51 protein-coding genes and 1 pseudogene (1 of these 52 running past the window's edge) are annotated in these 57,023 nt (G+C 69.2%); 31 read left to right on the top strand and 21 right to left on the bottom strand.

Annotation, left to right across the window (positions count from 1 at the left end; genetic code table 11):
* Positions 1–76: 76 nt before the first annotated feature.
* On the bottom strand, positions 77–304 hold the full coding sequence (locus AC2W7K_RS13510; protein ID WP_137825759.1) for a hypothetical protein: 228 nt from the start codon (positions 302–304) through the stop codon (positions 77–79).
* A gap of 291 nt (positions 305–595) precedes the next feature.
* Between AC2W7K_RS13510 and AC2W7K_RS13515 the strand changes: the two genes are divergently transcribed.
* Complete coding sequence (locus AC2W7K_RS13515; protein WP_009376994.1) at positions 596–895, top strand: DUF4193 domain-containing protein; 300 nt, start codon at positions 596–598, stop codon at positions 893–895.
* 118 nt (positions 896–1,013) lie between these two features.
* Here the strand turns inward: AC2W7K_RS13515 and AC2W7K_RS13520 are convergent, their stop codons facing one another.
* Complete coding sequence (locus AC2W7K_RS13520; RefSeq protein WP_198498979.1) at positions 1,014–1,469, bottom strand: DUF3093 domain-containing protein; 456 nt, start codon at positions 1,467–1,469, stop codon at positions 1,014–1,016.
* 65 nt (positions 1,470–1,534) lie between these two features.
* Here AC2W7K_RS13520 and dut point away from each other — a divergent pair, with 65 nt between their 5' ends.
* From dut to AC2W7K_RS13535, 3 genes are all read left to right on the top strand, one after another.
* Positions 1,535–2,008 carry a dUTP diphosphatase gene (gene dut, locus AC2W7K_RS13525; protein ID WP_137825761.1) on the top strand — a complete coding sequence of 158 codons (474 nt, stop codon included), beginning with the start codon at positions 1,535–1,537 and terminating at the stop codon, positions 2,006–2,008.
* Between the two features lie 205 nt (positions 2,009–2,213).
* Positions 2,214–2,849, top strand: a complete 636-nt coding sequence (locus AC2W7K_RS13530; protein ID WP_486006290.1) for a DUF3710 domain-containing protein — start codon at positions 2,214–2,216, stop codon at positions 2,847–2,849.
* Between the two features lie 5 nt (positions 2,850–2,854).
* On the top strand, positions 2,855–3,229 hold the full coding sequence (locus AC2W7K_RS13535; protein ID WP_198498977.1) for an OB-fold nucleic acid binding domain-containing protein: 375 nt from the start codon (positions 2,855–2,857) through the stop codon (positions 3,227–3,229).
* Positions 3,230–3,297: 68 nt separating this feature from the next.
* Here the strand turns inward: AC2W7K_RS13535 and AC2W7K_RS13540 are convergent, their stop codons facing one another.
* Together AC2W7K_RS13540 and AC2W7K_RS13545 are read right to left on the bottom strand one after the other, a co-directional pair.
* The gene (locus AC2W7K_RS13540) at positions 3,298–3,978 is read right to left on the bottom strand and encodes a potassium channel family protein (RefSeq protein ID WP_198498976.1); all 681 of its coding nucleotides are present in this window, start codon (positions 3,976–3,978) and stop codon (positions 3,298–3,300) included.
* On the bottom strand, positions 3,975–4,649 hold the full coding sequence (locus tag AC2W7K_RS13545; RefSeq protein WP_137825789.1) for a potassium channel family protein: 675 nt from the start codon (positions 4,647–4,649) through the stop codon (positions 3,975–3,977). Before AC2W7K_RS13545 ends, AC2W7K_RS13540 begins: the two co-directional genes overlap by 4 nt.
* Positions 4,650–4,786: 137 nt before the next feature.
* On the opposite strand from AC2W7K_RS13545, the gene AC2W7K_RS13550 reads away from it, so the two are divergent.
* Both AC2W7K_RS13550 and AC2W7K_RS13555 read left to right on the top strand, forming a co-directional pair.
* Complete coding sequence (locus AC2W7K_RS13550) at positions 4,787–6,706, top strand: APC family permease (protein ID WP_198498975.1); 1,920 nt, start codon at positions 4,787–4,789, stop codon at positions 6,704–6,706.
* Positions 6,703–8,067 (top strand): class I SAM-dependent RNA methyltransferase, encoded by a 1,365-nt coding sequence (locus tag AC2W7K_RS13555; protein ID WP_198498974.1) that lies wholly within the window; start codon positions 6,703–6,705, stop codon positions 8,065–8,067. The genes AC2W7K_RS13550 and AC2W7K_RS13555 overlap by 4 nt, the downstream gene beginning before the upstream one ends.
* Before the next feature lie 45 nt (positions 8,068–8,112).
* Here the strand turns inward: AC2W7K_RS13555 and AC2W7K_RS13560 are convergent, their stop codons facing one another.
* Positions 8,113–8,307, bottom strand: coding sequence for a hypothetical protein (locus AC2W7K_RS13560; RefSeq protein ID WP_198498973.1), 195 nt, complete (start codon positions 8,305–8,307; stop codon positions 8,113–8,115).
* 285 nt (positions 8,308–8,592) lie between these two features.
* On the opposite strand from AC2W7K_RS13560, the gene acnA reads away from it, so the two are divergent.
* Positions 8,593–11,277 carry an aconitate hydratase AcnA gene (acnA, locus tag AC2W7K_RS13565; protein ID WP_211979152.1) on the top strand — a complete coding sequence of 895 codons (2,685 nt, stop codon included), beginning with the start codon at positions 8,593–8,595 and terminating at the stop codon, positions 11,275–11,277.
* Between the two features lie 207 nt (positions 11,278–11,484).
* Positions 11,485–13,425 (top strand): 1-deoxy-D-xylulose-5-phosphate synthase, encoded by a 1,941-nt coding sequence (dxs, locus tag AC2W7K_RS13570; RefSeq protein WP_198498972.1) that lies wholly within the window; start codon positions 11,485–11,487, stop codon positions 13,423–13,425.
* A 9-nt stretch (positions 13,426–13,434) separates the two neighbouring features.
* On the opposite strand, the gene AC2W7K_RS13575 is transcribed toward dxs, so the two are convergent.
* The 3 genes from AC2W7K_RS13575 to AC2W7K_RS13585 are packed head-to-tail and all read right to left on the bottom strand — an operon-like array spanning position 13,435 to position 15,742.
* Positions 13,435–13,962, bottom strand: a complete 528-nt coding sequence (locus AC2W7K_RS13575; RefSeq protein ID WP_232623617.1) for a P-loop nucleotide/nucleoside kinase family protein — start codon at positions 13,960–13,962, stop codon at positions 13,435–13,437.
* Positions 13,959–15,131, bottom strand: a complete 1,173-nt coding sequence (locus tag AC2W7K_RS13580) for an HRDC domain-containing protein (RefSeq protein WP_198498971.1) — start codon at positions 15,129–15,131, stop codon at positions 13,959–13,961. Before AC2W7K_RS13580 ends, AC2W7K_RS13575 begins: the two co-directional genes overlap by 4 nt.
* A complete protein-coding gene (locus tag AC2W7K_RS13585; protein WP_198500986.1) occupies positions 15,128–15,742 on the bottom strand; it encodes a DUF3000 domain-containing protein in 615 nt (204 codons plus the stop codon). Before AC2W7K_RS13585 ends, AC2W7K_RS13580 begins: the two co-directional genes overlap by 4 nt.
* A gap of 135 nt (positions 15,743–15,877) precedes the next feature.
* On the opposite strand from AC2W7K_RS13585, the gene hemE reads away from it, so the two are divergent.
* From hemE to AC2W7K_RS13610, 5 genes are all read left to right on the top strand, one after another.
* Entirely contained in the window at positions 15,878–16,936 is a 1,059-nt protein-coding gene (hemE, locus tag AC2W7K_RS13590) for a uroporphyrinogen decarboxylase (RefSeq protein WP_198498970.1), read from the top strand.
* Positions 16,933–18,360: a protoporphyrinogen oxidase gene (hemG, locus tag AC2W7K_RS13595; RefSeq protein WP_198498969.1), complete on the top strand. Its 1,428-nt coding sequence runs from the start codon at positions 16,933–16,935 to the stop codon at positions 18,358–18,360. Before hemE ends, hemG begins: the two co-directional genes overlap by 4 nt.
* Positions 18,357–19,067 (top strand): hydrogen peroxide-dependent heme synthase, encoded by a 711-nt coding sequence (gene hemQ / locus AC2W7K_RS13600; protein ID WP_198498968.1) that lies wholly within the window; start codon positions 18,357–18,359, stop codon positions 19,065–19,067. The genes hemG and hemQ overlap by 4 nt, the downstream gene beginning before the upstream one ends.
* A gap of 221 nt (positions 19,068–19,288) precedes the next feature.
* On the top strand, positions 19,289–19,525 hold the full coding sequence (locus tag AC2W7K_RS13605) for a hypothetical protein (RefSeq protein ID WP_486006283.1): 237 nt from the start codon (positions 19,289–19,291) through the stop codon (positions 19,523–19,525).
* A gap of 54 nt (positions 19,526–19,579) precedes the next feature.
* The gene (locus AC2W7K_RS13610) at positions 19,580–20,044 is read left to right on the top strand and encodes a MarR family winged helix-turn-helix transcriptional regulator (RefSeq protein ID WP_198498966.1); all 465 of its coding nucleotides are present in this window, start codon (positions 19,580–19,582) and stop codon (positions 20,042–20,044) included.
* A gap of 42 nt (positions 20,045–20,086) precedes the next feature.
* On the opposite strand, the gene AC2W7K_RS13615 is transcribed toward AC2W7K_RS13610, so the two are convergent.
* Together AC2W7K_RS13615 and msrB are read right to left on the bottom strand one after the other, a co-directional pair.
* Positions 20,087–20,602, bottom strand: a complete 516-nt coding sequence (locus AC2W7K_RS13615; RefSeq protein WP_198498965.1) for a GNAT family N-acetyltransferase — start codon at positions 20,600–20,602, stop codon at positions 20,087–20,089.
* Entirely contained in the window at positions 20,603–21,031 is a 429-nt protein-coding gene (gene msrB / locus AC2W7K_RS13620; protein WP_198498964.1) for a peptide-methionine (R)-S-oxide reductase MsrB, read from the bottom strand. It lies immediately after the preceding gene.
* Positions 21,032–21,177: 146 nt separating this feature from the next.
* On the opposite strand from msrB, the gene AC2W7K_RS13625 reads away from it, so the two are divergent.
* Entirely contained in the window at positions 21,178–22,377 is a 1,200-nt protein-coding gene (locus tag AC2W7K_RS13625) for an alpha/beta hydrolase family protein (protein ID WP_198498963.1), read from the top strand.
* A gap of 33 nt (positions 22,378–22,410) precedes the next feature.
* Here AC2W7K_RS13625 and AC2W7K_RS13630 read toward each other — a convergent pair whose 3' ends face one another.
* Together AC2W7K_RS13630 and AC2W7K_RS13635 are read right to left on the bottom strand one after the other, a co-directional pair.
* Complete coding sequence (locus AC2W7K_RS13630) at positions 22,411–25,005, bottom strand: penicillin acylase family protein (protein ID WP_486006291.1); 2,595 nt, start codon at positions 25,003–25,005, stop codon at positions 22,411–22,413.
* A 302-nt stretch (positions 25,006–25,307) separates the two neighbouring features.
* Positions 25,308–26,114 (bottom strand): DUF817 domain-containing protein, encoded by an 807-nt coding sequence (locus AC2W7K_RS13635; RefSeq protein WP_486006284.1) that lies wholly within the window; start codon positions 26,112–26,114, stop codon positions 25,308–25,310.
* Positions 26,115–26,360: 246 nt separating this feature from the next.
* Here AC2W7K_RS13635 and AC2W7K_RS13640 point away from each other — a divergent pair, with 246 nt between their 5' ends.
* On the top strand, positions 26,361–28,145 hold the full coding sequence (locus tag AC2W7K_RS13640) for an N-acetylmuramoyl-L-alanine amidase (protein WP_198498960.1): 1,785 nt from the start codon (positions 26,361–26,363) through the stop codon (positions 28,143–28,145).
* A gap of 118 nt (positions 28,146–28,263) precedes the next feature.
* Entirely contained in the window at positions 28,264–28,971 is a 708-nt protein-coding gene (locus AC2W7K_RS13645) for an NAD-dependent epimerase/dehydratase family protein (protein WP_198498959.1), read from the top strand.
* A gap of 89 nt (positions 28,972–29,060) precedes the next feature.
* On the opposite strand, the gene AC2W7K_RS13650 is transcribed toward AC2W7K_RS13645, so the two are convergent.
* Together AC2W7K_RS13650 and AC2W7K_RS13655 are read right to left on the bottom strand one after the other, a co-directional pair.
* A complete protein-coding gene (locus AC2W7K_RS13650) occupies positions 29,061–29,609 on the bottom strand; it encodes a dihydrofolate reductase family protein (RefSeq protein ID WP_198498958.1) in 549 nt (182 codons plus the stop codon).
* An 11-nt stretch (positions 29,610–29,620) separates the two neighbouring features.
* Positions 29,621–30,439, bottom strand: coding sequence for a L,D-transpeptidase family protein (locus AC2W7K_RS13655; RefSeq protein ID WP_486006285.1), 819 nt, complete (start codon positions 30,437–30,439; stop codon positions 29,621–29,623).
* 727 nt (positions 30,440–31,166) lie between these two features.
* On the opposite strand from AC2W7K_RS13655, the gene AC2W7K_RS13660 reads away from it, so the two are divergent.
* Together AC2W7K_RS13660 and leuA are read left to right on the top strand one after the other, a co-directional pair.
* The gene (locus tag AC2W7K_RS13660) at positions 31,167–31,682 is read left to right on the top strand and encodes a DUF6636 domain-containing protein (protein WP_486006286.1); all 516 of its coding nucleotides are present in this window, start codon (positions 31,167–31,169) and stop codon (positions 31,680–31,682) included.
* Between the two features lie 237 nt (positions 31,683–31,919).
* Complete coding sequence (gene leuA / locus AC2W7K_RS13665) at positions 31,920–33,689, top strand: 2-isopropylmalate synthase (protein ID WP_198498955.1); 1,770 nt, start codon at positions 31,920–31,922, stop codon at positions 33,687–33,689.
* Between the two features lie 23 nt (positions 33,690–33,712).
* Here the strand turns inward: leuA and AC2W7K_RS13670 are convergent, their stop codons facing one another.
* On the bottom strand, positions 33,713–33,913 hold the full coding sequence (locus AC2W7K_RS13670; protein ID WP_198498954.1) for a hypothetical protein: 201 nt from the start codon (positions 33,911–33,913) through the stop codon (positions 33,713–33,715).
* On the opposite strand from AC2W7K_RS13670, the gene recO reads away from it, so the two are divergent.
* Both recO and AC2W7K_RS13680 read left to right on the top strand, forming a co-directional pair.
* Complete coding sequence (gene recO, locus AC2W7K_RS13675) at positions 33,908–34,636, top strand: DNA repair protein RecO (protein WP_198498953.1); 729 nt, start codon at positions 33,908–33,910, stop codon at positions 34,634–34,636. The genes AC2W7K_RS13670 and recO overlap by 6 nt on opposite strands.
* Positions 34,633–35,421, top strand: coding sequence for an isoprenyl transferase (locus AC2W7K_RS13680; RefSeq protein ID WP_198498952.1), 789 nt, complete (start codon positions 34,633–34,635; stop codon positions 35,419–35,421). The genes recO and AC2W7K_RS13680 overlap by 4 nt, the downstream gene beginning before the upstream one ends.
* A gap of 562 nt (positions 35,422–35,983) precedes the next feature.
* On the opposite strand, the pseudogene AC2W7K_RS13685 reads toward AC2W7K_RS13680, so the two are convergent.
* Positions 35,984–37,776 (bottom strand): annotated as a pseudogene (locus AC2W7K_RS13685) (DEAD/DEAH box helicase).
* Between the two features lie 340 nt (positions 37,777–38,116).
* Here AC2W7K_RS13685 and AC2W7K_RS13690 point away from each other — a divergent pair.
* Positions 38,117–39,499 (top strand): glycine--tRNA ligase, encoded by a 1,383-nt coding sequence (locus AC2W7K_RS13690; RefSeq protein WP_198500985.1) that lies wholly within the window; start codon positions 38,117–38,119, stop codon positions 39,497–39,499.
* A gap of 189 nt (positions 39,500–39,688) precedes the next feature.
* On the opposite strand, the gene AC2W7K_RS13695 is transcribed toward AC2W7K_RS13690, so the two are convergent.
* Positions 39,689–41,080, bottom strand: a complete 1,392-nt coding sequence (locus tag AC2W7K_RS13695; protein WP_198498950.1) for an aspartate aminotransferase family protein — start codon at positions 41,078–41,080, stop codon at positions 39,689–39,691.
* Complete coding sequence (locus tag AC2W7K_RS13700; protein ID WP_137827067.1) at positions 41,077–41,562, bottom strand: Lrp/AsnC family transcriptional regulator; 486 nt, start codon at positions 41,560–41,562, stop codon at positions 41,077–41,079. The genes AC2W7K_RS13695 and AC2W7K_RS13700 overlap by 4 nt, the downstream gene beginning before the upstream one ends.
* Before the next feature lie 248 nt (positions 41,563–41,810).
* On the opposite strand from AC2W7K_RS13700, the gene AC2W7K_RS13705 reads away from it, so the two are divergent.
* Positions 41,811–43,139, top strand: coding sequence for a M24 family metallopeptidase (locus AC2W7K_RS13705; protein ID WP_198498949.1), 1,329 nt, complete (start codon positions 41,811–41,813; stop codon positions 43,137–43,139).
* Positions 43,140–43,203: 64 nt separating this feature from the next.
* On the opposite strand, the gene AC2W7K_RS13710 is transcribed toward AC2W7K_RS13705, so the two are convergent.
* On the bottom strand, positions 43,204–43,347 hold the full coding sequence (locus AC2W7K_RS13710) for a hypothetical protein (protein ID WP_198498948.1): 144 nt from the start codon (positions 43,345–43,347) through the stop codon (positions 43,204–43,206).
* A 270-nt stretch (positions 43,348–43,617) separates the two neighbouring features.
* A complete protein-coding gene (locus AC2W7K_RS13715; RefSeq protein WP_198498947.1) occupies positions 43,618–45,102 on the bottom strand; it encodes an L-lactate permease in 1,485 nt (494 codons plus the stop codon).
* 54 nt (positions 45,103–45,156) lie between these two features.
* On the opposite strand from AC2W7K_RS13715, the gene AC2W7K_RS13720 reads away from it, so the two are divergent.
* From AC2W7K_RS13720 to AC2W7K_RS13760, 9 genes are all read left to right on the top strand, one after another.
* Positions 45,157–45,705, top strand: a complete 549-nt coding sequence (locus AC2W7K_RS13720) for a helix-turn-helix domain-containing protein (RefSeq protein ID WP_198498946.1) — start codon at positions 45,157–45,159, stop codon at positions 45,703–45,705.
* A 215-nt stretch (positions 45,706–45,920) separates the two neighbouring features.
* Complete coding sequence (locus tag AC2W7K_RS13725) at positions 45,921–47,600, top strand: ATP-binding cassette domain-containing protein (RefSeq protein ID WP_198498945.1); 1,680 nt, start codon at positions 45,921–45,923, stop codon at positions 47,598–47,600.
* 85 nt (positions 47,601–47,685) lie between these two features.
* Positions 47,686–48,870: a tRNA dihydrouridine synthase DusB gene (gene dusB, locus AC2W7K_RS13730; protein WP_198498944.1), complete on the top strand. Its 1,185-nt coding sequence runs from the start codon at positions 47,686–47,688 to the stop codon at positions 48,868–48,870.
* A gap of 2 nt (positions 48,871–48,872) precedes the next feature.
* Positions 48,873–50,180, top strand: a complete 1,308-nt coding sequence (locus AC2W7K_RS13735) for a deoxyguanosinetriphosphate triphosphohydrolase (protein ID WP_198498943.1) — start codon at positions 48,873–48,875, stop codon at positions 50,178–50,180.
* Positions 50,181–50,183: 3 nt separating this feature from the next.
* The gene (dnaG, locus tag AC2W7K_RS13740) at positions 50,184–52,346 is read left to right on the top strand and encodes a DNA primase (protein ID WP_486006287.1); all 2,163 of its coding nucleotides are present in this window, start codon (positions 50,184–50,186) and stop codon (positions 52,344–52,346) included.
* A 15-nt stretch (positions 52,347–52,361) separates the two neighbouring features.
* Positions 52,362–53,000 (top strand): TetR/AcrR family transcriptional regulator, encoded by a 639-nt coding sequence (locus AC2W7K_RS13745; protein WP_198498941.1) that lies wholly within the window; start codon positions 52,362–52,364, stop codon positions 52,998–53,000.
* 76 nt (positions 53,001–53,076) lie between these two features.
* The gene (locus AC2W7K_RS13750) at positions 53,077–54,846 is read left to right on the top strand and encodes an MDR family MFS transporter (protein ID WP_198498940.1); all 1,770 of its coding nucleotides are present in this window, start codon (positions 53,077–53,079) and stop codon (positions 54,844–54,846) included.
* A complete protein-coding gene (locus tag AC2W7K_RS13755; RefSeq protein WP_198498939.1) occupies positions 54,788–55,753 on the top strand; it encodes a D-2-hydroxyacid dehydrogenase in 966 nt (321 codons plus the stop codon). Before AC2W7K_RS13750 ends, AC2W7K_RS13755 begins: the two co-directional genes overlap by 59 nt.
* Positions 55,750–56,346, top strand: coding sequence for a hypothetical protein (locus AC2W7K_RS13760; RefSeq protein ID WP_198498938.1), 597 nt, complete (start codon positions 55,750–55,752; stop codon positions 56,344–56,346). The genes AC2W7K_RS13755 and AC2W7K_RS13760 overlap by 4 nt, the downstream gene beginning before the upstream one ends.
* 174 nt (positions 56,347–56,520) lie before the next feature.
* Here the strand turns inward: AC2W7K_RS13760 and AC2W7K_RS13765 are convergent, their stop codons facing one another.
* A protein-coding gene (locus AC2W7K_RS13765; RefSeq protein WP_198498937.1) for a glyceraldehyde-3-phosphate dehydrogenase crosses the window boundary here: on the bottom strand, positions 56,521–57,023 show its final stretch. The gene runs 937 nt beyond the window's last position; only the last 503 of its 1,440 coding nucleotides appear in the window; its start codon lies off the right edge, out of view; the stop codon is at positions 56,521–56,523.

Here is a 57,023-nt window from a genome sequence, read left to right on the forward strand (position 1 = left end):
GCCCCTCCCGAAGCCGATTCGGGAGGGCCGCGTCCGTGTGTCTGAGGTCTGTGTGCTTGAGGCGAGGCTGCTCGGGTCAGGATTCTCTGGGTTCGGGGATGACCGGGATGGCGCCGGTCTCGGCCTTGATGACCTCGGCGATCGGGCCGGTGTCGACGTCGTTGCGGTCGGCGAGTTCGAGGAGGTTCTCGAGGTCGTCGATGAGGCTCTCGACGAGGAAGTCGTCGCCGGCATCCCTGGCGTCGTGTAAGCGATGACGGACATCGTCGATTCTGTTATCGAGCTGATCTGCGAATTCACTCATCGTGCATCCGTCCTTCCGACAATAGGCCGCCGGGGATGAGGTCGAGTCATCGCCGACGTGTGGTCGTTTCTCTCCGAGGCCGGCATGCTCGCTCAGCATCGTCTCCTGCATTCTCGCAGAGCTTTTCGAGAGTCGTATGTGTGTCCTTCGTCATCGTGACGAGAATCACCGTGACAGGGTACCATCTGCTCTTGCCAAAGGGTACTGGGCAGTGCACAATGCTGGGGGCACGATAGGCGACAGGGGCTGAAACTCCTTTTCAGCACACCCGACAGAGAGCGATGAGGCCATATGGCAACCGACTACGACGCACCTCGCAAGCACGACGACGAAATCAAGAGCGACTCGATCGAGCAGCTCAAGGCGCAGCGCTCGCAGGCGCAGGCCAGCAAGATCGACGAGGACGAGACGGCAGCGGCCGAAGGGTTCGAACTTCCCGGCGCCGACCTGTCGAACGAAGAGCTCTCGGTGCGCGTGCTTCCGAAGCAGAACGACGAATTCACCTGCATGGAGTGCTTCCTCGTCCGTCACCGTTCGCAGCTGGCGAGCGATGAGGGCGGAATCCTCATCTGCACGGACTGCGCAGGCTGAGCGTCGCGACATCCCCACCAAGACGAACGCGCCCCTTCGAGGGCGCGTTTTTCGTTGCTCGGCGTCTGGCGCTGGGCCCGGAGTCGGGCGCTGCGGCCGGCGTCGGGCGGGGTCGTGCTCAGGCGCGCAGGGCGGCGGCGAGCTCCTCGGGGTGCCGGCTCGAGACGAGCCAGTACGGGGTGGGGTCGGAGGCATCGTCGATGTCGATGCGCACTGCGGTCTTCACCCAGGGGCGGAGCACGAGGAAGGCGCGGGCGTCGAGCCCGGTGCCGCGGGCCTCGCGGGCCGCCTCGATGCCGAGGGCCTCGACGCCGCCGAGGAATGCCCGATCGATGTGGGCGTCGCCGACGAAGAGCTGGCGGCCGGTGACGATGATCGTGATCCCCAGCGAGCGCAGCCACCATGCGAGCAGGGCGAAGGTGACGACGGGCAGGATGAAGGCGCCGAGCGTCCAGACGGGGAGGACCATGGCCGCCGTCGAGACGGCGGCGACCGCGATGAGCACCCACATGGCGGGCGAGGGGCTGACCTTCTCCCGGTAGGTCACCTGCGAATCGGTATGAGTCTGAGCCATGTCCTCCATTCTCCCACAGCGCGCATGTTTGAAGCGCTCAGGCTTGGGCACTAGAGTGCAACCTTGTGACAGAAGGCTTGCGCATCGAAATCACCCTCGTCGACGACGGAATGGCCCCGCCGAGCTACGCCCACGCGTCCGACGCCGGCGCGGACCTGTGCTCGGCGATCGACTTCACCCTCGAACCGTTCGAACGGCGCACCGTGCCCACCGGGATCGCGATCGCCCTCCCGCCCGGCCACGCCGGTTTCGTCCACCCCCGCTCGGGACTCTCGAGCAGGCACGGCGTCACCGTCGTCAACGCCCCGGGGACGATCGACTCCGGATACCGCGGCGAGATCAAGGTGCCGCTCATCAACCTCGACCCGACCGTGCCGCTGCGCATCACCCGCGGTGACCGGATCGCCCAGCTCATCATTCAGGAGATCCGACAGGCCGCGTTCACCGTCGTCGACACCCTCGACGACAGCGACCGCGGCACCGGCGGATTCGGCTCCACCGGCGGAGTCGTCTCCGGTCTCAACGCAGAAGTGGAGTGAAGGACAATGGGACTGTTCTCACGTTTTTTCGAAGAAGTCAGCGGCCGCGGACGAGGAGTCCGCGACCGACCGCAGCACCGACGAGGAGATCGTCGACGACGAACTCGTTGACGAGGACGTCGCTGACGATCATGACAGCGATGACGACGCCGAGGCGGTCGCCGAGACCGAGGCGGAGACCGAGGACCTCGACGACGAAGCGGTCCTGGAGAAGTCCGCACCGCTCGACCGGGCGGAGAAGGGCCCTTTCGACGCGGCCGAGGACTACCCCGAGCTCAACCGCCTCGACCTCGGTGCGCTCAAGGTGCCCGTCGTCGACGGCATGCAGATCCGCCTCGACACCGACGACGACTCGCAGCGCGTGCTCGCCGTGACCCTCATCCACGACGGTGGGGGAGTCCAGCTCCAGGCGTTCGCCACCCCGCGATCCGAGGGGCTGTGGAACACGGTGCGCCGGCAGCTCACCGAATCCGTCGAATCCCAGGGCGGGGAGTGCACCGAGCTCCACACCGGGCTCGGCCGCGAGCTCGCCGTCGAGGTGCCCGCGAAGACCGAAGACGGACGTCCCGGCAAGCGCGCGATGCGGTTCGCCGGCGTCGACGGTCCGCGCTGGTTCGTCCGCGCCGTGTTCTCCGGCAAGGCCGTCACCGACGCCGAGGTGCGCGCAGAGCTCAGTGCGCTCGTGCGCGGTGTCGTCGTCGACCGCGGCGACGAGGCGATGGCTCCTCGCGAGCTCATCGCCCTCACCGCCCCCGAGGTCGATGCGGCTCCCGAGCCCGAGGACGAGACCGAGGACATCAACCCGTTCGCCCGCGGACCCGAGATCACCGAGGTCCGCTGATCGCCATGCTCGATCTTCTCAGCCGGCTCACGCAGAGCCTCGGCTCCCGCGACGACGACGCCCGCGAGGACCTGCGGATGGCCAGCCGGATTCCCGGCGTCGTGAGCATCGGCGACGTCGCCCCGCGGGCGATGGTCCGCATCGCCGGGGTCGTCAGCGCCGTGACGCGGTCGACGAACGCTGACAACCCGCGCCTGACGATCACCGTCTCCGACGGCACCGGCGACGTCGAGGCGCAGTTCCTCGGCCGCCGCGAGATCAGCGGCATCAGACCCGGCGCGCTTCTCGTCCTCGAAGGCCGGTTCTGCGACCGCGACGGTGTGCTCGCCGCCCACAACCCCGTCTACGAACTCGTCGCCCCCAAGGACGAGCACGAGTGAGCGATCTGCGCCACCGCGAGTGAGCGCGCACTGGTCGTAAGCGCTCGGTTTCCACCGCGTGAGAGCGCTCAGTCCGCGCTGTCGGCCTTGGCCGCGGCCTGGAGCAGGCTGAGCAGCGCCCCCTCCTGATCGGGGGAGGAGAGGAAGAAGAGCTCGTCCCCGCCCTCGATGACGTCATCGGCGCTCGGCGCGAAGGCGCGGGCGTTGCGGATGATCGCGACGAGCACGGTGTCGACGGGGAACGCGATGTTCCCGATCCGGGACGCCACGAGGTCCGAGGACTCGTTGACGGTGAACTCCATGAGCCCGGCCTGACCGCGTTCGAAGCTCATGAGGTGGACGAGACCGCCGACCTCGACGGCCTCCTCGACGAGCGCGGTCATCAGCCGCGGCGTCGACACCGCGACGTCGACGCCCCAGTTGTCGTCGAAGAGCCATTCGTTCTTCGGATTGTTGACCCGCGAGACCGTGCGGGGCACCCCGAACTCCGTCTTCGCAAGGAGGGAGAGGACGAGGTTCGTCTTGTCGTCGCCGGTGGCGGCGACGACGACGTCGGCCTCCTCGAGCTTCGCCTCTCCGAGGCCGGCGAGTTCGCACGCATCGGAGAGCAGCCACTGGGCGCCGGGGATCTTCTCGTGCGCGAGCGCCTCCTTGCTCTGGTCGATGAGGAGGACGGAGTGGTTCTTGTCGAGCAGCTCCCTGGCCACCGAACGGCCCACGGACCCGGCTCCGGCGATGACGACTCTCATTCTTCTTCCTCCCTGGAGGTCACGGGCTTGTCGAGGATGCGCGCGATCTCGTCGAGGCGGTCGACGGGGCACATGAGGTGGACGAGGTCGCCGTCCTGGAGGAGGAGGTCGTCGGTGGCGACGATGCCCTCCGAGAGTCGCGTGACATACGCGACGCGGGCCTGCGTGGCCTCCTCGATCTCCGCGATCGGACGGGCCACCCAGCTGGGATCGAGGTGCACCTCGGCGAGGACGAGGTTGCCCGAGGGCTCCCGGTACTCCGTGATCGACCCCTGCGGGACGAGTTTGCGCATCACCTGCTCGGCCGTCCACCGCACGGTCGGCACCGTCGGAATGCCGAGGCGCTCGAAGACCTGCGCCCGATCGGGATCGTAGATGCGGGCCGCGACATTGGGCACACCGAAGGTCTCCCGGGCGACACGCGCGGCGAGGATGTTGGAATTGTCTCCGCTCGAGACCGCGGCGAACGCGAACGCGTCGGCGGTGCGGGCCTGCGTGAGGGTCTCCCGGTCGAATCCGAGGCCGGTGATCGTCGATCCGGTGAAGTCCGGCCCGAGCTTGAGGAAGGCATCGGGGTCCCGGTCGACGACGGCGACGGAATGGCCGTTGGCATCAAGTGCCCTGGCCAGGGTCGCTCCGACTCGGCCGCAGCCCATGATGACGAAGTGCATGGTCATCCCTTCCGACATTTGCTCTACCATTGGTGCTCGTGGCCAGCAGTTTTTCTGATGCCGTCAAAAGACTACTCGTTGGACGGCCGTTCCGCAGTGAGGACAGGCGTGCCCCTGCGCTGAAGAAGCGCATCGCGATGCCCGTGTTCGCCTCGGACATGCTCTCCTCCGTGGCGTACGCCCCGGACGAGATCCTCCTGGCCCTGTCCCTGACGACTCTCGTCTCGATCACCGCCGCCCCGTGGATCGGCGCGGCCGTCGGCGCGGTCATCCTCGTCATCGTCGCGTGCTACCGCCTCAACGTGCGCGCCTACCCATCCGGAGGCGGCGACTACGAGGTCGCGTCGAAGAACCTCGGCCCTCGTGCCGGCCTCATCGTCGCCGCCGCCCTCCTCGTCGACTACGTCCTGACTCTGGCCGTGTCGATGACGGTCTTCGCCGCCTACATCACGACGGCGTTCCCCCTGCTCGCGCCCTACCGGGTGCCTGTTGCGATCGTCGGCATCCTCGTCATCTGCCTCGCGGGTCTGCGCGGGTCCCGGGCCACCCCGGTGCTCCTGGCGATCCCGACGTACCTCTTCCTCGGCGCGGTGTTCCTCACGATGATCGTCGGCCTCGTCCAGGTCGGACTCGGGGACATCCCGCAGGCGGAGACCGCGAACTACACGATCGTCCACGATGCGGTGACGGATCAGGCGACGCTCGGGCTCGCGACCGTGCTCATCGTCCTCCGCGCGTTCTCCTCCGGGTCGGTTGCCCTCGCCGGCGTCCAGACCGTGGCCACCGCGGTGCCGGCCTTCAAGAAGCCGCGCGGGAAGAACGCCGGCAACACGCTCGTCCTCTCCGGACTGCTCGCCGCCGTCATGCTCACCGGACTGACGTATCTCGCCTCGGTGACCGGAGTGAAGTACGTCGACGACCCGCACCTCTACCTCGTCCGCCCCGACGGCAGTCCCGTCTCGGCCGAATACGAGCAGGAGCCGGTCCTCGGGCAGCTCGCCCACACGATCTTCGCCGACACGCCCCTGATGTTCTTCCTCGTCGTCCTCGTCGCCGCCCTCGTCCTCATCGTCGCCGCGAACACCGCGGTCGAGGGCTTCCCGGGACTCGCCTCCCGGCTCGCCCGCGACGGCTTCCTGCCCCGGCAGCTCGCGACGAAGGGCGACAGGCTGACGTTCTCCAACGGCATCCTCCTCCTCGCCGTCGCCGCGATCGTCCTCGTCGTCGCGACGAACGCCTCGGCGACGACCCTCATCCAGCTCTACCTCGTCGGCGTCTTCGCGAGCTTCGTCGTCGGCCAGCTCGGCATGGTGCTCCACTGGAACAAGCGCCTGCGGCTCGTCATCGACCCCAAGGCGCGGATGCGGATGCGCTTCAACCGGGCGGTCAACACCGTCGGCTGCGTCATCGCCGCCGGTGTCCTCATCGTCGTCATCGTCTCGAAGTTCCTCGCCGGGGCGTGGATCGCGGTGGCGGCGATGGCCGGGCTCTTCCTCGTCATGGGTGCCATCCACCGCCACTATTCGCGGGTCGCGAGCGAACTCGCCCCCGAGGCCAACGTCGACTCGCGGACGATCCCGTCGAACACGCACGCGATCGTCGTCGTCAACGAGATCAACAAGCCGACCCTGCGGGCGCTGTCGTATGCGCGGGTGGCCCGGTCGACCCAGCTCGAAGCCGTCACCGTCGCCGTCGACGAGGAGGCGGCGGAGAAGCTGCAGAAGCGGTGGAACGAGATGGAGCTGCCCGTCCCGCTCACGGTCCTCGCCTCGCCCTACCGCGAACTCGTCCGCCCGCTCATCGCCCACGTCCTCGCGATCCGGCGGCGCTCACCGCGCGACCTCGTCATCGTCTACATCCCGCAGTACATCGTCGGACGCTGGTGGGAGCACCTTCTCCACAATCAGATCGCGATCAAGCTGCGCACCCGCCTGCTCCTCGTTCCCAACGTCGTCGTCGTCTCCGTCCCGTGGCGGCTGCGCTCGTACTCGCGCGCCCACAGCGGTGACGGCCCGGACTCGGAGGCCCCGCTCTACGGTCAGGTGCCGAAGCCATGACGTCCGGTTCGCTCGCCCCCGGTGACTCGGTCGAGCTGCGCATCGCCGGACCGGCCGCGGGTGGGACCTTCGTGGCCCGCCTCGACGGTCGCGTCGTCTTCGTCGCCGGCGCCCTGCCCGGTGAGCTGGTCCGCGCCCGGCTCACCGAGACCGGGAAGGTCCTGCGCGCCGAAGTCACCGAGGTGCTCGAGCCGTCGGTGCACCGCGTGCCCGACCGGCGCACCGGCTTCCTCGCCGAAACGGACGACGGGCTCTTCGGCGGCATGGAGTACGCCCACGTCGACCTCGCCCACTGCCGCGAACTCAAGGCCGAGGTCATCGCCGATCAGCTCTCCCGCATCGGCCGCATCGACCGGGACGTCGCCGTCACCGCCGCACCGGGGGAGGAGACCGGGCTCGAGTGGCGCACCCGCATCCAGCTCGCGGTGAGCGGCACCGGCGAGCTCGGGATGCTGCGCTCCCGCAGCCACGACGTCATCCCCGTCACCCGTGCCCCGCTCGCCGTGCCCGCGATCGCCGAGGCGGACCTGAGGTCCCTGCGCCTGCCCGGTGCCGAACGGGTGGAGTTCGCGTGGGCGGGCAGCACCGGCGCGGTCATCGTCCGCGGGGAGACCGACCGAGCCGGACTCGACGCACTCGCCGAGTCCCTGCCCGAGCAGTGGTCGATCCTCGCCGGCCCCGCTGCACCTGCCCGCCCCACGGGTCGGTCCGGTGCCGGTCGCGGTGGAAACGGCCGGGGCCAGGGGAGGGGAGGCCGCCGTCACCGGGGTGCGGGACGGTCGACCGCCTCGGCGCCGGTGCTCGAGGTCATCCGGGGGACCGACCATCTTCTCCAGACCGCGGCGGGACGGGACTTCCGCGTCGCCGCCGACGGCTTCTGGCAGGTGCACGCTCACGCGCCGGACGTCCTCACCGAGGCGGTGCGGGCGGCCGTGCCGGCCGATGCGCGCACGCTCACCGACCTCTACTGCGGGGTCGGGCTGCTCGGCATCACGGCCGCCGAGGCGACCGGGGCGAGGCTCTTCGGCGTCGAAGGAGTCGGTCCGGCTATCGAGAACGCCCGGATCAACGCCGCCGGCATCGACGCGCAGTTCGTCGCCGGTCGCGTCGATACGGCCGACTTCCCGAGCTCCGATGTCCTCCTCCTCGACCCGCCGCGCGCCGGCGCCGGGAAGGCGGTGACCGACCGGCTCATCGCCGACGGTCCCGAGACGATCGTCTACGTCTCGTGCGATGCCGGGACGCTCGCCCGCGATCTCGGGCAGCTGAGCGCCGGCGGCTACGCGATCGAGAGCCTCGTCGGTCACGACCTCTTCCCGCTCACCGCGCACGTCGAGACCGTCACGGTGCTCCGGCGCTGAGCAGACGGTGCTCACAGCGGCACCGAGCGACCGCCTCGGCGCGGTTCAGGCGATCCGGGTCCTCGCGGGCAGGAGGACGAGGACGATGAGGGCGAGGAAGGTCGTGAGGAAGCCGAGCAGGCCCCACCAGCCGGCGGAGCGGCCCTTCTCCTTCGCCAGCGCATTGCAGATGACGGCGAAGATGATGCCGACGAGGAGCGCGCCGAAGCCGAAGCCGGCGCCCAGTGTGAACGGGTCCATGGGGACTCCTTGACGTGGTCCGCGACAGGCGCGGAGATGGGTGATGTCCGCCTCCAGAATAGGATCGCGGACGTCCGCGGCGCTGTGGTGCCAACCGGAGACCGACGGGTGGAAAACCCGAGGCGGTGGGGTGTCGCGGTGGTGGTCAAGCGCGGTCGAATGCGCTAGAATTTATCTTGACGTCAAGATACTTTTGGAAACATTTTGTGTCGCGTAAATCGGTGCGCGCGCAGGGCCGAACGCCCGGTTTCTTGGATGAGTGTCGAATGAAACAGGAGAATCACGATGAGCAACGTCGATACGTTCAAATCGAAGAGCACCCTGACCGTGGGCGATACGGACTACGAGATCTATCGCCTCGATCAGGTCGAGGGCTCGGAGAAGCTTCCCTTCAGCCTCAAGGTGCTGCTCGAGAACCTGCTGCGCACCGAAGACGGTGCCAACATCACCGAGGACCACATCAAGGCCCTCGCGAGCTGGGATCCGGGCGCCGATCCGAGCACGGAGATCCAGTTCACCCCCGCCCGCGTCGTCATGCAGGACTTCACCGGTGTGCCCTGCATCGTCGACCTCGCCACGATGCGCGAGAAGGTCGCCGAGCTCGGCGGAGACCCGGACAAGGTCAACCCGCTCGCCCCGGCCGAACTCGTCATCGACCACTCCGTCCAGATCGACTCGTTCGGCACCGCCGATTCGATCGAGCGCAACATGGACATCGAATACCAGCGCAACGGCGAGCGCTACCAGTTCCTCCGCTGGGGCCAGACCGCGTTCGACGACTTCAAGGTCGTTCCCCCCGGCATGGGCATCGTCCACCAGGTCAACATCGAATACCTCGCCCGCGTCGTCATGCCGCGTGAGGTCGGCGGGGTGCTGCGCGCCTACCCCGACACGCTCGTCGGCACCGACTCGCACACGACGATGGTCAACGGCCTCGGCGTCCTCGGCTGGGGCGTCGGCGGCATCGAGGCCGAGGCGGCCATGCTCGGCCAGCCCGTCTCGATGCTCATCCCCCGCGTCGTCGGCTTCAAGCTCACCGGGGAGATCCCCTCGGGCGTGACCGCCACCGACGTCGTCCTCACGATCACCGACATGCTCCGCCAGCACGGTGTCGTCGGCAAGTTCGTCGAGTTCTACGGTGAGGGCGTGGCCTCGGTGCCGCTGGCCAACCGTGCGACGATCGGCAACATGAGCCCCGAGTTCGGCTCAACCGCCGCGATCTTCCCGATCGACGACGTGACGATCGACTACCTCAAGCTCACGGGTCGCTCGCCCGAGCAGATCCAGCTCGTCGAGGACTACGCGAAGACCCAGGGACTCTGGCACGATCCGGCCAACGAGGTCGCCTACTCCGAGTACCTCGAGCTCGACCTCTCCACCGTCGTGCCCTCGATCTCGGGTCCGAAGCGCCCGCAGGACCGCATCGAGCTCTCCGACGCCAAGAGCCAGTTCGCCAAGGACATCCACAACTACGCCGCTCCCGGCGAGGAGTCGAAGTCGGCTCCCGTGTCGACCGGCGACGGACGGAACTTCGAACTTGCCAACGGCGCCGTGGCGATCGCCTCGATCACCTCGTGCACGAACACCTCGAACCCCTCGGTCATGCTCGCCGCGGGTCTGCTCGCCCGCAACGCCCGGGAGCGCGGACTCAACTCGAAGCCGTGGGTGAAGACGTCGATCGCCCCGGGCTCGAAGGTCGTCACCGACTACTACACGAAGGCCGGGCTCATCGAGGACCTCGAGGCGCTCAACTTCTTCGTCGTCGGCTACGGCTGCACGACGTGCATCGGCAACTCGGGCCCCCTCGATGCCGAGATCTCCGAGAGCATCCAGGACAACGACCTCGCCGTCACCGCGGTGCTCTCGGGCAACCGCAACTTCGAGGGCCGCATCAGCCCCGATGTGAAGATGAACTACCTCGCCTCGCCGCCGCTCGTCATCGCCTACGCGCTGGCCGGGACGATGGACTTCGACTTCGAGAACCAGCCCCTGGGCCAAGACAAGGACGGCGTCGACGTCTACCTCAAGGATCTCTGGCCCTCGCCGGAAGAGGTCCAGGCGGTCATCGACTCCTCGATCTCGACCGATATGTTCGACACCGAGTACGGGCGGATCTTCGACGGCGACGAGCGCTGGCAGGCGCTGCAGACGCCCGAGGGCGCGATCTTCGAATGGGACGAGAAGTCGACCTACGTGCGCAAGCCGAACTACTTCGACGGCATGACGCTCGAGACCGTGCCGGTCACCGACATCGAGGGCGCCCGGGTGCTCGCGAAGCTCGGCGACTCGGTGACGACCGACCACATCTCGCCCGCCGGCTCCTTCAAGGCCGACACCCCGGCCGGCAAGTACCTCATCGACCACGGCGTCGAGCGCAAGGACTTCAACTCCTACGGCTCGCGCCGCGGCAACCACGAGGTGATGATCCGCGGCACGTTCGCGAACATCCGCCTGGCCAACCAGCTCCTCGACGGCGTCCAGGGCGGCTTCACGCGTGACTTCACGCAGGAGGGCGCCCCGCAGACGACGATCTACGACGCGTCGGTCAACTACCAGAATGCCGGCATTCCGCTCGTCGTCCTCGGCGGCAAGGAGTACGGTTCGGGATCCTCGCGCGACTGGGCGGCCAAGGGCACGAAGCTGCTCGGCGTCCGCGCGGTCATCGCCGAGAGCTTCGAACGCATCCACCGCTCGAACCTCATCGGCATGGGCGTCCTCCCGCTCCAGTTCCCCGCCGGAGAGTCCGCGGACTCGCTGGGCCTCGACGGCACCGAGACGTTCTCGATCTCCGGTGTCACCGAGCTCAACGAGGGCACCACCCCGAAGACAGTCAAGGTCACCGCGACGAAGGACGACGGCACGACCGTCGACTTCGACGCCGTGGTCCGCATCGACACCCCGGGTGAGGCCGACTACTACCGCAACGGCGGCATCCTGCAGTACGTGCTGCGGCAGCTCGCGACGGCCTGATCTGTCCGCTGGCAGCGTCCCCCGTCCCGACTCCTTCTCGGAGTCGTGACGGGGGACGTTCGCGTCGAGAGCTGTGACCGACGGAACATCCTCACCCACAAGCTGGGTTGCGGCTTGGGAACGCGCTAAAATGTTCCGAGTGGAAACAGCCGTACCCTCGGCGGACGATGCGCATCGTCCGTCGTCACATCCCAAAAGCGAGGCCGCATGACATTCCTTGAGTCGATCGAGAGTCCTGCGGATCTGCGCGGACTCGATGCGGCCGAGTGCGAGGTGCTCGCGAAGGAGATCCGGGACTTCCTCGTCACCACGGTCGCCGGCACGGGAGGCCATCTCGGCCCCAACCTCGGCGTCGTCGAACTCACGATGGGACTGCACCGGGTCTTCGACTCCCCGCGCGACACGATCCTCTTCGACGTCGGCCACCAGACGTACGTCCACAAGCTGCTCACCGGCCGGATGGCCGACTTCGGCACGCTGCGCCAGCGGCACGGCCTCTCCGGGTACCCGAGCCGTGCCGAGAGCGACCACGACGTCATCGAGAACTCCCACGCCTCGGCGTCCCTGTCGTGGGCCGACGGCATCGCCAAGGCCCACCAGCTCAAGGGGGAGAGCGACCGCCACGTCGTCGCCGTCATCGGCGACGGGGCCCTGACCGGCGGCATGGCCTGGGAGGCGCTCAACACGATCGCCGCCGACACCTCGACGCCGCCGCGCAAGCTCATCATCGTCGTCAACGACAACGGGCGCTCCTACGCCCCGACCGTCGGCGGATTCGCCGCCCACCTCGACGACCTGCGGACGATGACGAGCTACGAGAAGCTCCTCTCGTGGGGCAAGTCGACGCTCCAGCAGTCCGGTGCACCCGGCCGCGCCGCCTACTCCGCGATCCACGGCGTCAAGCGCGGCCTCAAGGACATGGTCAGCGCCGAGCAGACGGGCATGTTCGACGAACTCGGCATCAAATACCTCGGCCCCGTCGACGGTCACGACCTCGCCGGCGTCGAGAAGGCCCTGGCCCGGGCCAAGCAGTACGAGGGCGGTCCCGTCATCGTCCATATGATCACGCAGAAGGGGCAGGGCTACGACCCGGCCGTCAACGACGACGCCGACCAGTTCCACTCCGTCGGGGTCATCGATCCCGTGACCGGCCGCTCGACCCCGTCGAAGCAGACCTCGTGGACCTCCGTCTTCGGTGACGAGGTCCTCGAGATCGCCCGCGACCGCGACGACGTCGTCGCCGTCACCGCCGCGATGCTCCTGCCGGTGGGACTCGCGAAGTTCGCCGAAACCTACCCCGAGCGCGTCTTCGACGTCGGGATCGCCGAACAGCACGCCGTCACCTCGGCGGCGGGACTCGCGTACGGCGGACTCCACCCCATCGTCTGCATCTACGCGACGTTCCTCAACCGCGCCTTCGACCAGATCCTCATGGACGTCGCCCTCCACGGACAGGGCGTGACCTTTGTCCTCGACCGGGCCGGCATCACCGGACCCGACGGGGCGAGCCACCACGGGGTGTGGGACATGGCGATGCTGCGCATCGTCCCCGGCCTCCAGCTCGCCGCCCCCCGCGACGGCGCCCGGCTGACCGAGGAGCTGCGCGAAGCCGTCGCCGTCTCCGACGCACCGACCGTCATCCGCTTCCCCCGCGGCAGCGTCGGCGCCGACGTGCCCGCGGTGCGCCGGACCACAGGCGGCGTCGACGTCCTCCGCGAGATCCCCGAGGGCGAGCCCAAGGACGTCCTCATCGTCTCCGTCGGCCCCTTCGCCTCCCGCGCCCATGAGGTCGCCGAGGCGCTGGCCGCCGAGGGCATCACCGCGACGATCATCGACCCCCGCTGGGTCCTGCCGGTGCCCACCGACGTCATCGACCTCGCGATGGAGCACTCCCAGGTCGCCGTCATCGAGGACGGAGTGCGCCTCGGCGGCATCGGCTCCCGCATCCGCAGCGACCTGCGGGCTGCGGACTCCCGGATCGGCGTCGTCGAACTCGGGGCCCCGGACGAATTCCTGCCGCAGGGCACCCGCGACGAGATCCTCGAATACGTCGGCCTCGACGTCGATTCGATGGTCGCCGAGATCGTCAACATCCTCCCCGCCGAGGTGCGCAGTCGGGCAGAACGGGGCACCCGCCGAGGCGCGTGAGCCGACCCGCTAGACCTCGGCGAGGGCGCTCGGCCACTTCCGGGCGATCCAGTCGCCCCAGTCCGCTGTCGCCCGCGGTCCGAAATCGCCGGCGGCCTCGGCCGGGGTGGGCTCCTCGAGCAGAGTCCGCCACTCATCGAGCGCGTCCTGCGTGACCGGCCACGCGGTGCTGTCGCTCCTGCCGCGCTCCGCGACGCGGGCCGCCTGCTGCGCGGGATCGATGGCGAGGTACTCCGTGCGAGTCCGTGCCCCGACGGTGCCGGCAAGCCAGCTCAGCGCGATCCGCTCGTCACGGGTCCACAGTCCGAAGTCGAGGACGACGGAGGCCCCGGCGCGCAGGATCTCGACGGCCGTGGTGATGAGTCGGCCTTCGACGACGGTGCGCATCCCGTCGGCCTCCGGGTCGCCGAAGAGCGGTCGCATCCACTCATCGGGGGTCAGCCGCACCGCCGGCAGCGCCGCCGCGAGCTCCTTGGCCCGTGTCGTCTTCCCGGCCCCGACCTGCCCGACCATGAGGACGAGCTCGGGTGCGCTCACGGCAGCGGAAGCGCTGCGAGCGCCGCGCTCAGCGCGGGAGTCGTCAGCTCGACCTGCCACGGCCGCGCCCCGTGCTCCGTGAGGAACTCCGCGACGTCGGTGCGGCCCGAGGCCGCGAGCGACTTGACGATCGCCGGCTGGAGGAGCACCTCGTGGGGCATCGTGTGTGCCGCGGCCACCTCGGCGACAGCGGTCCGCAGGGCGGCGGTGCGCTCCTTGAGCTCCGTGTGGCTGAACGGCGAACGCGGCAGGCTGCTCCGCTCCCGCTTCGGCGGCAGCTCCTCCGGGGTCAGCTGTCCGGCCCGGCGCAGCGCGCGGAAGAGGCGCACCGACTCCGTGCGGGACAGGCGCGGCCAGCGGTCGAGGATGTCATCGCTCGAGCGCACCCGCGCCCGTGCGAGATCGATGAGCTCACGGTCGCGGAGCACCTTCGACGGGGCGAGATCGGTCTCGGCGGCCATCGCGTCCCGGGCCTCCCAGAGGGCGCGCACCTTCGCGAGCTCCGCCCGGGACCCCAGCTTCGCGACGCCGCTCGTGCGCCGCCACGGCTCGGCGTGGACCTTCGGCGTGAACGACAGCAGGTGTGCGAACTCCTGCTGCGCGAACTCCCACTTGCCCGCCTGCCGCAGCTCCTCGGCGAGGATGTCGCGGATCGGCACGAGCACCTCGACATCGAGGGCGGCGTAGTTGAGCCATTCCTCCGGCAAAGGGCGCGTCGACCAGTCCGCCGCGGAGTGCTCCTTGGCCAACCGGATCCCCAGGGTGGCCTCGGCGACCGCGGCGAGGCCGAACTTCTCCCACCCGAGGAGACGGGCGGCGAGCTCGGTGTCGAAGAGGGCGGCGGGCACCATGCCCCGCTCCTGGAGGCACGGCAGATCCTGGGTGACGGAGTGGATGACCCACTCATCGGATCCGAGCGCGGGGTTGAGCGAGGAGAGGTCGCCGAGGACCTCGGAGTCGAGGAGGAACGTGCCCGCACCCTCGCGGCGCAGCTGGACGAGGAAGGCGCGCTGGCCGTAGCGGATCCCCGAGGCGCGTTCGGCGTCGATGGCGATCGGCCCGGTCACCGCTGACAGCGCGGTCGCGGCATCGGCGAGTCCCGCGGCGGTGTCGGTGAGCGGGGGGACCCCGTGGGCGGGGGCGGTCAGGAGCGGTGGTTCGGTAGTCATCGACGGCGCCCGGGCAGGGCTGATACTCCTTCAGGCAGAGGCGGCAGTCCGGCGACTGTGCACAGCAGATCGATCCACGCCTCGAGGTGGTTGCCGATCTCATCGGGGCGGCCGATGATCGGGGTCCACGAGGCGCGCAGCTCCAAGTCTATCGTCGCCGGCCTCGTCGCCAGGGTGCCGAAGCTCTCCGAGAGCACTCGCGTCGTCGTCCCGCCCGCCGCGACGACCTCGCAGTCATTGGAATCGAGCGCGTCCTCGAGCCATGACCAGGCGACATGGCCGAGCATCGTCTCATTGCCGAGTTCGTGTTCGAGCTCCGCCCGGATGTAGGACACGATCCGGAACTTGCCTTCCCATTCCGCGGGGGACTCGGGATCGAAGAGGACGACGATGCGTCCGGTCGCAAGCTCCTCGATGGACTCCCCGCTCGCGGAGAGGAAGGTCTCATCGGCGGTGACCTCGGCGCCGAGGGCGTACGAGTACGGCGCGAGCTTCGCCGGCGCGGGGATCTCCGAGATCGAGACGTTGTTCGTGTTCCGCGCTTCGCGCAGGACCGCTGTCACGGCGGAGAACTCCGCCGGAATCCGGTTGAGAGGTGAGGTGTTGACCACACTGGTCACGATAGAACAGCGGATGCTGTGGGGGAATCATCCACGCCGCGCAGGCGGCGAAGAATCCGCAAGACGCGCCGTCTTGAAACCGTTCCCGGTTGGGCGTGCGGGGCACGGGAATGGGAGGATGGGCCCATGACCTCAACCTTGCTCGCCGCTCTCCGGGGAGAGCCTGTCGACCACACCCCCGTCTGGTTCATGCGTCAGGCCGGGCGGTCGCTGCCCGAGTACCGTGAGCTGCGCCAGGGCACCTCGATGCTCGCCTCGTGCCGCGACCCGGAACTCGTCACGGAGATCACGCTGCAGCCGGTGCGCCGGCACGGAGTCGACGCCGCGATCTTCTTCTCCGACATCGTCGTGCCGCTCCAGGCCGCCGGCGTCGACGTCGAGATCGTCGCCGGGCGCGGGCCCGTCCTCGCCTCGCCGATCCGTTCGCGCGCCGATGTCGACGCGCTGCCGGAGCTCGATCCGGCCGACATTCCCGACATCGCCGAATCGATCGGGCGCATCACCGCCGAACTCGGGGAGGCGACGCCGCTCATCGGTTTCGCCGGCGCCCCCTTCACTCTCGCGAGCTATCTCATCGAGGGCGGCCCGAGCAAGAACCATGAGAAGACGAAGTCGCTGATGATCTCCGACCCGGAGACGTTCTCCCGGCTGCTGGAGAAGCTCGCCCGCATCTCCGCGACGTTCATCGACGTCCAGCTGTCCGCCGGGGCCAGTGCCTTCCAGCTCTTCGACTCGTGGGCGGGCTACCTCAGCCGCCGCGACTACGTCGACCACGTCCTCGAGCACTCGACCGCAGTGTTCTCCGCCCTGGCCGCCCACGAGGTCCCGAGCATCCACTTCGGCGTCCAGACCGGTGAGCTGCTCTCCTCGATGGCCGAGGCCGGGTCGAGTGCGATGGGCGTCGACTTCCGCGTCGACCTCGCCGATGCCGCGACCCGGGTGCGTCCCGGCCAGGCCCTCCAGGGCAACCTCGACCCGGCGCTGCTCTTCGCTCCGTGGGAGGCCCTGGCCCCGCGGGTCGAGGACATCGTCCGCGCCGGTCTCGCCCACGATGCGGGCTTCGTCTTCAACCTCGGGCACGGGGTCCTGCCCGACACCGACCCGGAGGTGCCCGGTCGGATCGTCGCCGAGGTGCACCGTCTCTCGCAGCAGCTCATCGCCGAGGAGGCGGCAGGCACCCGATGAGCAGGATGACGATCGTCGGCGGGGGCATCTCCGGGCTCGCCGTCGCTCACCGCCTTGCCGCCGCACATGAGGTCACCGTGCTCGAGGCCGGCGACCGCCTCGGCGGATGCCTGAAGTCGACGACGCTCGGCGGCCACGTCGGGGTCGGTCTCGACCTCGGCGCCGAGGCGAGCCTCGTCCGCCGTCCCGAGACCCGGGAGCTCGCCGCCGAACTCGGCCTCGACCTCGAGTTCCCCTCGCCCCACCACTCCTCGCAGGTGCTCGCCGCCGGTCGCCTCCAGGCGATCCCGAAGCGCACGATCATGGGCGTGCCCGGTGACCCCGAGGTCGTCCGCGACCTCCTCGGCGACGCCGCCACCGCGCGCATCGCCGCCGAAGTTCTCACCCCCGCGCTGGCCGACCCCGACACCTCGGTGGGGGAGTTCCTCGCCGCCCGCCTCGGCGACGACCTCGTCGACACGCTCGTCGATCCGCTGCTCAGCGGGGTCTATGCCGGCCGGTGCCGCGACCTGTCGCTGGCCGCCACGGTGCCCGCGCTCCTGCCCGCGGCCGCCGCGGGCACCTCGGTGCTCGATCTCGTCACCGCCCTGCTTGCCGCCCGCGACGAGCAGGCCGCGGCGTCCGACGCCGCCGCACCGGTGTTCATGTCCCTCGTCGGCGGCATCAGCCGCCTCATCCCCGCCCTCGAGTCTGCGATCACCGCGGCCGGCGGGCGGATCCGCACGCACTCCCCGGTCACCGCCGTGGAGCGCCGCGACGACGGGACCTGGACGGTGACGACACCGGACGGTGCACACACCGCCGACACCGTCGTCCTCGCCACGCCCGCGCCGGTCACGGCCGGACTGCTCGCCGAGGCGGCCCCCGGTCCCGCCCGCCGGCTCCGTGCGGTGCCCTACGCCTCGACCGCGCTCGTCGTCGCCCTCCTCGACCTCGGCGACGGACCGCTGACGGGCTCGGGATTCCTCGTGCCGGCGGCGGCGGACACGTTCATCAAGGCCTCGACGTTCGCGTCGAACAAATGGCCGTGGCTCGCCGACCGCCTCCCCGAGGGCACCGCGCTCATCCGGATGAGCGTCGGACGCTTCGGCGACGCCCCCGGCACGTGGCAGGAGCTCGACGACACGGCGCTGCGCGACCGCGCCTTCGCCGACTGGCAGGAGATCACCGGACGCTCCGGCGATCGGATCATCGTCAGCCAGGTGCAGCGCTGGGACGATGCGCTGCCGCAGTACCTGCCGGGCCACCTCGGCGCGATGGCGGACCTCGACGCCGATATCGGGACGATCCCCGGCCTCGAAGTCGTCGGCTCGACGTACGCCGGAGTCGGCATCCCCGCCTGCCTCGCCCGCGCCGAGACCGTCGCGCAGAGGCTGAGCCGGCCAGCAGACCACCACCCAACCGAGACGAAGGAGACGCTGTGAGCGACTACACGCAACCCACCGAGGAACAGATCGAGCAGGCCAACCAGGAGATCCGCTACATCGCGTACTCGGTCTTCGCCGCCGCCGGTGAGCTCGGCGACGCCGACCGGGCGCCGCTGGCCGCCGAGGTCGACGAGGCGCTCGCCCCGCTCATCGAGCAGGGGCTCGTCGTCCGCGGCGTCTACGACGTCTCCGCCCTGCGCGCCGACGCCGACGTCATGTTCTGGTACCACGCCCCGACGATCGAGCTCATCCAGGCCGCGTACTCGGCGATCCGCCGGACCCTGCTCGGCGGGATCCTCGAACCCGTGTGGTCGGTCGTCGGACTCCACCGTCCCGCCGAGTTCAACAAGGCCCACCTGCCGGCCCTCCTCACCGACGACCAGCCCGGCTCCTACATCTGCGTCTACCCGTTCGTCCGGTCCTACGACTGGTACCTCCTCGACCCGGGCGAGCGGTCGACGATGCTGCGCGACCACGGGATCGCGGCGGCCGGCTACAAGGACATCAAGGCGAACACGATCTCGGCCTTCGCCCTCGGCGACTACGAATGGCTGCTCTCCTTCGAGGCCGAGGAGCTCCACCGCATCGTCGACCTCATGCGCGACCTGCGCAACACCGAGGCGCGGCGGCACGTGCGCGAGGAGATCCCGTTCTACACGGGACCGCGCCGCGAGCTCGTCGACATCATCACCGACTGGCGCTGAGCACCGCAGACGCGCATGAGGCCGACACTCGATAGGAGTGTCGGCCTCATGCGCGTCGGTGTTTGTGCGCTTGTTTGCTTGAGCGCTTATGCGCGTCGGTGCGGGGGAGCGTTGGGCGCGGGGGCGAGGCGGGGAGCGGCGCCGTGTGCGCGCCGGGCTGGCGGGGGAGCCGGGCCTCAGTCGTCGGTCGGCGGCTGCGGGGTCTTCGCGACGACGTAGGAGTGACCGGCGGCGTCGGTGCGCATCTCGAGGCCGAGGGCGTCGAGGCGCTCATGGCGCAGGTGCTCGTCCTCGAAGTACCCGCCGGGGCGCGAGCTGTCGACTGCGCAGGGCCGACGATGCGGCGGAAGAAGGAGTTGAGCCAGGCGACGCGGCGCTGGGGATCGTGGTGCTCGGTCATGGAGGTCCTCCTCGACAGGATCGCGCCGGGACGGTCCCGGTGGATGCGACGAAACTGATAACTCAATAGTACACTGAAGATTAGTGCGCTAACTAATTGTGGGAGGACACTCATGGACCTGGACGATCCGCTGGCTCTCGAGAGCCAGATCTGCTTCGCACTCGCCGTCGCCTCGCGCGGGGTGATCTCCGCGTATCGGTCGGTGCTCGAGCCGCTGCGCCTCACCCACCCGCAGTACCTCGTCATGCTCGCCCTCTGGCAGCACGGCAGCTTGCCGGTCCGCCGCATCGCCGAGCTGCTCCGCCTCGAACCGGCGACGGTCTCACCGCTCGTCAAGCGACTCGAGGCCCTCGACTACGTCACGCGTGCGCGCAGCGCCAGCGACGAGCGCGTCGTCGAGGTCACGCTCACCCCGACCGGTGCCGATCTGCGCCGGGCCGCCGAGGCGATTCCCGGCCAGATGATGGCCAAGCTCGACATCGACGAGGCGGGGGTGCGCGATCTCCATGCGACGATGACCCGGATCATCGCCGCCGTCGACGCCTCGAACGCGAGGGATTCCTCAGCGGCCTCGTAGACTTCCGGCCCGGGCGGTCCAGGGCCCCAGGGCGACGAACCGTCAGTGAGCCGGGGTCTGAGGCCGCGACATCGGCGTGTGCTCGATGCCGTCCTCGTCGAAGCGGGGACCGTTCGGGGCGAAGCCGAACTCGGTGTAGAACCCCTCGAGATGGGACTGGGCGTTGAGCGTGAGCGGCAGATGCGCGAACTCGGCGACCACCTCGGCGATGAGCCGCCTGCCCCACCCCTGACCGCGGGCGGCCGGATCCGTGACGACCCGGCCGATGCTGCGCGCCCCCGGCACCGCGGCCGGCCCGTCGGCGAATCCCTCCGGGAGGATGCGGGCGTACGCGCGCGGCATCAGGCTCACCCCCGCCTCGGCGCCGTGGGAGTCGGGGACCGTCCCGCCGTCGCCGGGATGGAACGCATGGAGCGTGCCCGGCAGGGTGTCGACCCCGTCGAGGTCGAGGAACACGCAGTCCTGCTCGACGACGAAGACCTGGGAGCGCAGCTGGAGGATGCCGTAGAGCTCGGCCGTCGTCAGCTCCGCGAACGGCTTGATGACGAGCCCGCTCACTTACGCGTCCTGCGCGTCCTCGTTGAGCCGCAGCGAGATCGAGTTGATGCAGTAGCGCTGATCGGTGGGGGTGTCGTAGCCCTCACCGGAGAACACGTGGCCCAAGTGGGAGTCGCAGTTCGCGCAGCGGACCTCGACGCGCTCCATGCCCATCGAGGTGTCCCTGATGTAGCGGACCCGATCCTCGGCGAGCGGAGCGTAGAACGAGGGCCACCCGCAGTGCGAGGCGAACTTCGTGTCCGAGGGGAACAGGTCGGCCCCGCACGCCCGACACTGGTACATGCCCACCGTCGTCGTGTCGTTGTACTCGCCGGTGAACGGACGCTCCGTGGCACCCTGACGGAGGACGGCGAACTCCTCGGGGGTGAGCACGTCCTGCCAGCGGACCTCCTCGGTGCCGTCAGCGGCGGGGGTGGGAGTGTGGCTCATGGTGACCTCCGGTCTCATTGCTCGGTGCGGTGGTGTCCATTGTCCCACCACCGGGACGGTCCGGGCCCGACGCTGCGGCGCCCACGACTCTTCCATGAGGTCAACAGCGTTTGGAGAGATCTCATTCCGTGGGAGAGAATGACACCATGGCACGCGACTCTCAGTTCCCCACGCGCCTGCTGCTGGCCGCAGTCGGCGTCGGCGCCGGCATCGGCGCTGTGATCTCAGTGGCTTCCTCGGGACTCGCCGCGTACTTCGCCCGTCGCATCGTCGTTCCCGAGAACGCCCCCGAAGAGCTCGACATCCTCCACATCGACGGCTTCTCCCCGAACATGCGCATCCACCTCCCGGCCGACGAGGAGACGACGGTGCCGGGCCTCTACGGCCTCTACTTCAACCAGGGGGCCGGGCACGCGGTGATCGGCGACATCGTCGAATACGATCCGCGCTCGCGCACCGTCTCCCGTGAGGTCGTCAGCGTGACCAAGGGCGACATCCGCCGCGCCCGGCACGGCCGCTGGACGGGCGTCGTCTACCCGGACCCGCTCGCGGCGGGGGTGAAGTTCGAGGACATCGACCTCGAATCCGACGCCGGGACGCTGCCGGCCTGGCACCTTCCCACCGACCATCCCGAACCCCGCGACACGTGGGCGATCCTCATCCACGGGCGCGCAAGCACGCGCGCCGAGGGCCTGCGGGCGGCCCCCGTGCTCAACACGCTCGGCGTGCCGGCGATCGCGATGTCCTACCGCAACGACGCCGAGGTGCGCATCGAGTCCTCCTCGCGCTACGGCCTCGGCGACACCGAATGGATCGACGTCGACGCCGCGATCGACTTCGCGCTCGCCCACGGCGCCCGCAACGTCGTCCTCTTCGGCTGGTCGATGGGCGGGGCGATCGCCTTCCAGGCGGCCTCGCGCGGACGCAACCGCGAGCACATCGCCGCCCTCGTCCTCGACGGTCCCGTCGTCGACTGGATCAACGTCCTCGACGGCCAGGCGAAGAAGAACATGCTCCCGACCCCGGTCGCGAAGCTCACGCTCGAGATGATCACTCAGCCGTGGGCGCGCCCGATCACCGGCCTCGAGACTCCGCTCGACCTCGGGCGGATGGACTGGGTGACCCGGGCCGCGGAACTCGATGTGCCCGTCCTCCTCATCCACTCCGACGACGACGAGTTCGTTCCGTCCTCACCCTCGCACGCCCTCGCCTCCGTCCGGCGCGACCTCGTGACGATGCCCCCGTACGTCAAGGCCCGGCACACGAAGGAATGGAACGTCGACCCCGTCCGCTGGGAGGACGATGTCGCGAACTTCCTCGAGACGAAGGTCCTCCCGCACGACTGAGGGCCACGACTGGGGGCACCTCACCGGCACCCGTCACGGCGTGAGGACGAGCGTGTCCTCCGCGGCTGCGGCCACCGCCGCCGGTGAGTACGCCCACCGCCGGGTCCGATTCGCCGCCCAGTCCTCCGTCTGATCGGCGTAGTTCGGGTTGAAGGCATGACCCGAGGCCCCGGTGAGATTGATCCACCGCGAGCGGTCGAAGTCCCCGACGTCGATGATCTGCCGCATCGACGGCACCCAGTCCGTCTCGAAGCCGACCGCGGCGTCCCACCCGGTGGCGTTGACGACGCCCGAGCCGCCGGAGACCTCGAAGGGCCCGCGGTTGAAGAGCTTCTCCACCGCGGTGATCCCCGATTCGCCGAGGCTGGCGTTCTTGATCGTCAGCTCGTGCAGGGTGCCCCATCGCCAGGTCACCGGTTCGGGCCCGAGGAGGTCGGCGGTCCGGGTCCACGCCGACCCGAGCGCCCGGGTGAGCGCTTCGTCCCGGCCGGTGACGTCGGCGTCCGTCCACCACGGCGACTCCGGTTCGGCGAGCAGATCGTCGATGACGAGATACCAGCGGCTGCCCCCGGAGGGACGGACCTCCGCCGGCAGCTTTGGGGCGAACACCTCGGCGAGGATCGTCGAGACGACGACGTTGAAGTACGCGGCCCCCGCGCTGTCTGCGGAATCCCGGCCGTCCCAGGTCCGCAGCATCTCCTGGGCGGCTTCGATGTCGGGGTCGCCGTTCGCCTCGAGCGCGAGCAGCCGGGGCACGAGCGTGTCGGCGAGGGGATTGCGATCATCGCCCTGGATCGCCGCGAAGTCGTCGGCGCTCACCGGGCCCGCCGCGATCGCCTCGGTGAGGAGATCGGTGATCCGGGTCGCCCGGTCCCCGTCGTCGTAGTCGTCGCCGAGGCGCACGGATTCGCCCGGTCGGGTGACGGGGTTGTTCGCGGTGACGATCCACCCGCGCTCGGGGTTGAGGGCCGAGGGCAGCTCGTCGAAGCCGATCCAGCCCTGCCAGTCCTGGTCCGAGTCCCACCCCTGGCGGGGGAGCATGCCGTCGGCGGTGCCGCGGCGGGGGATCTTCCCCGGCGCCTGGTAACCGATGTTGCCTTCGACGTCGGCGTAGACGAGGTTCTGGGAGGGCACGTCGAAGAGTTCGGCGGCGGCCCGGAACTCCTCCCAGTTCGTCGCCTTGTTGAGCGCGAAGATCGCCGAGGCGGTGCGGCCGGGGGTGAGCGCCGTCCATTCGAGGGCGAGCTGGTAGCGGGCACCGGCCAACCCGCTGTCGGCCGACGGGGACTCCGCTCCGGTCGTCGAGTCGAGGACCGTGCGATAAGTGTCGTCGAGGCCGGAGACGATCGGGCCGTGCTTCGTCTCCCAGATCGTCATCGTCCGCGGCTCCTCCTTCGCGATCCGGATCGTCTCCTGTCGCGTGACGACGCGCTCCCTCTCATCGTCGTAGATCGCGTCGGCGTCGTCGATCTTCTCGACGACGAGGTCCGTGACATCGGGGCCGAGATTCGTCATGCCCCACGCGATCGACTGATTGTGCCCGATGACGACCCCGGGCAGACCCGAGAACGAGAATCCCGAGACGTCGAACGGGCACGCGGGCGTGACCTGGGAGCACCTCAGCCCGACCTGGTACCAGACCGAGGGCATCGCCGGGGACAGGTGCGGATCGTTGGCGAGCAGGGGCGCACCCGTGTCCGTGAGCGCACCGGAGACCACCCACGAGTTCGATCCGATGTCGCGGCTGTTCATCCCCAGCAGGCCCGGGATCTCCCGCAGGCGGGCATCGAGTTCGCCGAGGTCCTCCGGCAGGGTGCCGTTGGACGCGGGGCCGTTGGACGCGGGGCCGGCGTTGGGCCCGCTGTCAGGGGTGAGGGACCCGCCGGCCTTCGGGGCGCTGTCGTTTCCCGCCGAGGTGGTGGCCGGGTCGTCGGATCTCCCCGCCGAGGTGGTGGTCGGGTCCCCGGATCGTCCCGCCGAGGTGGTGGTCGGGTCCCCGGATCGTCCCGCCGAGGTGGTGGCTGGGTCGTCGCCGGAGTCTGTGGTCCCGCCGGTTGCGGACTGGCCGTCGGGGGGATCGTCGGCGGGGGCCGCCGGGGCGTCACCGGGCGGGCCGTCGATGATCGTCGGTCGCTCGTCGTACGGGTAGTCAGGGTAGATGTCGGCCATCTGCTCCTCGGTGAGCGCCGCGCTGGTGATCGCCCGGTCGATCTCGTCCTCGAGGTTCGACCGCAGGTCCCACGCCATCGCCTTGAGCCAGGCGACGCTGTCGGCCGGGGTCCACTCCTCGATCTCGATCGGTCCGGCCTGGAGACCGAGGATCCCGTATTCGAGGGAGACCTCGGTGGGGGAGCGATCCTTGAGGTAGGCGTTGACCCCCTCGGCGTAGGCCTCGTAATAGCCGAGCGTCGTCGCATCGAGCTGGGCGACCTCCTCCTCGGCGACCTTGCGCCAGCCGAGCGTGCGGATGAAGGCATCCGTGCCGTACTGCGAGGGACCGAAGTACTCCGAGAGCCGCCCCGCCGTGACCTTGCGACGGAAGTCCATCTCCCAGAACCGGTCCTGGGCGTGGACGAATCCCTGGGCGAGGAAGAGGTCGTGGGAGGTCGAGGCCTCGATCGTCGGGATGCCGCTGCGTCGCGGGTCACGGTGACCTGCGCGTCGAGACCCGGCAGGCTGATCTCACCGTCGGTCGTGGGAAAGGAACGGCGGACGACGACGATGCCGAGGAGGACGGCGAGGAGGGCGAGGACGACGAGACCGGCGAGGACGCGGAGGACGATTCTCCTGCTCAGGTGAAGATAGGTGCCCGACGGCGGGCGCATGGCCGATTCGAGTGCGCTCGGCGCGTCCGGTTCCGCGGCAGCCATGAAGTCCCCTTCGACGTCGTTGGTCCCGAGTATAGGTGCTCACCGGGCCGGCGGCGCTGATCAGGAGGGGCGGTCGGCGGAACCGCGGTGCGCCGTCGTCTCCGGGGGCCGGGGCGGGTAGACGAACGTGACGAGGACGACGGAGATCATCATGAGGAGGAACCACGCGACGAGCTTCGTCACGGGCACGAGCTCCCAGCCCTCGGCCTGCGAGGGGTAGAGCCACGCGCCGGCCGCGGTGCCGATGTTCTCCGCGATCCAGATGAAGAACGCGACGAGGACGAAGGCGAGGAGGATCGGCATGCGCAGGGTGCGGGTGTGGACGCGGAAGTGCATGACGCAGCGGAAGTAGACGATGACGGTGGCCGCGACGAGGAACAGGCGGATGTCGATGACGAAGTGGTGGGCGAAGAAGTTGACGTAGATGGCCACGGCGATGAGAGCGGTGATCCACCTCGGCGGGTAGTGGCTGAACCGGAGGTCGAAGAGCCGGTACACGCGGACGATGTAGGAGCCGACGGCCGCGTACATGAACCCCGTGAACAGCGGCACCGCGCCGATGTGGAGGACGCCGCCGGGGGCGTAGTTCCACGAGCCCACCGCGGTCTTGAAGAGCTCCATGACCGTGCCGAAGATGTGGAAGAGGACGATGACGAGGAACTCGCGACCGGTCTCGAGCCGGAAGGCGAGCATCCCGATCTGGATGAGCACGGCGATGATGACGAGGACGTCGTTGCGGGCGACCGGCGCATCGGCGGGATACCACCACGAGGTGAGGATGATGGCGGTCAGCATGAGCGCCCCGAAGAGACACGCCCAGGCCTGCTTGATCCCGAAGGCGAGGAACTCGCGCAGCCCGCGGGACACGGATGAGCCAGCGATTGGCGACGGTGTCGAGGAGCGCTTCGAGCCGCGTGAGCTCACGACTGCGCTGAGGGTCGCTGGGCTGGGGCATGGAGGACTCTCACGGATCGGGCGGGAGGGGACCACAGAAGCCTACCGCGCGGTCATTTCGGGCGGCGAACCTGCGCGGATTCGGTGTGAGAGGGTTCACAAGTCACTCTCAGCTGAGGTATCGTCGCAGCCGTGACCGAGCGAGGAAGCAGGATGCCCATGAGAGCTCTCTCCCTGACCGTGACCGCCGTGACCACCACCCTCATCGCCGCGTCGATCGGCGTGCCGGCGCTCGCCGCCGACGCCCCCGATCCCGGACTCGGCTCCGCGCCGTCGAGCAGTGCGCCGCCGAGCAGTGCTCCGGCGGGCGGCGAGGACGACTCCGCGCCATCTCCCGACCCCACATCCGCGCCGTCCTCGGCGCCCGCCTCGGCGCCGGATGCATCCTCCCCGGACTCCTCCACCGGCTCCACGGCAGGCGGGGGAACGGCCGTCGACACGTACTCCGCTGCCGTCAGCGACGTCGAACGGATCGCCCTCGACCCCGCCGAGGTGACGATCCTCGGCGCCCGCTGGAACGGTGAGGACCCCGGACTCGAGTTCCGTTCGGAGACGAACGGAGCCTGGACCGGCTGGGAGGACCTGCCGGCCGCAGATGACCCGGGCCCCGATGAGTCCTCGCCGGAGGCCGCACAGTCCACCGACGCGGCCGGGGAGTCCGAGGCCGTTCCCGTCCTCGACTCGACCGCGGTCGAGGTCCGCGCCTCCGCCGCCGGTGCGGCGACGACGGATCTGACGATCACGACCGCCGCGACCCCGGTCACCGACGCCGACGAATCGCTGGCGAAGCGACCCGATCCGGGATCGCCGTCGGGCCTGTCCCCGCAGAAGTACAACGAGGGGCTCAAGGCCAACATCATCACCCGCGCCGAATGGGGTGCGGATGAGAGCCTCGTGCGCTGCCAGTCGGATCAGACGTCGAGCGCGAAGGGCGTCTTCGTCCACCACACCGCCGGGTCGAACTCGTACTCCGAGGCCGAGGCGCCGGGCATCATCCGCGGCTATCTCGCCTACCACACGCAGTCGCGGGGCTGGTGCGACATCGGCTACAACTTCCTCGTCGACCGGTTCGGCAACATCTACGAAGGCCGGGCCGGCAGCATCGACAAGGCGATCACCGGAGCGCACGCGTCCGGGTTCAACTCCTCGACGATCGGGGTGAGCGTGCTCGGCACGTACACGGGATCGGCGCCGAGCTCGGCCGCGCAGAAGGCCGTCGAGCGCGTCATCGCGTGGAAGGCGAACACGTACGGATTCTCCCCGACCGGATCGATGACCCTGACCTCCGGCGGAGGCGGGACGGCCAAGTACCCGGCAGGGCAGAAGGTCACGCTCAAGACCGTCTCCGGGCATCGGGACACGAGCTACACGGACTGTCCGGGCGGGGCGTTCTACTCCCGGCTCGGGGCGATGAGAACGAATGCCGCGGCGCTCCAGGACGACCTCGGCTACTCCGTCGGCGGGGCGATCGGGTCGTACTACCGCGCCAACAAGGCCGCCACCGGTGAGCCCACGGGCCCCGAGCGGTCCCTGTCGAACCCCGACGGGGCGTACCAGTTCTTCCAGAAGGGCGTCGTCTACTGGTCGAAGTCGACCGGCGCCCACCTCAACAAGGGCGGCATCCGCTCCGCGTACGCGGCGCTGAAGTACGAGAAGGGGCTGCTCGGATTCCCCACGACCGACGAGGTGACGTTCACGTACCGCTCCGATGCCGTCTACCAGGGGTTCGAGCACGGCATCATCACGTACTCGGCGGCGACGAAGGGCCAGCCGCTCAGCTACGGGATGCTGAGCAAGTGGAAGGAACTCGGGTGGGAGCGCAGCCGGCTCGGACTGCCGACGACCGGCGAGTTCTCCTCCGGCGGCAAGACCCGCCAGAACTTCGAAGGCGGGTACATGACGTTCACCGCGAGCGAGGGCGTGCGCGTCTTCTACTCGAACTGAGCGGGGCGCGGTCGGGTCTCCGATTCGGCGCGGCCTGCGCGATCGTCGCTGGACAGTCGTGTCTGGGCGGTCGTGTCCGCGCAGTCGTCTCGGTGCGCCGGGGTCATAGACTGGGCCGATGCGCATCCTCCTCTTCGGTGCCTCCGGTTGGGTCGGCACGCATCTGTCCGCCCACCTCGGCGCCGCGCACGAGATCATCGGCGTCGTCCGCTCGCTGCCCGACGGTCCCGTCGCCTACACCCCGCTCGTGTGCCCGGACTGGGTCGATCATCCCGAGACCGTCAAGGCGGGGCTGGCCGACCTCGGCGCTGAGGCGGACGCCGTGATCGCGGCGATCGGCGGCTGGTCCGTCGGTGACCCGGTGCTCGCCCGCGGGCTGGCCGCGTTCGACGAGGATTATGCCTCTCACCTGCGCGGACACTTCACCGCTGCGAAGATCTCGGCCGACCTGGGCGTGGGGACGCATCTCGCCCTCAACGGGGTCGCGAGCATCGAGGCCCTGAGCGGATCGGGGGCGATCAGCGTCTTCGGCGCCGCCCAGTCGATGCTCATCCGCGTCGCCGATGCCGAGACCGCCGACGTCCGGTTCCGGGAGCTGACGATCCTCGCCCCCGTCTCCGGTGATGACCGCAACGACCTCACCGGGGGAGTGGAGACGATCGACATCGCCGAGGTGAGCGCCGCCGCGGCAGCGATCCTCGAGCGTGGCGGGATCGCCTCCGATGAGTCCGGGCGCACGGGTTCGCCGGGAGGAGAGGGCTCGTCGGCAAGCGCGGATTCGTCGGGTGGCGAGGAGATCGTCACCTTCCTCTCACCGGGGCGGTGATCGCGCGCCCGGTGGCGTGTGTCGACTGCGTCGGCGCGGACGGGACGACCGACCGCCTCGGCGGGGTCACTCCATGGACGACGCCGAGGTCACGCGCGCACGTAGCGGATGATGACCTGGTCGTCGCGCTGTTCGACGCCGCGGACTCGCAGCGGGATGTCGGCGTCGAGGGCGGAGAAGTGCGTGCCGGCATCCTTGAGGTAGCGCGGGGAGATGCTCAGATGCAGTTCGACGCCCGGGCCGTGGTCGAGGAGACGGTAGGCGAGGTTGGGGCCGGATTCGCAGAGGAGCATGTCGCCGGTCGTCTCGAGTCCCGCGATCACCTCGGGCAGGGTGTCGGGGGTGAAGTGGACGGCACGGTAGTCGAGGCCGCGCTCCGCGAGCTGCTGGGACAGGACCTCAGCGTCGGATTCCGTGAGCACGTAGACGGGGGTGTGCTCGAGCACCTTGCCGGGCGCGTTGATCATCGGCAGCTGCGGGTTGAGCGCCGTGCGGCGATCGATGAGGATCGCCCCGGCCCGCCTCCGCAGGCCGACGAAGTAGGTGAAGTCCGTGGGCGTCGACACCCCCGTCGACCACCCGTCCTGGGCATATGCGCCGTTGATCGACTGCACGAGGGAGATGATGACCTCTCGCATGCGCTCGCCTCCTATTTCGCCAGTTCTGCGGCCGGACCCATCGCGATCCGCGGATGCGCCTCCGGGTCGAGGTTCTCCAGCAGCCACACGAGATCGTCCTTCTTCAGGGTGACGCAGCCGTTCGTCCCCGAATCATGGTCGAGATGGAGCCAGATCCCGCCGCCCCGGTCCTTGCCCAGCGGACGCGTGCGATCGGTCGGGGGAGTGCCGGGCGTGCGGTTGTAGTCGATGGCGATGACGTAGTCGAAGACCCGTTCGTACTCGGGTCCGTACGCGACGCTCGCCGAGGCGGAGAGGCCCTTGTCCCGCGTGTACGGCAGCTTGGTGCCGGGATTCTCGGCATAGCCGCCGGCATCGCTGAGGGTGAAGACGCCGATCGGGCTCGTCTTGTCCCCTTCGCGGCGGTCGGCCAGCCATCCCGCCGACCCGTTGTGCGTGGCGAAGGTCTTCACCTTCTCCCATTCGTCGCCGGTGCGCCGGTAGACGCGCAGCTCCCCGGACTCGGAGTCCGCGTACGGGCTGGCGACGACGAGCGCCTGAGTCGTTTCGGCCGGGATCTGGGCCGAGGTCTCCGGTCCGAGTCCCGGCAGCGCCGGAGCCGGGTCCTGTCCGGATGCCTCCCCTTCCCGTTCCCCGGATCTCGTCGCCGAGGCGGTCCCGGGGTCGTGCTGGACCGGAACGGCGAAGTCACCGGTCGGACCCTGTTGAGCGGGTGCCGCGATCGCGCGGTCGGGGGAGTCGTCTGCGGCCGCACGACGCCAGGGAGACGGTGACGGCGAGTCCGACGAGGCCCGCGCCTGCGCGGGTGCGACGACTGAACATGAGGTCATCCTCTCACGAACCTGAAAAGGGGGAGGCCGGGGGCTGTGAGAAAATGGCGCTCATGAGTATTCCACCCGTGCCGAATCATCCTCCGCGCCCCGGGCGCCGGAAACCGGCCGAGGAGACTCCGGATTCGATCACCACGCAGCTCTTCATCGGCCAGGACAAGTCGCCGCAGGCCGACGGCTCGACGCAGGCGCTCAGCGCCGAGGAGATCGACCGGTTGAAGTCGATGGTCTCCGCCGACGGCGCCGCGGCGACCGAGGTCCTCAGTCTCGAGGAGCTCCGCGCCATCGCGGCCGCCGAAGGCGGTGACCCGGAGGTCGATGAGCCCGCAGCGGCACCCCGGAAGGTCAACTCCTCGGACCTCGCCGAAGCCGAGGCAGCGGCGGCACCCCGCCAGTGGAACCCGCAGGGCACCCCGCACTACGGCGGTTCCGAAGGCGTAACGCGACCTGCTGAGGGCTTCGGCGCCGCGGCGCCCGGCCAGTTCTCCCCGCAGGTGAGCCAGCAGGGGCAACCGCGCGGTGGGACTCCGCGCGGGGGGACTCCGGCACCGGCCGGAGCCGCGTACGCCGCGGGATACCAGAACGGCGGATACCCGGGACCCGGTGGACCGGCGGGGCCGGCGGGCCGACCGGACCGGGAGGACCCGGCGGGCCCGGTTCCGCGGGCGGGCCGGGCGGACCGTACCGGCGCGAACCGGAGACGGCGAAGGTCCCCGCCTGGCTGTGGGTGCTCGCGTCGATCGCCCTCGTGCTCGCGATCGGGATCGTCGGCTACATCGTCTGGGATTCGATGCAGAGCACGGAGGAGACCGCCTCGGCGCCGGAATCACCCTCCCTCCAGCCCACGCCCGCGCCGACGGAGAGCCAGGGGTCGGAGACCTCGAGCCCGCCGGCGGCCGTGGAGACGTTCGCGTCGCCGTCGGGCAACATCGAATGCACGATCGACGCCGACCGGGCGCGGTGCGTCATCGCCTCGTTCGACTACACGCCCCCGGAGAGGCCCGAGGACTGTCAGATGGACAACTGGGGCTCCGTCGTCGTCGCCAACGGCGAGGGCGCGGGCTTCTCGTGCCGGGAGGCCCCGGCGAGCTCGGGCCCGGCGCGCGTGCTCGGCTACGGTGAGTCGATCTCCGCATCGGGGATGACGTGCACCTCGGCCGAGGACGGCATGACGTGCACCGCCGACGACACCGGTGTCGGCTTCACGATGCGACGGGCCTCGGTCGACTTCCTCGGCGATTGAGCGCACCGCCTCGGCGATTGAGACCACCGCCTGCGCGGGGTGGTCTCCGCTGTCTGCGACCGCCGGGTCCCTGTCTTGAGATGTGGACAACGTGTCCGCCTGCGGCTCATCACGGTCTACGGTGGAGGCGTGGCTCACAGGTTCCTCCTCCTTCCGTGCCGCGACGAGTCCTGATTCGGACAGCGCCCTCGTCGCGGAGGCTCTCATGCTGTAAACCCCGACGACAGATGATGAGGAATGATGAACCTGCAGCAGCCGACCCCCATGCCATTCACGAAGTACAAGTCGTTCCAGGATCGGATCGTGCTCGACATGCACGATCGCACCTGGCCTGACCAGGTCATCCGGAAGGCCCCGCGCTGGCTGAGCACCGACCTGCGCGACGGCAACCAGGCGCTCATCGACCCGATGACCCCCGACCGCAAGCGGCGGATGTTCGATCTCCTCGTCAAGCTCGGCTTCAAGGAGATCGAGGTGGGCTTCCCCGCCGCCAGCCAGGTCGACTTCGACTTCGTGCGCTCGATCATCGAGGACGACGCGATCCCCGACGACGTGCGCATCTCCGTGCTCACGCAGGCCCGTGAGGATCTCATCGAGCGGACCGTCGAGTCCCTCGTCGGGGCGAAGATGCCGACCGTCCACCTCTACAACGCGACAGCCCCCGTCTTCCGCAAGGTCGTCTTCGGGTTCGACGGCGACGGCTTCGACCAGACCCGCGACATCGCCCTGCAGGGCACGCAGGCGGTGATGAAGCACGCCGAGACGCTGCTGTCCGGCTCGGACTTCGGGTACCAGTACTCGCCGGAGATCTTCGTCGACACCGAACCGGAGTTCGCCCTCGACATCGTCGGCAGCGTCCTCGACATGTGGCAGCCCGGCGCGGGTCGCGAAACCGTCGTCAACCTCCCCGCCACCGTCGAGCGCGGCACCCCGAACACGTACGCGGACCAGATCGAATGGTTCTGCCGCAACATGCCCTACCGCGACGAGGTGGCCGTCTCCCTCCACCCGCACAACGACCGCGGCACCGGCGTCGCGGCCGCCGAACTCGGCATCATGGCCGGGGCCGACCGGATCGAGGGCTGCCTCTTCGGCAACGGTGAGCGCACCGGCAATCTCGACCTCGTCACCGTCGCCCTCAACCTCTACACCCAGGGCGTCGACCCCGAACTCGACTTCTCCGACATCGACGAGGTCATCCACACCGTCACCGAGTGCAACCAGATCGGCGTCCACGAGCGTCACCCCTACGGCGGTGACCTCGTGTTCACCTCGTTTTCCGGGTCGCATCAGGATGCGATCAACAAGGCCTTCGCCGACCGGGAGCGCAACGCCAAGGCCGACGGCGTGCCCGTCGACCTCATGGAATGGGACATGCCCTACCTGCCCGTCGACCCGAAGGACCTGGGACGCTCGTACGAGGCGATCATCCGCGTCAACTCGCAGTCGGGAAAGGGCGGAGTGACGTACCTGCTCAAGAGCGAGTACGGTCTCGATCTGCCGCGCCGCATGCAGGTGGAGTTCTCCAAGGCCGTCCAGCAGCACACTGAGGCCGGCGGTGAGGTCACCGCCGAGGAGATCCGCCGCATCTTCAACCACGAGTACCTGCCGAGCGACGACCCCGACGCCACGTGGGGTCGCTTCCAGATCGTGGGCCTGCGCACCGAATCCGGCGCCGTCGACGACACGAGCGCCTCCGAGCGCATCGAGGTCGACCTCATCGTGGACGGTCAGGAGCGGACCTACGAAGGCCGCGGCAAGGGCCCGATCGACGCCCTCGTCCGCGTCCTCAACGACAACTTCGACATCGACATGCGTCTCCAGGACTACACGGAGCACGCGATCGGCTCGGGCGCGGACACGATGGCCGCCGCCTACGTCGAACTCGCCATCGAGGACCGGGTGCGCTGGGGCGCAGGTCTCCACCCGAACATCACAAAGGCCTCGCTCAAGGCCGTCATCTCCGCGGTCAACCGCGCCGCGCGCGACGCCGAGTCCGACCGCTGACCCTCTCGCCGATCTGCTGACCGTCAGCCGGTCGACTGACCGTCAGTCGACCGGCTGGTCAGGCCGGTCGGTGGGGCGTGGTGGGCTGTGCCCCTCGCATTCGGCCGGGCCGCCTCGGGCACGGGAGTACGGGCGACACGGGCCGCCTCGGGCACGGGAGTGCGGGCGACACGGGCCGCCTCGGCGCGGTTGACGGTGCGCTCTGCGATAATGGTGCGGTGCACAACTATCGTGATGAGGGCATCGTCCTCTCGGGCCACAAGCTCGGTGAAGCCGACCGCATCGTCACCGTGCTCACCCGCAGCCACGGACTCGTCCGCGCGGTGGCCAAGGGGGTGCGGCGCACGAAGTCCCGGTTCGGCTCCCGCCTCGAGCCGTTCATGCTCATCGACGTCCAATGCCACGTCGGGCGCAACCTCGACATCGTCACCCAGGTCGAGCTCATCGAACCCTTCGCCCGCGGCATCGGCGCGGACTACGATGCCTATTCGGCCGCCTCGGTGATGGCGGAGACGGCGAGCAGGATCACGGAAGCCGAACCCGTCTCCCGGGCGCAGTTCCTCCTCCTCGTCGCAGCGATCCGCTCCCTGTGCAAGGGCGAGCACCCGCCGCGCCTGGCCCTCGACGCCTACCTGCTGCGGGCGATGTCGGTGGCCGGGTGGGCCCCGAGCCTCGCCGACTGCGCCCAGTGCGGGGCGCCCGGACCGCACCGGGCGTTCTCCGCGGCCCTCGGCGGGGCCGTCTGCTCGGGCTGCCGGCCCAGCGGTGCCGCGCTGCCCGACACCGACGCCCTCGACCACCTCGCGGCCCTCCTCACCGGGGACTGGGCGCACGCCGAGGCCTCAGACCTCCACGACCAGATGGACGGGTCGAAGCTCGTCTCCGACTGGGTGTCGTGGCACCTCGAACGCAACATCCGATCCTTGAGAGTCCTGGAGCGCACGTGAGCTATCCCGCCCCACCCGCCCATCCGAGCGGGGCGACGCCGCCGCGCCTCGACGAGAAGTTCGTTCCCCGCCACGTCGCCGTCGTCATGGACGGCAACGGCCGTTGGGCCAACGAGCGCGGACTGCCGCGGACCGAGGGACACAAGGCCGGCGAGGCGTCCCTCCTCGACGTCATCCACGGCGCCATCGAGATCGGCGTCGACTACCTGTCGGCGTACGCGTTCTCGACGGAGAACTGGAAGCGCTCACCCGAGGAGGTGCGCTTCCTCATGGGCTTCAACCGCGATGTCATCCGCCGGCGCCGGGACGAGCTCAACGCCCTGGGCGTGCGCATCGTGTGGTCGGGGCGGCGGGGGCGTCTGTGGCGCTCGGTCATCGACGAACTCGAGACCGCCGCCGAGATGACGAAGCACAACACGGGCCTGACCCTCCAGTTCTGCGTGAATTACGGCGGACGCTCGGAGATCGTCGACGCCGTCAACGAGATCACCGCCGAGGTGGCCGCCGGCCGGCTCAAGCCCGGCAAGGTGAGCGAGAAGACCCTGCGCGCCCGGCTCTACGCGCCGCAGGTGCCCGACGTCGACCTCTTCGTCCGGTCGTCGGGGGAGCAGCGGACCTCGAACTTCCTCCTCTGGCAGTCCGCCTACGCCGAGATGGTGTTCCAGGACGTGCTCTGGCCTGATGTCGACCGGCGCACCCTGTGGACGGCGATCGAGGAGTACGCACGACGCGACCGGCGCTTCGGCGGCGCCATCGACCGCCCAGGAGGGGCCGCGGGAGCCTGAGGGCGGGGCGTATCCTGCTTGGAGGGCGTTGTGGGGACTCGAACAGTCGACTCGGGCAGGTGCTCGCTGCCGGCCGACGTTTCGGGCTCACCCTGGTTTCCACGGCTCTGTTTACGAGCTGAGCCCTCGAAACTCACCTGAGCCGCAACCAATAGTGCGCGGACGGCGTTCGGGCCGAGGTGCTACGAGGCACCCGGCGCGTCATAGACCAGCGGTTCTGCGTTTTGCGCCAGTTCGAGCCGAGATGGCCAGTTCCTGCATTGGCCATCTCGGATCAGACTGGCGCAAACCCGGTCGGGACGGTGCTGGGAGTCGACTCGGGCCGGTGCTCGCTGCCGGCCGGCCGTTCGGGCTCACCCTGGTGTCGAGGGCCCTGTTCACGAACTGAGCCCCCGAAACTCACCTGTGCTGCAACCGATAGTGCGAGGACGGCGTTCGGGCCGGAGCGTCGGACGGACGGCGGTCGGGCCGGAATGTCGAACGGACGGTCGACGAGGCAATCGCCTCCAGAATGCCCGAAGGGCCCGCAGCACAGTTGCTGCGGGCCCTTCGAGGTCGAATCTCAGTAGCGGTCGCGCGAACGATCGCGGTCACGCCCGCCGAACTTCTTGCCGCCGCCACGACGGTCGCCGCGGAAGTTGCGGTTGTCGCCGGGCTGCTTGTCGAAGTTGCGCTTCTTGAACGGGCGGCCCGGACGACCCGAATCGGGACGGATGTCGATCGGCCGACCCTGGATCTCGGTGTGCGCGAGCTTCTTGAGCACGCCCGGATCGAGATCCTGCGGCAGGTCGACGAGCGTGTGGTTCGACCGGATGTCGATGTGGCCGATCTGCTTCGAGGTGATGCCGCCCTCGTTCGCGATCGCACCGACGATCGACCCCGGCTGCACGCGCTCGTTGCGCCCGACTGCGAGACGGTAGGTGACCATGCCCTCGCGGCTGCGCGCCCCGCGCTCCCGGCCGGCTTGCCGTCGCGATCGCGGTCACGGCCCTGCTTGCCGCGGGTGGGCTCGGGCATCGGCTCGGCCTTGAGCGAGTTCGACTCGAGGAGGAGCGCGGCCAGCGCGGCCGCGATGTCCGTGGCCGGCACGTTGCGGCTGAGCTCGTACTGCTCGATGACGGTCGCGAGCTCGCTGAGCTCGGTCGTCGCCAGGGCGTCGTCGATGCGCTTGGTGAACTTCTCGACGCGCGTGTTCGTCAGCTCCTCGACGCTTGGCAGCGTCAGCGGTTCGACCTTCTGCTTCGTCGCGCGCTCGATCGAACCGAGCAGACGCTGCTCACGCGGGGTGATGAAGAGGATCGCCTCGCCGGAGCGGCCGGCACGACCGGTGCGGCCGATGCGGTGGACGTAGGACTCCGTGTCGTGCGGGATGTCGTAGTTGACGACGAGCGAGATGCGCTCGACGTCGAGACCGCGCGCGGCGACGTCGGTGGCGACGAGGATGTCGATCTTGCCCTCGCGCAGCATCTCGACGGTGCGCTCACGCGCCTGTTGCGGGATGTCGCCGTTGATCGCCGAGGCCTTGAACCCGCGGGCCCGCAGCTTCTCCGCGAGCTCCTCGGTGGCCTGCTTCGTGCGCACGAACATGATGATGCCGTCGTACTCCTCGACCTCGAGGATCCGGGTGAGGGCGTCGAGCTTGTGGGAGTGCTGGACCATGAGGTAGCGCTGGCGGATGTTCGACCCGGTCTGCGACTTCGCCGCGACCCTGACTTCTTCGGGATCGTTGAGGTACTTGCCGGTGAGGCGGTGGATCGAGGTCGGCATCGTCGCGGAGAAGAGGGCGACCTGGCGGGAGTCGCCGGTGGCGTTGAAGATCTCCTCGATGTCCTCGGCGAAGCCCATCTTGAGCATCTCATCGGCCTCGTCGAGCACGAGGTGCTGGAGGTTCTGGAGCTTGAGGGAACCCCGCTTGAGGTGGTCGATGACGCGCCCGGGCGTGCCGACGACGACCTGCGCACCGCGCTTGAGCCCGGCCAGCTGGGGGCCGTAGGACTGCCCGCCGTAGATCGGGAGCACGGAGAAGTCGTCGAGGTTCGTCGCATACGAGGTGAACGCCTCGGCGACCTGGAGCGCGAGCTCACGGGTGGGGGTGAGCACGAGGGCGAACGGGCCGTCCTCGGCGCGCCCCGCCTCGGCGAGGTGGGAGAGGACCGGCAGCGCGAACGCCGCGGTCTTGCCCGTTCCGGTCTGGGCGAGGCCGATGACGTCGCGGCCGTCGACGAGGGCGGGGATGGTCGCGGCCTGGATGGGGGAGGGGGACTCGTAGCCGAGCGCATCGACGGCGCGCAGCACCTCCGGGTGGAGGCCGAGTTCGGAGAAGGTCGGGGTGGATTCGGCGGACTGTTCGGACATGAGGTCTCACTCTCACTTGCGGCACACACTTGATCGCAGATGACTGAAGTGGCGATCTACCCTGCGGCCGCTTGTGCGATCATGTCTGGCAATCCGGGCCGGAACCGTACGCGTCATTCTCCAGGGCTTGTGCCGATGCACAGCCGTCGGTACGGAAGATAGGTTTGGGTGTGCCCCCAGTCTACCTTGCCGTCCCGCGCCGAGGCGGTCCCCAGTGGGCAGAGAAAGTGTGAGTTCCATCGCCAGCGGCCTGTGTCCGCGGCGGGGCGCGAACCGATAGGCTGGGGAGTCGTGCGCCACGGCAGCCGGCCGTCGGCGGCAAGGAGACCAAGGAGAGTCAATCGTGGCACAGTCCAAGCTGGATGCCGTCATCGCCCTCGCCAAGCGCCGGGGCTTCGTCTTCCAAGCCGGAGAGATCTACGGCGGTACCCGGTCGTCATGGGACTACGGTCCGCTCGGTGTCGAACTCAAGGACAACATCAAGTCGCAGTGGTGGCAGACCTTCGTCCGCGGACGTGAGGACGTCGTCGGCCTCGACTCCTCGATCATCCTGCCCAAGCGCGTGTGGGAGGCCTCGGGCCACGTCGAGACCTTCGTCGACCCCCTCGTCGAATGCCTCCACTGCCACCACCGGCACCGGGAGGACCACCTCGTCGAGGCCTACGAGGCCAAACACGGCAAGGCACCGGCCAACGGCATGGCCGACATCGTCTGCCCCGACTGCGGCACCCGCGGTCAGTGGACCGAGCCGCAGCAGTTCTCCGGGCTCGTCAAGACCTACCTCGGTCCCGTCGAGTCCGAGGCGGGCCTCCACTACCTGCGCCCGGAGACCGCGCAGGGCATCTTCGTCAACTTCAACAACGTCGTCACCGCTGCCCGGAAGAAGCCGCCGTTCGGCATCGGCCAGATCGGCAAGTCCTTCCGCAACGAGATCACGCCCGGCAACTTCATCTTCCGCACCCGCGAGTTCGAGCAGATGGAACTCGAGTACTTCGTCCACCCCGACGAGGCCGACTCGTTCTTCTCCACCTGGGTCGAGGACTGCTGGAACTGGTTCATCGGGCTCGGCATCGACGAGGCGAACATGCGCCGGTTCGACGTCCCCGAGGACGAGCGCGCCCACTACTCGGCGGGCACGATCGACATCGAGTACCGCTTCGGCTTCCAGGGGTCGGAATGGGGCGAGCTCATGGGCGTGGCCAACCGCACCGACTACGACCTCGGCACCCATTCCGAGGCCTCGGGCGCGAAGCTGCAGTACTTCGATCAGGCCAGCGGGGAGCGCTACACCCCGTACGTCATCGAACCCGCGTTCGGTCTCACCCGGTCGATGATGGCGTTCCTCGTCGACGCCTACACCGAGGACGAGGCGCCGAACACGAAGGGCGGCACGGACACCCGCATCGTCCTCCGCCTCGACCCGCGCCTGGCCCCGGTCAAGGCGGCGGTGCTGCCGCTGAGCCGCAACGAGAAGCTCACCCCGCAGGCCAAGGAGCTCGCCGCACAGCTGCGCAAGCGCTGGAACATCGACTTCGACGACGCCGGGGCCATCGGCCGCCGCTACCGTCGCCAGGACGAGATCGGCACGCCCCTGTGCATCACGTACGACTTCGACTCCCTCGACGACGGCGCGGTGACGATCCGCAAACGCGACGACATGAGCCAGGAGCGCGTGAGCCTCGACCAGGTCGAGGCCTACCTCGCTGAGCACCTCGGCGTCTGAGACCCATCGGCGTCTGAGACCCAACGGCGACTGAGACTTCAGCGTCAGCGGACGGGCACGGTCCCAGGCCCCTGCCCGTCCGCCTCGGCGATCGATGATCTCACCCGCCCCACCGGCAGCGACAGCGGCCCCGACACCTGGTCATGGTGTCGGGGCCGCTGTCGCTGCGTCACGCGCCGAGGTGGGCGATCAGAACATCGTCCACGCTTCCTTGAGGACGCTGCGGATGATCGATTCCATCTCGTCGAACTCCTTCTGACCGACGGTCAGCGGGGGCGAGAGCTGGATGACCGGGTCGCCGCGGTCGTCGGCACGGCAGTAGAGGCCGTTCTCGTACATCTTCGCCGAGACGAAGTTCTTGAGGATGCGCTCGGACTCCTCTTCGGTGAAGGACTCCTTCGTGTCCTTGTCCTTGACGAGTTCGATGCCGTAGAAGAAGCCCTCACCGCGGACGTCGCCGACGATCGGGAGGTCCTTGAGCTTCTCGAGCGTGAACTTGAACGCACCGGCGTTCTCGTGCACGTGGTCGTTGAGCTTCTCCTTCTCGAACACGTCGAAGTTCGCCATCGCGGCGGCACAGGCGACGGGGTGTCCGCCGAAGGTGTAGCCGTGGTAGAACGTCGCGTCGCCGTCGGGGCCGAAGGGCTCGAAGAGACGGTCCGAGGCGATCATCGCACCGAGCGGGGCGTACCCGGAGGTGATGCCCTTCGCCGAGGTGATGATGTCGGGGACGTAGCCGAAGTCGTTGCACGCGAACATGTCGCCGATGCGGCCGTAGGCGCAGATCGTCTCGTCGGAGACGAGGAGGACGTCGTTCTCGTCGCAGATCTCGCGCACCCGCTCGAAGTATCCGGGAGGCGGCGGGAAGCAGCCACCGGAGTTCTGCACGGGCTCGAGGAAGACGGCTGCCACGGAGTCGGCGCCTTCGAACTCGATCGCCTCGGCGATGCGGTCGGCCGCCCAGCGGCCGAAGGCCTTCTCATCGTGCGCGTACGGCTCGGGCGCACGGTAGAAGTTCGTGTTCGGGACCTTGTGGGCACCGGGGACGAGCGGGGCGAACTGCTCGCGCAGGCCCGGCAGGGACGTCACCGACAGCGCGCCGTGCGGGGTGCCGTGGTAGGCGGTGGCACGGGAGATGATCTTGTGCTTGCCGGGCTTGCCGGTGAGCTTGAAGTAGTTCTTCGCGAGCTTCATCGCCGATTCGACGGAGTCGCCGCCGCCGGAGGTGAGGAACACGCGGTTGAGGTCGCCGGGGGCGTAGCTCGCGAGACGCTCGGAGAGCTCGATGGCCTGCGGGTGCGCGAACGACCACAGCGGCATGAAGGGCAGCTGCATCGTCTGGTCGTACATCGCCTTGGCGATCTCCTCACGACCGTGCCCGACCTGGACGGTGAAGAGACCGGCGAGGCCGTCGAGGTACTTCTTGCCCTTGTCGTCGAAGATGTGGTGGCCTTCGCCGCGGGTGATGATCGGTGCCTGTCCGCCGTTGAACAGGGCCTGGTGCGGTGCCATGTGCATCCACACGTTGTTGCGCACGGCTTCCTGATACGGAGTGCCGGCTCTGGTGACATTGTCTGTCATCGTGTCCCCCAATTGTATTTTTGCTTTTCGAGTGAGAGGTACATGAAGAGCTCCGTGTCGACGACGGCGTCGATCGACCGGAGTTCTCGGTTGACGAAATCGATGAGGTGTCGGTCCGATTCGCAGACGATCTCCACAAGGAGGTCGAACGACCCCGCGGTGACGACGAGATAGTCGATCTCGTCATACCCGTGCAGCCTGTCGGCGACCTTCGAGATGTCCCCGCGGACCTTCACGCCCACCATGGCCTGTCGGGCGAAGCCGAGACTGAGCGGGTCGGTCACGGCCACGATCTCCATCACGCCGGATTCGATGAGCCGTGACACCCGCTGCCGCACGGCCGCCTCGGAGAGTCCGACGGACTTGCCGATGGCAGAGTAGGACTTGCGTCCGTCGTGCTGGAGTTCGACGATGATCGCCTTGGACTTCTCGTCGAGGTTGCCCAGGCGGTGACTGCTGACGCTCGGCAGCGAGTGGGTCATTCTTCACCTCCGTGATGTGAGTCTCAGACCAACCTACCATCGATTCAGTCGGAATGCGTAGTCCTGTTTGCGGATTCAGTTGATTTTCTTGAACTTTCATTCTGTATCCGTCATGAACGGGAAGCAGGCGGGCGTGGTGACGGGCTGGCTCGTGCTCGGGTGCCGGCGGGACCGGGCACCGGCCGCCTCGGTGCCGGTCCGCGCGCGCCTCATTGACACCGTGTGAGGCGGATCACCAGACTGGGCGCATGAATGAGGGTGAGCTGTTCTCCGGTCGCGCCGACCGGCGCGCCGATGTGCAGGGGATGCGTCCGGGCGCCGAGCAGGGAGGTGCGGGGGCCGAGGTCCGGTCGCGTCCGCAGCCCTATCCCGGAGAGGTCGACACGATCGGTGCGAAGCATCTCGGGTTCGCCCCCGAGGAGTACCTCGCTCGCATCGCAGCGGTGCGCGGGCGGATGAGCGACCAGGGCCTGTCGGCGCTCATCGTCACCGATCCGGCGAACATCTACTACCTCACCGGCTACAACGCGTGGTCGTTCTACACTCCGCAGCTGCTCTTCGTCCCCTCCTCGGGTCCGCTCACGCTCTTCATGCGCGATATGGACGCCCGTGGGGCCACGCACACCTCGTGGCTGCCGCCGGAGGACATCGTCGGCTACCCCGAGCGCTATGTGCAGCGTCCGCACATCCACCCCTTCGACTGGGTCGCCTTCGCCCTGCGCCAGCGGTGGGAGGTCGCCCGCGCTTCCACCTCGCCCGTCGGCGTCGAGATGGACTCGCACTTCTTCTCCCCGCGGGCCTTCCGCGCACTCGTCAACGGGGTCCCCGAATGGCGCCTCGTCGATTCGTTCGAACTCGTCAACTGGATCCGGGCGATCAAATCCCCGGCCGAACTCGCGCTCATGCACCGGGCCGCCGAGGTGACGACCGCGGCGATGACCGCGGCCCTCGAGTCGATCGCCGAGGGCGTGGGCCAGCACGAGGTCGCCGCCGCGATCGCCGCCGCGCAGATCCGCGGCAACGATGCCGCCTGGGGTGACTACCCGGCGATCGTGCCCCTCATGCCCACCGGAGAGAGCGCCGACACCCCGCACCTGACGTGGACCGACAGAGTGTTCGCAACGGATGAGTCCGTGAGCATCGAGCTCGCCGGAGTCCACCGCCGCTACCATGTCCCGCTCGCCCGGACAGCGGTCGTCGGCCGTCCGAAGCAGGAGCTCGTCCGTCTCGAGGGGGTCGTCGCCGAGGCGCTGGCAGCCGTCCTCGATGTCGCCCGACCCGGGGTGCCCACCGCGGAACTCGCACGGACCTGGAATCGGTCGCTGGCTCTGCACGGACTCGAGAAGCCGAGCCGCCTCGGCTATTCGATCGGCATCGGCTACCCGCCGGACTGGGGCGAGCGGACGATCTCGATCCGCACCGAGGACGATCAGATCCTCGAAGCGGGGATGGCCTTCCACCTCATCTGCGGCATGTGGATGAACGGCTACGGCTACGAGCTCTCCGAATCGATCCTCATCACCGACTCCGGTGCTGACACGTTCACCGCGTTCCCGCGCGAGCTCATCCGCCTCTGATCGGTCAGCTGCGCCTCTGATCGGTCCGAGGCGCACCTGATGGGTGAGTGCCGCACCTGATCGGTCAGGGCTCCTCTGACGGTTCAGTGCCGGAGCGCCGAGGCGGCCGATCCCGCGGGGGCATCGGACCGGCGAGGTCGACGATCTGCCGGACCACCTCGGCGAGGGACCGGCGGACCACCTCGGCGGAGAGCTGTGCACTGGTCATCGATGCCCGCACGCGATCCCTCGCTGCCGACAGGCACCTCAACGTCGACCGGCACCTCGAGCGGCGGAGTCGACCGGCCCCTTGAGCCATAATGACCACCGTGCACGGGTAGTTTTCGGCGCTCCGCGGTGGGGATACGCAGCTCCGGGTGCCTGTCGGCGCCTCGGGTTGTGGGTGGGGCTGAGGGTGGTGTGTGGGGCTGAGGGTGGCGCGGGGGTGATGTGGCAGTCGGGCAGGCCCGGGTAGCCGGCGCCGAGGCGGTTGCCCCGCTTACGCGAGGAACTGGAGCCAGAGGCCGATGGCGAGGGTGTTGAGGCCGACGATGAGGAACGCCCGGCTGAGCACCCACGACCCGTCCCGAGCATCGGCGGCCCCGGCGCCGGAGAGCTGGACGGCCATCGCGACCCGCGGCGGAGCGGCGAGCGCCGCCAGCGATCCCGCGGCGTTGCCTGCGGCGACGGCGGTCAGCGGCCCCGCTGCCGTTCCCTCACCGGCGACGGCGAGGGTGCTCGCGAACATCGCGTTGCTGCCCGTGTTCGACCCGGTGAGCACGGCGCCGATCGTCGACAGCCACGGAGCGAGCACGAGGAGCCCCGTGGGCAGCAGGTCCCCGAACGCCGTGCTCATCCCCGAGGTCGTCATCACCCAGCCCATGAGCATGAACGCCGCCGTCGCCGCCCCGATCGGCACCCATGCGCGCACCGCGCGGACGATGACCGGGCGCAGCGGCGGGGGAGATGACGCACCGTCGCTGCGCTCATCCGTCGATTCGTCGACCCTGGGACTATCCGTCGATCCGGCACCCCTCTGCCCATTCTTCGCCCCGCGGGTCCGCGAGAGCGCAGCGACGAGGCAGGCGACGGCCAGCCAGAACGGGGGAGAGGCGAGACTCTCCATGAGCGGAGACGGGAACACGGCGAGAAGCTCCCGCGCGGCGAGGATGCCGAGGGTGAGAACGCCGTAGGGCAGGACCGCGCGCCCGAGCGCCGCGGTGACTGCGGCGAAGCGGGCGCGGACCGCCAGGGGCACGCCGAGGCCGACGATGACGACGAGGGACCCGATGATGCCGGCCGGCGCCATGCCGAGAAGACGGTTGGCGAGGAGGATTCCGCCCCACAGCAGACCGGCGGCACCGATCATCCCGAGTGCGCTGCCGAGGCGGGGACGCATGAGGACGAGAACCGAGCAGAGGACCACGGCCACCGGGATCGCGTTCACCCAGGCCGTCGACAGACCGAGCGCATCGACGTCGAAGCCGGCGAGCGCCGCCGCCACCGTCGTGCCCGGTCCGAGCGCACCCCACGGGACCGCGACGAGACCGAGGAGCCCGAGGAGCGCCGAATGCCGCAGCGAACAGCCGAGATGCCGGAGGATCGGCACACCGATCGTCACGCCGATGCCGAAGCCCGTGACGGATTCGGCGAAGGGGACGAGGCCGAAGACGACGAGGGCGACGCCGAGGGACCGGCTGGGCACCATCGACTCGACACTCGCGGAGATCGTCCGCATCGCGCCCGTGGCCTCGAGGATCCCGGCGAGCATCATCCCGAAGAGGAGGATGAGCACCACCTCGGCGATGAGGGGGAAGTAGTCGCCGGCGGCCTGGGTGATGACGGGGAGGGGAGTGGGGAAGGCGAGGACCGCACAGAGGCCGGCACCGGCGAGTCCGGCCACCGCGGAGACCCACGTCGGCGCGCGGAAGGCGAGGAGCGCGACGGCGAGGAGAATGGGGACGAACGCGAGGAGACCGGTCATAATCACTTTTAATGGATTGAGATCTACTATCTGAGATTACATTAGGATGTCATCATGGCGAAGTCAGAGGATCCCGGGGCGCGGGTGTTCGGGGCGCGCATCCGGGCTCGCCGCAAATACAGCAACCTCACCCTCAACGAGCTCGCGATCCGCGCCGGCATCTCCCGCGCCGCACTGTCGAAGATCGAACGCGGTGAGCAGGACACCTCGGTGTCCAACGCCATGGGGCTCTCCCGCGCGCTCGGCGTCGACGTCGGCGAGCTCCTCGCCGAACCCGAGGTGCTCGTCACCCCGGCCGATGCGATCGTCCCGCACGCGACGTACGGTCCCGGCACCTGGCGCCGCGACCTGCCCTCGCCGAGTGAGAACATCGAGGTCATCCACTACTCGCTCGAACCCCGCAGCGAGACCTCGCCGTTCGCCGCCCACCGCTCGGGATCCCGGGAGACCTTCTTCGTCCTCGCCGGCACCGTCGAGATCGTCACGATCGACCGCCGCACGATCCTGCGCGCCGGCGACTGCGCACAGGCCCCTGGCGATGTGCCCCACCAGCTCGCCAACCCCAGCGACCGGTCGGCAGAGCTCATGCTCATCATCACCTGAGCCGGGTCCTCAGTCGCACCGAGTCTTCACCGCAGCTGTCGGCCGGGACCGGTCGACCGCCTCGGCGACCTTGACGCACCGGAGGCGACTCGGGCATCCTTGTGAGGTCCCACAGTCGAGTGAAGGCAGCGCCTGAGAATGAAGTGACACCTCATTTCCGCACCCGCGGGTGATTCGGACCCGCACCGCACCGCGTGCACGAAATGAGATCACTGATGCCCTCTGCCATCACCCTGTCCGGACTCGGATACCGCCTCGGCGACGATACCGAGATCCTCACCCACCTCACCGCCACGATCCCACTGGGACTCACCGGCCTCGTCGGTGACAACGGGATCGGCAAATCCACTCTCGCCCGGCTTCTCACCGGCGCGCTCGCCCCCACCACGGGGACCGTCACCGGTGCCGCCGGCGCCGTCCACATCGACCAGCTGCTGCCGCACACCGACGACCGCGTCGACGCGATCCTCGGCATCGCCGGCATCCGCACGAGCCTGCATCGCGCGCTGCACGGCGAGGCCGGACCAGCCGACTTCGACATCATCGGGGAGGACTGGGACATCGAGGAGCGGGCCCTGTCCGCCCTCGCCGAGGTGGGGCTCACCCTCTCCGCGGACGACCTCGACCGGCAGGCTGCGACGTTCTCCGGCGGGGAGGCGATGCGGATCGGTCTCGCCCGCGCGGCGATGGTCGGGTCCTCATGGCTCATCCTCGACGAGCCGAGCAACAACCTCGACGCGGCGGGCCGGGCCCTGCTCACCGAGCTGCTCGCGCGGCGGTCCGGGCCCACCCTCGTCATCTCCCACGACCGCGAGCTCCTCGACTCGATGACGACGATCGTCGAGATGACCGACCAGCTGCGCGTCTACGGCGGGAACTACACCGCATACGAGGAGATGGTCGCCGCCGAGGAGGAGGCGAAACAGGCGCGGCTGACCGACGCGAAGAAGGCCCACGCGATCGAGAAGCGCCAGCGCATCGACCTCGAGACCACCCTGGCGCGTGCCGACCGGAAGGCCGCGAAGGACAAGGCGAGCAAACGCCGACCGAAGATCGTCATGAACGGCCTCACCGACTTCGCGCAGAAGTCGGCGGCCAAACGGCGCGGGGACAAGGCCGCCGACGAGGCTGCGGCCGCCGCTGCCGTGCAGACCGCGAAGGACGCCCTGCGCCGGGACTCCTCGATCACCCTCCACCTGCCCGAGACCGAGGTCCATCCGAGCAGGCGCGTCCTCGAGGTGCGCCCGAGCGCTCTCGAGCGGCCGCGGGAGATCGTCGGACCGGAGCGGATTCGGCTCACCGGGCCCAACGGCGCGGGGAAGTCGACTCTCCTCGCCGCCGTCCGCGGCACCGCGCAGACCGGTGGCAGCGCCGCCGGTCGCGTGGGGAGCGACCACGGAGACCGCGGCCGGTTGGGCAGCGGCGGCTCGGGGAGCGGTGGCCTTGTCGACGCGCTCTTCCCCGGCCTCAGTGTGCAGGTGTCCGTGCCGATCGGCCACCTCGACCAGCAGTACCGCCTGCCCGCCGAGGTCAGCGTCATGGAGGCGGTGCGCCGGCCGAACCCCGGGCTTGAGAAGCACCGCGTCCACGAGGTGCTCGCCGCCATGGGCCTGCGCGCCGAGCGGACCGCGCAGCTGTGCGGCACGCTCTCGGGTGGGGAGCGCTTCCGTGTCGCGCTGGCCGCGACCCTGCTCTCCGACCCGGCCCCGCAGCTGCTCATCCTCGACGAACCCGGCAACAACCTCGACGTGTCCTCGCAGCGGGCGCTCACCTCGGCGCTCGAGGGATACGGGGGAGCGATGCTCGTCGTCACCCACGACGACCGCCTCGCCGCCGAACTCCGCCTCGACGCCGTCTGGGACGTGCGGGACCTGCGCGGGGAGGACGACCGGTGACCAGGGAATATGCCGCACCACCTCGGTGTTGCGGGTCTGTGAGCAAGGGTACGATGCTCGATTTGGCAGGCTTTGGGATAATGGCATGGTGAGTGTCATCAGCCCCAGCCCAGAATCCACCGCCCAGACCGTCAAGCCGCTGCGCATCGGTCCCATCGAGCTGTCCTCCCCGGTCGTGCTCGCACCGATGGCGGGGATCACGAACACCGCGTTCCGGCGGCTGTGCCGCGAGTACGGGGCAGGGCTCTACGTCACCGAGATGGTCACCTCCCGCGCGCTCGTCGAGCGCAGCCCCAAGAGCATGCGCATCATCCACCACGAGCCGTACGAGACTCCGCGCTCCGTGCAGCTCTACGGCGTCGACCCGGTGACGATCGGGCAGGCCGTGCGGATGCTCGTCGACGAGGACCGCGCCGACCACATCGACCTCAACTTCGGCTGCCCGGTCCCCAAGGTCACCCGCAAGGGCGGCGGCTCGGCCCTGCCGTGGAAGAAGGACCTCTTCGAAGCGATCGTCACGACCGCCGTCGAGGAGGCCGACCGCGGCGGCATCCCGCTGACGGTGAAGATGCGCAAGGGCATCGACGCCGACCACCACACCTACCTCGACGCCGGGGAGACCGCGCGCAACGCCGGGGTCGCCGCGATCGCGCTCCACGGGCGCACGACTGCCGACCTCTACTCCGGGACCGCGGACTGGGACTCGATCGCCCGACTCAAGGACCACCTCGGCGACACCGTTCCCGTGCTCGGCAACGGCGATATCTTCTCCGCCGAGGATGCGCTCGAGATGATGCGCACGACCGGCTGCGACGGGGTCGTCATCGGCCGCGGATGCCAGGGCCGGCCGTGGCTGTTCGGCGATCTTGCGAACGCTCTCAACGGCAGTGCCGATCGTCATCGTCCCGGACTCGCCGAGGTGGCCCGTGCGGTCCGTCTCCACGGCGAATACCTCGTCGACTACTACGGCGAGGAGTTCTACGGGGTGCGCGACCTGCGCAAGCACATCGCGTGGTACTTCAAGGGCTACCCTGTCGGCGGCGACCTGCGCAGCCGGCTGGCCATGGTCTCCTCACTCGCCGAACTCGACGCACTGCTCGCCGAACTCGACGACGCCCCCTACCCGGGCGAGGCCGCCGAGGGCTCGCGCGGGCGGACCACCCGCCCCAAGCGCCCCCACCTGCCCGAGGGCTGGCTCGACTCCCGCGTCTTCGACGAGAGCGGCTCCGCCGACCTCGCCGAGGCCGAACTCGACGTCTCGGGAGGATGAGGATGCCCACCGACACCTCCGCACGCATCGCCCGGGCCTCGGGCAGCGTCGCGGACTACTCGCCGCGCGACGAGGAGCGCTGGGTCATCGAACCGGCGAAGAACCCGCGCCGCTCGGCCTTCCAGCGTGATCGGGCGCGGGTCCTCCACTCCTCGGGGCTGCGCCGCCTCGGAGCGAAGACGCAGGTCGTCTCGCCCGGCACCGACGACTTCGTCCGCACCCGGCTCACCCACTCCCTCGAAGTCGCGCAGGTCGGACGCGAACTCGCCCGCTACCTCGGCTGCGATCCCGACATCGTCGACACCGCCTGCCTGAGCCACGACCTCGGGCATCCGCCCTTCGGCCACCACGGTGAGACGATCCTCGACCGGCTCTGCGCCGACATCGGCGGGTTCGAGGGCAACGCGCAGACCCTGCGCCTCGTCACCCGGATCGAACCGAAGGTCATCGCCCCCGACGGCCGCCCGGCCGGACTCAACCTCACCCGGGCCAGCCTCGATGCGCTGACGAAGTATCCGTGGCCGCGCGCCGAGGCCGCGGCGGGGCGACGCGACTCCGGGGTGCGGAAGTTCGGCGTCTACGACGACGACCTCGCCGTCTTCGACTTCTACCGGGACGGGGTCGACAACGGCCGCCGCTGCCTCGAAGCGCAGGTCATGGACTTGGCCGACGACATCTCGTACTCCGTCCACGACGTCGAGGACGCCGTCGTCGCCGGGCACCTCCGCCTCGGCGAGTTCGCCGACGAGGTCCGCCGCCTCGAGCTCTTCGAGATCACCCGCCAGTGGTACCTGCCCGAGACCGACGACGCGGAGATGGACAAGGCGCTCACCCGACTGCAGGCCGCCGCGTACTGGCCGGACGAGGACTTCGACGGGTCACGCCGGGCCCAGGCGGCGCTCAAGCACATGACGAGCCAGCTCATCGGCCGCTTCGTCGGGGCCGCGGAGGCGGCCACCCGTGAGGAGTACGGCTGGGAGCCGCTCAACCGCTACGCCGCCTCCCTCGTCGTGCCCGAGTCCACGGCCGTCGAGATCGCCGTGCTCAAGGGCATGGCGACGCTGACCGTCATGGTCGCCGAGGACCGCCTGCGCCTCCACGACATCCAGGACACCGTCATCACGAGCCTCGCCGACTGGTACGACGCCCACCCCGACGGGCTCGACCCGATGTTCGCCGCCGACCACGCCGAGGCCGCCGACGACGCGGCCCGGCTGCGGGTCATCGCCGACCAGATCGCCTCGCTGACCGACCATTCGGCGTGGACGCTCTACCATCGGATCCAGGCGGGGGCGGGGGACCGGCTCTAGACCATGGCGGGACTCATCAAGCGCGAGGACATCGACGAACTGCGCTCGCGCACGCGCATCGACGAGGTCGTCGGAGAGTTCGTCACGCTCAAGACCGCGGGCATCGGCTCCCTCAAGGGACTGTGCCCCTTCCACGACGAGAAGACCCCGTCGTTCCATGTCCGCCCGCAGGTCGGCATGTACCACTGCTTCGGCTGCGGGGAGTCCGGCGACGTCTTCACCTTCCTCCAGAAGGTCGAACAGCTCAGCTTCGTCGAGGCCGTCGAGATGCTCGCCGGCCGCATCGGCATGCACCTGCGCTACGAGGACGGCAAGGGACCCGACCGGGAGCAGGCGAGCAGGCGGCAGCGCCTCCTCGAGATGCACGAGGTCGCCGAGCGGTTCTTCGCCACAGCGCTGTCCGAGAAGGCCGGGCAGATCGCGCGCGACTTCCTCGCCGCGAAGGGCTTCCCTCCCGGTGAGCACCCCCGCTTCGGCGTCGGCTTCGCTCCGAAGTCGTGGGATGCCCTGACCGGTCATCTGCGCCGGGCCGGCTTCAGCGATGAGGAGATCCTCGCCGCGGGCCTGGCCAGCGAGGGCAGCCGCGGCATCTACGACCGGTTCCGCGGACGCGTGATGTGGCCGATCAGGGACATGACGGGACGGACGATCGGCTTCGGGGCCCGCCGGCTCTTCGACGACGATCAGGGGCCGAAGTACCTCAACACCCCGGAGACCGCGCTCTACCACAAGAACCAGGTGCTCTACGGCCTCGATCTCGCCAAGCGCGACATCGCGAAGACCAAGCGCGTCGTCATCGTCGAGGGCTACACCGACGTCATGGCCGCTCAGCTCTCCGGCGTCACCCAAGCGGTGGCGACGTGCGGCACCGCCTTCGGCGCCGAGCACGTCAAGATCGTCCGTCGGCTCTTGGGCGACGACCCCAGCGGGCAGGTGATCTTCACCTTCGACGGCGACGAGGCCGGGCAGAAGGCGGCGCTCAAGGCGTTCGAATTCGAGTCCGAGTTCACCGCGCAGACCTTCGTCGCCGTCGAACCCTCGGGTCTCGACCCCAACGATCTGCGGCTGGAGAAGGGCGACGGCGCGATCCGCGAGCTCATCGAGGGCCGCAAACCGCTCTTCGAGTTCGTCATCACCACCGCGATCGGGCAGTTCGACCTCGACACCGTCGAGGGGCGGATCGCTGCGGTCAAGGCCAGCGCCGAGGTGCTCGCGGGGATCCGCGATCGCAACAGTCTCAGCCACTACCACCGGTTCGTCGCCGGGCGCATCGGCGTCGACATCGACGAGGTCGAGGCGGCCGTGAAGACCGCTCGGAGGAATCCGCGCGCGACCGGAGCCGACCGCGGCCGTTCGACCCAGGGGCCCGGACAGACCGCCGGACCGCGCCAGGGTCAGGGTGCGGGCCCGGGTCGCGGCCAGGCTGCGGGCCCAGGGCGCCAGTCCCACCCCGGGCAGCGGCGCGAGCAGGCGCCCCCGCCCGCCGGCGAGGGCCGTCCCACCGGCGGTGGACGGCAGCAGGCGAACCCGACCGCTGACGATGCGGGCATCGAGTACGTCTACGACGAGCGTCCCGACGTCTCCGATCTCTCCGCACCGATCACCCCGACGCGGCTGAAGACGGAGAAGGGCGCCCTCATGGTCGCTCTCCAGCACCCCGAGTTCGTCAATGCCAAGCTCTTCGACTCCCTGTCGGAGAAGGCCTTCGACCATCCCGGCCACCGTCAGATCCAGGCGGCGCTCAAGCAGGCCGGCGGTCTGCGCGCGGCCGCCGCGGCCCCCGGCCGGTGGCGAGACCGTCATGGAGGCCGCCGGCGACGACCTCGGACCCGACGTCGCCCGCCTCCTCGTCACGCCGCTGCCGGTGTCCGAAGGGGTGAGCGCGGAGAAGTTCGCGCAGGGAATCGTCGCGAAGCTCTTCGACTACGACCTCGAGCGCATCGCCAAGGAGCTCCACTCGCGCCTGCAGCGTCAGAGCGCAGGCGATGCCGAGGCGCAGACCGCGCTGCTGCGCCAGCTCCAGGTCCTCGAGCAGCATCGTGTGCGGCTGCGCGAACTCATGACCTGAGGTCCCGCCCCGCCGAGGCGGCGGAACCTGGCGGGTCAGCCTCGGGAGTGAAATACTGCACAGATGCAATTTTGCAGTTGATGAAAAGTTGCATCTAGTGCAGAATTATTCGCATGGCCGAGAACGAATCGCTGCGGACGCGGAAAGCGCGCGAGACCCGCACCGCCATCCATGAGGCGGCGCTCACGCGCGTCCTCGACGAGGGACTCGAAGCGACGACGGTGGCGAACATCGCCGCCGACGCCGGCGTGTCCCCGCGGACGTTCTTCAACTACTACGCGACGAAGGAAGACGCGATCGTCGGCCTCGACGTCGCGAACATCGACGACCAGCTCGTCGCCGACTACGTCGAATCCGACTCCGGCTTCGACACGCTCGCCGAGGACACGGCGAACTTCGTGCGCGAAGCACTCCTCATCGGCACCGAACCCGGACTCTCGAGTCGCAGGCGCGAGCTCTTCGTCGCCTATCCGGAGCTCGTGGGCCGACGCTTCGACCAGGTCGAGGCGCTCGAGGAGCGGGTGTCCGAATACGTGCTCGCCCGGCTCCGGTTCCTCGGACAGGAGTTCTCGACCGAGGACTCGGCATGGCGCAGCGCCCGGATGCTCACCCAGATGTGCATGGTGCCGCTCCACCATGCGATCCGCGTCGTCAAGCACTCACCGGAACTCGTCGTCGACGAGGAGAGCACCCAGAGGATCTACGACGATTCCCTCGGGCTCTTCCTCAAGGTGCTCGAGAGGCTGCGATGAGGGCATGACGCCGCACCGCGGTCACGGAGGCGCCGACGACGGAGACCATTGCGCTGAGAGAACAGATGAGGGAAGAATGAGGGCCGAGAGCCAGGACATGACACAGACAGCCGCAGAACCTGAGAACCACACCAATGACGCCGCCCCGATGACGACCTCGGCGATCATTCTCCTCTTCGTGGGATTGATGATCGCGATGTTCATGTTCTCCCTCAACCAGACCGTGCTCGCCACGGCCCTGCCGACGATCGTCGGCGAACTCGACGGCGTCGACCAGATGCTGTGGGTGTCGACGGCCTTCATGCTCGCCTCGACGATCATGATGCCGATCTACGGCAAGGTCGGCGACCTCTTCGGCCGCAAGCCGCTGTTCATGTTCGCGATCAGCTGCTTCCTCGCCGGCTCCGTCTTCGCCCTCCTCGCCCAGGACATGTCGCTGCTGATCTTCGGCCGGGTCCTCCAAGGCATCGGCGGCGGGGGCATGATGATCCTCTCGCAGTCGATCATCGCCTCCGTCGTCCCTCCGCGCGAGCGCGGCAAGTACATGGGCATCATGGGCTCGGCCTTCGCGGTGTCCTCGGTCGCCGGCCCCCTCATCGGCGGGTGGCTGACGGAGGGCCCCGGCTGGCGCTGGGCGTTCGCGATCAACTTCCCGCTCGGGATCATCGCCCTCATCGCCGCTGCCGTCTTCCTCAAGATCCCCAAGCAGACCCACGGTCCGCGGCCGAAGATCGACGTCGGCGGCATGGCGCTCATCTCCGTCATCACCTCGTGCATCGTCCTCGTCTCCGCGTGGGGCGGACACGACTACGCGTGGGGCTCGTGGCAGATCAACGGCCTCATCGTCGTCGGGGCGCTCGCGATCATCGCGTTCGTCATCGTCGAGGCGAAGGTGAGCGAACCGGTCATCCCGCTGTGGCTGTTCAGGAACCGCGACTTCCTCCTCTCGACGATCGCCGGTCTCTTCATCGGCGTGAGCATGTTCGGCGTCCTGTCCTACATGCCGACCTACCTGCAGATGGTCCACGGCATCGACGCGACCGTCGCCGGACTCATGATGGTCCCGATGATGGGCACGATGCTCATCTCCTCGACGCTGACCGGCTTCGTCGTCGCCCGCACCGGCAAGTACAAGCGCTACCCGCTCACCGGCATCCTCCTCATCGGAGTCTCGCTCATCCTGCTCTCGACGCTCGAAGCCGACAGCCCGGTGTGGGAGCCGATGGTCGGACTCGCCCTGCTCGGCCTCGGTCTGGGACTGAGCATGCAGATCCTCGTCCTCGTCGTCCAGAACGCCTTCCCCGTCGAGATGGTCGGCACGGCGACGGCGTCGAACAACTACTTCCGCCAGGTGGGCGCGACGCTCGGCATGGCGTTCATCGGCTCGGTGTTCACCCAGCGCCTGCTCGAGAACATCGAGTCCGGCATCCGCAGCCTCGCCGCCTCGAACCCGAACGTCGAGCTGCCGCAGATCTCGTCGACCGGGCTGACCCCGCAGATCGTCGGCGACCTGCCCGAACCGATCCACACGCTCATCATCACCGCGTACAACGACGCGCTCGTCCCGCTCTTCCTCTGGGTCGCGCCGCTGGCGTTCCTCGGCTTCGTCATCCTCCTCTTCCTGCCGAACACGCCGCTGGCGTCGACGCTGAAGAGCCAGGATGCCGCCGCCCGTGAGCATGTCGTCACCCACGAACACGCCGCCGAGGTGCCCGTCGACGCCGATTCCTCGCTGCGGGAGCCATCCGATAGTCTGGCTGTGCCGCTGACCACGAAGGACTCCACGGATGACGACACTGACGATTCTCAACCCGCCAGGCAGCCCGGTTCCCGACCGGCTCACTGAGCTCGGCCGCCGTGACGACGTCGACGTCCGCATCGTCACGGCCGACCGCCTCGGCGAGGCCCTGCCCGGCACCGAGGTGCTCCTCCTCTGGGACTACTTCTCCACCGCGCTCACCGAGGTCTTCGACGCAGCCGACGAGCTGCGCTGGATCCATGTCGCGGCCGCCGGTGTCGATGCGCTCCTCTTCGACGAGCTCATCGCCTCCGAGGTCGTCGTCACGAACGCCCGCGGAGTCTTCGACCGGCCGATCGCCGAGTTCGTCCTCAGCTTCGTCCTCATGCACGCGAAGTCGGCGCTCGGCTCGCTCGCCGACCAGCGGGAGCACCGGTGGAACCGGCGCTCGACCCGTGACCTCGCCGGCACGCGGGCCCTCATCGTCGGCACCGGGTCGATCGGTCGGGAGATCGCCCGCGTGCTGCGCGCCCTCGGCGTCGACGTCAGCGGGGCGGGCAGTCGTGCGCGCACCGGAGATGCCGACTTCGGCGACGTCATCGACTCCGCCGACCTCGCCGCGCATCTGACCGGGGTCGACTGGGTCATCGACGTCGCCCCGCTCACCGACCGCACCGCGGGTCTCTTCGACGCCGAGGTGTTCGCGGCGATGGAGCCGCACGCGTTCTTCGTCAACGTCGGCCGCGGGGCGACCGTCGACACCGATGCCCTCGTCACCGCGCTGGAGACCGGGGCGATCGCCGGCGCCGGCATCGACGTCGTCGATGTCGAGCCGCTGCCGGCCGACCACCGGCTGTGGGAGGCACCGAGCGTCATCATCACCCCGCACATGTCCGGTGACACCGAGGGCTGGCGCGAGCGGCTCCTCGATCAGTTCCTCGACCTCTTCGAGACCTATCGGGCCGGCCGCCCCTTCGCCCACACCGTCGACAAGGAAGCAGGGTACGTCCGATGAGCACCGCTGAGGTCCCCGACGACCGGGCCTTCCTCGCCCGCACCCTCTCCGACCTCGTCGCGATCCGCCGGGCCCGCCTGCTGAGCATGCTCGTGCTGGCGATGGCGATGCTCGTCGCGGGCCTCGGCGCGGCTCTGCAGGCCCAGGGGGAGCGGGTCGATGCCGTGCTGCTCTTCTCGGCGTTCAGCCTCATCATGATCGGCATCGTCTGCGCCCTCGGCGCGCTCGTCGCATGGACCCGGCTGCGCCGCGACATCCTCGACTCCGTGGCGGCGAGACGGCCGGCGAGCACCCGGGCCCCGCGGTCGAAGGGCGGGGGCATGGCGGTGGCGATCGCGTTCGTCGTCCTCGGGATCCTGCTCGGCTTCCTGCTCGTCCCCGAGACGCCCATCCTCGCCGGTGCCGTCGTCCTGTCCTGCCTGCTGCTCGCGTGCCTCGGTCCGATCTGGGCCCATGAGCTCTCGACCGGCGATGACCGTCTCGCGTTCATGCTCGCCGAGGACGACGACCTCGCCTCCCGGTTCGCGACATTCACCCCGATCTGGCTCCACGACGCGATGGAGACCGAACGCGCAACCCGCGAGGACCGCTGAGGGACCGACCGCCTCGGCGCGGACCCGATCCCACCGCGCACTGCCCGCCGCCCACTGCGCACTGCGCACTGAGCACCGCGGACCGCGCTGTGCGCACTGCGCACCGCAGACGACGAAGCGCCCCCGTCCGAGAGGTCGGGGGCGCTTGCCGGTCGCTGACTCAGCGCAGCGGGATCAGTTCGCTGCCGCGGGGAACGACGGGGTGTCGACGTCGGCCATCTCCGCCACGCAGCGGATGACCTGGTGGCTGTAGCCGAACTCGTTGTCGTACCACACGTAGACGACGACGCGGTCCTCGTCGACGATCGTGGCCAGACCGTCGACGACACCCGCGCGCCGCGAGCCGACGAGGTCGGTCGAGACGAGCTCGGGGGAGGCGACGTAGTCGACCTGGTTGCGCAGCGGCGAGTTCATCGAGGTCTCGCGGAGGAACCCGTTGAGCTCGTCGACGGTCGTGGGATTCTCGAGGTTGAGGTTGAGGATCGCCATCGACACGTTCGGGGTGGGCACGCGGATCGCGTTGCCCGACAGCTTGCCCTTGAGTTCCGGCAGCGCCTTGGCCACGGCCTTCGCCGCACCCGTCTCCGTGAGCACCATGTTCAGACCCGCCGCACGTCCGCGACGCGACCCCTTGTGGAAGTTGTCGATGAGGTTCTGATCGTTGGTGAACGAGTGCA

The sequence above is a fragment of the Brevibacterium sp. LAARM2_SD2 genome (assembly GCF_057364785.1).

Excerpts from the sequence above, each read along its gene's own strand:
- AC2W7K_RS13510 (WP_137825759.1), bottom strand. The coding sequence starts at position 304 with ATGAGTGAATTCGCAGATCAGCTCGATAACAGAATCGACGATGTCCGT.
- AC2W7K_RS13745 (WP_198498941.1), top strand. The coding sequence starts at position 52,362 with ATGGCCGAGAACGAATCGCTGCGGACGCGGAAAGCGCGCGAGACCCGC.
- AC2W7K_RS13725 (WP_198498945.1), top strand. The coding sequence starts at position 45,921 with ATGCCCTCTGCCATCACCCTGTCCGGACTCGGATACCGCCTCGGCGAC.
- AC2W7K_RS13580 (WP_198498971.1), bottom strand. The coding sequence starts at position 15,131 with ATGACTACCGAACCACCGCTCCTGACCGCCCCCGCCCACGGGGTCCCC.
- acnA (WP_211979152.1), top strand. The coding sequence starts at position 8,593 with ATGAGCAACGTCGATACGTTCAAATCGAAGAGCACCCTGACCGTGGGC.
- AC2W7K_RS13645 (WP_198498959.1), top strand. The coding sequence starts at position 28,264 with ATGCGCATCCTCCTCTTCGGTGCCTCCGGTTGGGTCGGCACGCATCTG.
- AC2W7K_RS13715 (WP_198498947.1), bottom strand. The coding sequence starts at position 45,102 with ATGACCGGTCTCCTCGCGTTCGTCCCCATTCTCCTCGCCGTCGCGCTC.
- AC2W7K_RS13705 (WP_198498949.1), top strand. The coding sequence starts at position 41,811 with ATGAATGAGGGTGAGCTGTTCTCCGGTCGCGCCGACCGGCGCGCCGAT.
- AC2W7K_RS13735 (WP_198498943.1), top strand. The coding sequence starts at position 48,873 with ATGCCCACCGACACCTCCGCACGCATCGCCCGGGCCTCGGGCAGCGTC.
- hemG (WP_198498969.1), top strand. The coding sequence starts at position 16,933 with ATGAGCAGGATGACGATCGTCGGCGGGGGCATCTCCGGGCTCGCCGTC.
- AC2W7K_RS13515 (WP_009376994.1), top strand. The coding sequence starts at position 596 with ATGGCAACCGACTACGACGCACCTCGCAAGCACGACGACGAAATCAAG.
- AC2W7K_RS13540 (WP_198498976.1), bottom strand. The coding sequence starts at position 3,978 with ATGAGAGTCGTCATCGCCGGAGCCGGGTCCGTGGGCCGTTCGGTGGCC.
- dusB (WP_198498944.1), top strand. The coding sequence starts at position 47,686 with ATGGTGAGTGTCATCAGCCCCAGCCCAGAATCCACCGCCCAGACCGTC.
- hemE (WP_198498970.1), top strand. The coding sequence starts at position 15,878 with ATGACCTCAACCTTGCTCGCCGCTCTCCGGGGAGAGCCTGTCGACCAC.
- AC2W7K_RS13700 (WP_137827067.1), bottom strand. The coding sequence starts at position 41,562 with ATGACCCACTCGCTGCCGAGCGTCAGCAGTCACCGCCTGGGCAACCTC.
- AC2W7K_RS13555 (WP_198498974.1), top strand. The coding sequence starts at position 6,703 with ATGACGTCCGGTTCGCTCGCCCCCGGTGACTCGGTCGAGCTGCGCATC.
- AC2W7K_RS13640 (WP_198498960.1), top strand. The coding sequence starts at position 26,361 with ATGAGAGCTCTCTCCCTGACCGTGACCGCCGTGACCACCACCCTCATC.
- AC2W7K_RS13550 (WP_198498975.1), top strand. The coding sequence starts at position 4,787 with ATGCCCGTGTTCGCCTCGGACATGCTCTCCTCCGTGGCGTACGCCCCG.
- AC2W7K_RS13655 (WP_486006285.1), bottom strand. The coding sequence starts at position 30,439 with ATGACCTCATGTTCAGTCGTCGCACCCGCGCAGGCGCGGGCCTCGTCG.
- AC2W7K_RS13750 (WP_198498940.1), top strand. The coding sequence starts at position 53,077 with ATGAGGGCCGAGAGCCAGGACATGACACAGACAGCCGCAGAACCTGAG.
- AC2W7K_RS13625 (WP_198498963.1), top strand. The coding sequence starts at position 21,178 with ATGGCACGCGACTCTCAGTTCCCCACGCGCCTGCTGCTGGCCGCAGTC.
- dxs (WP_198498972.1), top strand. The coding sequence starts at position 11,485 with ATGACATTCCTTGAGTCGATCGAGAGTCCTGCGGATCTGCGCGGACTC.
- AC2W7K_RS13710 (WP_198498948.1), bottom strand. The coding sequence starts at position 43,347 with ATGACCAGTGCACAGCTCTCCGCCGAGGTGGTCCGCCGGTCCCTCGCC.
- AC2W7K_RS13610 (WP_198498966.1), top strand. The coding sequence starts at position 19,580 with ATGGACCTGGACGATCCGCTGGCTCTCGAGAGCCAGATCTGCTTCGCA.
- AC2W7K_RS13755 (WP_198498939.1), top strand. The coding sequence starts at position 54,788 with ATGACGACACTGACGATTCTCAACCCGCCAGGCAGCCCGGTTCCCGAC.
- AC2W7K_RS13520 (WP_198498979.1), bottom strand. The coding sequence starts at position 1,469 with ATGGCTCAGACTCATACCGATTCGCAGGTGACCTACCGGGAGAAGGTC.
- AC2W7K_RS13535 (WP_198498977.1), top strand. The coding sequence starts at position 2,855 with ATGCTCGATCTTCTCAGCCGGCTCACGCAGAGCCTCGGCTCCCGCGAC.
- dnaG (WP_486006287.1), top strand. The coding sequence starts at position 50,184 with ATGGCGGGACTCATCAAGCGCGAGGACATCGACGAACTGCGCTCGCGC.
- AC2W7K_RS13720 (WP_198498946.1), top strand. The coding sequence starts at position 45,157 with ATGGCGAAGTCAGAGGATCCCGGGGCGCGGGTGTTCGGGGCGCGCATC.
- msrB (WP_198498964.1), bottom strand. The coding sequence starts at position 21,031 with ATGAGCCACACTCCCACCCCCGCCGCTGACGGCACCGAGGAGGTCCGC.
- AC2W7K_RS13650 (WP_198498958.1), bottom strand. The coding sequence starts at position 29,609 with ATGCGAGAGGTCATCATCTCCCTCGTGCAGTCGATCAACGGCGCATAT.
- AC2W7K_RS13545 (WP_137825789.1), bottom strand. The coding sequence starts at position 4,649 with ATGCACTTCGTCATCATGGGCTGCGGCCGAGTCGGAGCGACCCTGGCC.
- AC2W7K_RS13695 (WP_198498950.1), bottom strand. The coding sequence starts at position 41,080 with ATGACAGACAATGTCACCAGAGCCGGCACTCCGTATCAGGAAGCCGTG.
- AC2W7K_RS13760 (WP_198498938.1), top strand. The coding sequence starts at position 55,750 with ATGAGCACCGCTGAGGTCCCCGACGACCGGGCCTTCCTCGCCCGCACC.
- leuA (WP_198498955.1), top strand. The coding sequence starts at position 31,920 with ATGATGAACCTGCAGCAGCCGACCCCCATGCCATTCACGAAGTACAAG.
- AC2W7K_RS13560 (WP_198498973.1), bottom strand. The coding sequence starts at position 8,307 with ATGGACCCGTTCACACTGGGCGCCGGCTTCGGCTTCGGCGCGCTCCTC.